This window comes from Actinocorallia libanotica (assembly GCF_039525175.1).
GTDB lineage: Bacteria > Actinomycetota > Actinomycetes > Streptosporangiales > Streptosporangiaceae > Actinocorallia > Actinocorallia libanotica.
Map to the genome: position 1 here is coordinate 1 of NZ_BAAAHH010000050.1, position 41,302 is coordinate 41,302.

General features: G+C 65.0%; 31 protein-coding genes. 6 read left to right on the plus strand and 25 right to left on the minus strand.

Going from position 1 to position 41,302, the window contains the following annotated elements; genetic code table 11:
- Together ABD140_RS35575 and ABD140_RS35580 are read right to left on the minus strand one after the other, a co-directional pair.
- Window positions 1-268 (minus strand): hypothetical protein (locus tag ABD140_RS35575; protein ID WP_344246606.1); only part of this gene is annotated, 268 nt, incomplete at its 3' end.
- Window positions 269-690: 422 nt separating this feature from the next.
- Complete coding sequence (locus ABD140_RS35580) at window positions 691-1,026, minus strand: hypothetical protein (protein WP_344246608.1); 336 nt, start codon at window positions 1,024-1,026, stop codon at window positions 691-693.
- A gap of 271 nt (window positions 1,027-1,297) precedes the next feature.
- On the opposite strand from ABD140_RS35580, the gene ABD140_RS35585 reads away from it, so the two are divergent.
- From ABD140_RS35585 to ABD140_RS35595, 3 genes are read left to right on the plus strand one after another with little or no spacing between them, the layout of a single operon-like run.
- Complete coding sequence (locus ABD140_RS35585; RefSeq protein WP_344246610.1) at window positions 1,298-2,134, plus strand: CPBP family intramembrane glutamic endopeptidase; 837 nt, start codon at window positions 1,298-1,300, stop codon at window positions 2,132-2,134.
- On the plus strand, window positions 2,131-3,291 hold the full coding sequence (locus tag ABD140_RS35590; protein WP_344246612.1) for a sensor histidine kinase: 1,161 nt from the start codon (window positions 2,131-2,133) through the stop codon (window positions 3,289-3,291). The genes ABD140_RS35585 and ABD140_RS35590 overlap by 4 nt, the downstream gene beginning before the upstream one ends.
- Complete coding sequence (locus ABD140_RS35595) at window positions 3,288-3,950, plus strand: response regulator (protein WP_344246614.1); 663 nt, start codon at window positions 3,288-3,290, stop codon at window positions 3,948-3,950. The genes ABD140_RS35590 and ABD140_RS35595 overlap by 4 nt, the downstream gene beginning before the upstream one ends.
- 55 nt (window positions 3,951-4,005) lie before the next feature.
- Here ABD140_RS35595 and ABD140_RS35600 read toward each other — a convergent pair whose 3' ends face one another.
- The 14 genes from ABD140_RS35600 to ABD140_RS35665 form a co-directional block, all read right to left on the minus strand.
- Window positions 4,006-4,845, minus strand: coding sequence for an SAM-dependent methyltransferase (locus tag ABD140_RS35600; RefSeq protein ID WP_344246616.1), 840 nt, complete (start codon window positions 4,843-4,845; stop codon window positions 4,006-4,008).
- A 139-nt stretch (window positions 4,846-4,984) separates the two neighbouring features.
- Entirely contained in the window at window positions 4,985-5,728 is a 744-nt protein-coding gene (locus ABD140_RS35605; RefSeq protein ID WP_344246618.1) for an SDR family oxidoreductase, read from the minus strand.
- A gap of 342 nt (window positions 5,729-6,070) precedes the next feature.
- Window positions 6,071-7,492: a tyrosine-type recombinase/integrase gene (locus ABD140_RS35610; protein WP_344246620.1), complete on the minus strand. Its 1,422-nt coding sequence runs from the start codon at window positions 7,490-7,492 to the stop codon at window positions 6,071-6,073.
- The gene (locus tag ABD140_RS35615; RefSeq protein ID WP_344246622.1) at window positions 7,492-7,620 is read right to left on the minus strand and encodes a hypothetical protein; all 129 of its coding nucleotides are present in this window, start codon (window positions 7,618-7,620) and stop codon (window positions 7,492-7,494) included. The genes ABD140_RS35610 and ABD140_RS35615 overlap by 1 nt, the downstream gene beginning before the upstream one ends.
- 203 nt (window positions 7,621-7,823) lie before the next feature.
- Entirely contained in the window at window positions 7,824-9,791 is a 1,968-nt protein-coding gene (locus ABD140_RS35620) for a DUF3987 domain-containing protein (protein ID WP_344246624.1), read from the minus strand.
- 343 nt (window positions 9,792-10,134) lie between these two features.
- Window positions 10,135-12,003 carry a helix-turn-helix domain-containing protein gene (locus tag ABD140_RS35625; protein WP_344246626.1) on the minus strand — a complete coding sequence of 623 codons (1,869 nt, stop codon included), beginning with the start codon at window positions 12,001-12,003 and terminating at the stop codon, window positions 10,135-10,137.
- The gene (locus ABD140_RS35630) at window positions 12,000-12,938 is read right to left on the minus strand and encodes a DUF2637 domain-containing protein (protein WP_344246628.1); all 939 of its coding nucleotides are present in this window, start codon (window positions 12,936-12,938) and stop codon (window positions 12,000-12,002) included. Before ABD140_RS35630 ends, ABD140_RS35625 begins: the two co-directional genes overlap by 4 nt.
- Window positions 12,935-13,336 (minus strand): hypothetical protein, encoded by a 402-nt coding sequence (locus ABD140_RS35635; RefSeq protein WP_344246630.1) that lies wholly within the window; start codon window positions 13,334-13,336, stop codon window positions 12,935-12,937. Before ABD140_RS35635 ends, ABD140_RS35630 begins: the two co-directional genes overlap by 4 nt.
- 8 nt (window positions 13,337-13,344) lie before the next feature.
- A complete protein-coding gene (locus ABD140_RS35640; protein WP_344246632.1) occupies window positions 13,345-13,644 on the minus strand; it encodes a hypothetical protein in 300 nt (99 codons plus the stop codon).
- Complete coding sequence (locus ABD140_RS35645) at window positions 13,635-13,958, minus strand: hypothetical protein (protein ID WP_344246634.1); 324 nt, start codon at window positions 13,956-13,958, stop codon at window positions 13,635-13,637. The genes ABD140_RS35640 and ABD140_RS35645 overlap by 10 nt, the downstream gene beginning before the upstream one ends.
- Complete coding sequence (locus ABD140_RS35650; protein WP_344246636.1) at window positions 13,958-14,266, minus strand: WhiB family transcriptional regulator; 309 nt, start codon at window positions 14,264-14,266, stop codon at window positions 13,958-13,960. Before ABD140_RS35650 ends, ABD140_RS35645 begins: the two co-directional genes overlap by 1 nt.
- Before the next feature lie 398 nt (window positions 14,267-14,664).
- Window positions 14,665-18,273 carry a tetratricopeptide repeat protein gene (locus ABD140_RS35655; RefSeq protein ID WP_344246638.1) on the minus strand — a complete coding sequence of 1,203 codons (3,609 nt, stop codon included), beginning with the start codon at window positions 18,271-18,273 and terminating at the stop codon, window positions 14,665-14,667.
- Between the two features lie 986 nt (window positions 18,274-19,259).
- Entirely contained in the window at window positions 19,260-19,925 is a 666-nt protein-coding gene (locus ABD140_RS35660; protein WP_344246640.1) for a GntR family transcriptional regulator, read from the minus strand.
- A gap of 161 nt (window positions 19,926-20,086) precedes the next feature.
- Window positions 20,087-21,631: an NsdA family TPR-like regulatory protein gene (locus ABD140_RS35665; RefSeq protein ID WP_486303355.1), complete on the minus strand. Its 1,545-nt coding sequence runs from the start codon at window positions 21,629-21,631 to the stop codon at window positions 20,087-20,089.
- Between ABD140_RS35665 and ABD140_RS35670 the strand changes: the two genes are divergently transcribed.
- The gene (locus ABD140_RS35670; protein ID WP_344246644.1) at window positions 21,533-21,940 is read left to right on the plus strand and encodes an ATP-binding protein; all 408 of its coding nucleotides are present in this window, start codon (window positions 21,533-21,535) and stop codon (window positions 21,938-21,940) included. The two genes, ABD140_RS35665 and ABD140_RS35670, sit on opposite strands and share 99 nt — an antisense overlap.
- Before the next feature lie 889 nt (window positions 21,941-22,829).
- Here the strand turns inward: ABD140_RS35670 and ABD140_RS35675 are convergent.
- The 4 genes from ABD140_RS35675 to fxlM form a co-directional block, all read right to left on the minus strand.
- The gene (locus ABD140_RS35675) at window positions 22,830-23,972 is read right to left on the minus strand and encodes a lanthionine synthetase LanC family protein (protein ID WP_344246646.1); all 1,143 of its coding nucleotides are present in this window, start codon (window positions 23,970-23,972) and stop codon (window positions 22,830-22,832) included.
- Entirely contained in the window at window positions 23,969-26,734 is a 2,766-nt protein-coding gene (locus ABD140_RS35680) for a lantibiotic dehydratase (protein ID WP_344246648.1), read from the minus strand. Before ABD140_RS35680 ends, ABD140_RS35675 begins: the two co-directional genes overlap by 4 nt.
- Before the next feature lie 6 nt (window positions 26,735-26,740).
- Window positions 26,741-26,905, minus strand: coding sequence for a hypothetical protein (locus ABD140_RS35685; RefSeq protein ID WP_344246650.1), 165 nt, complete (start codon window positions 26,903-26,905; stop codon window positions 26,741-26,743).
- 110 nt (window positions 26,906-27,015) lie between these two features.
- Window positions 27,016-28,206: a methyltransferase, FxLD system gene (fxlM, locus tag ABD140_RS35690; RefSeq protein WP_344246652.1), complete on the minus strand. Its 1,191-nt coding sequence runs from the start codon at window positions 28,204-28,206 to the stop codon at window positions 27,016-27,018.
- Window positions 28,207-29,295: 1,089 nt separating this feature from the next.
- On the opposite strand from fxlM, the gene ABD140_RS35695 reads away from it, so the two are divergent.
- Both ABD140_RS35695 and ABD140_RS35700 read left to right on the plus strand, forming a co-directional pair.
- On the plus strand, window positions 29,296-29,700 hold the full coding sequence (locus tag ABD140_RS35695) for a hypothetical protein (RefSeq protein ID WP_344246654.1): 405 nt from the start codon (window positions 29,296-29,298) through the stop codon (window positions 29,698-29,700).
- Between the two features lie 101 nt (window positions 29,701-29,801).
- Window positions 29,802-31,352 carry a protein kinase domain-containing protein gene (locus ABD140_RS35700; protein WP_344246656.1) on the plus strand — a complete coding sequence of 517 codons (1,551 nt, stop codon included), beginning with the start codon at window positions 29,802-29,804 and terminating at the stop codon, window positions 31,350-31,352.
- 1,163 nt (window positions 31,353-32,515) lie between these two features.
- On the opposite strand, the gene ABD140_RS35705 is transcribed toward ABD140_RS35700, so the two are convergent.
- Genes ABD140_RS35705 through ABD140_RS35725 form a run of 5 tightly spaced genes read right to left on the minus strand, consistent with a single transcriptional unit; the run spans window position 32,516 to window position 41,035 of the window.
- Window positions 32,516-33,523: a hypothetical protein gene (locus tag ABD140_RS35705; RefSeq protein ID WP_344246658.1), complete on the minus strand. Its 1,008-nt coding sequence runs from the start codon at window positions 33,521-33,523 to the stop codon at window positions 32,516-32,518.
- A 17-nt stretch (window positions 33,524-33,540) separates the two neighbouring features.
- A complete protein-coding gene (locus tag ABD140_RS35710) occupies window positions 33,541-34,680 on the minus strand; it encodes a hypothetical protein (protein WP_344246660.1) in 1,140 nt (379 codons plus the stop codon).
- A complete protein-coding gene (locus ABD140_RS35715; RefSeq protein ID WP_344246662.1) occupies window positions 34,637-39,097 on the minus strand; it encodes a coiled-coil domain-containing protein in 4,461 nt (1,486 codons plus the stop codon). The genes ABD140_RS35710 and ABD140_RS35715 overlap by 44 nt, the downstream gene beginning before the upstream one ends.
- A gap of 1 nt (window position 39,098) precedes the next feature.
- Window positions 39,099-39,923: a hypothetical protein gene (locus ABD140_RS35720; protein ID WP_344246664.1), complete on the minus strand. Its 825-nt coding sequence runs from the start codon at window positions 39,921-39,923 to the stop codon at window positions 39,099-39,101.
- Window positions 39,920-41,035 carry a hypothetical protein gene (locus ABD140_RS35725; RefSeq protein WP_344246666.1) on the minus strand — a complete coding sequence of 372 codons (1,116 nt, stop codon included), beginning with the start codon at window positions 41,033-41,035 and terminating at the stop codon, window positions 39,920-39,922. The genes ABD140_RS35720 and ABD140_RS35725 overlap by 4 nt, the downstream gene beginning before the upstream one ends.
- Window positions 41,036-41,302: the final 267 nt, after the last annotated feature.

Sequence of the window (41,302 nt, forward strand, 5' to 3'; positions counted from 1 at the left end):
CGGCCACCTCGTCAAAGCCATCGCCGTCCTGCAGAACCACCGAACCGCTCAAGCCGCCCGAGGATGAAAGAGGCTCATTGATCTCCGAGCCGTGGACGACCAGGACCGTCTCCCCGTTCCCAGTCATATCGACGTCCCCGCAGCCGCACGCGAGGTAGTTGTCGTCCTCCCGGCCTTTCTTATCGTCGACCTTCTTCTCGATCTCGACGGTCGAGCCGTTCCGGCTCTTCTTCAGCAGGACGGTCGTCGTGCCCGCGGTCTGGTGCATGGCCGGGTACAGCACGGTGTTCCCGTCGTTGCTGATGATCCGGTGAACGCTGTGGCCGATGAGGCTGTGGTCCAGCCATGCCGTCGTCGGGGTGCGCCCGTCGGATGCCAGGTCGATCTCCCCGTCTCGATGTCCTTGCGCAGGAGATAGGACACATTGCTGTCGGGCTGGCGGACCTCGGGCGGCATGAGGTTACCCTTCGCCAGAGCCTCGAAGAGGGCGTAGCTTCCGTCACCGCACATGTAGACGCCCCCGAAACCGGCCCAGCCCGTGTCGTCGGGGGTGTCCTCGGCGTCGACTGCGACGTTGGTCTCCTCGCCGTCGAGGCGAAGGCCGCGGCTGGGGGTGAACAGAACGGATTCCCGGCGGATCAACGGCGCGCGGGCCCGTACCGGCTCCCGCCGGTACGGGCCAGGGCCGTCTCACTCCGGATGGGCCAGCATGTCCTTCTGCAGCTCCGCGGCCGCCAGCAGGCTCAGTTTCGGCTCCGCCTGACGGAGCGCCTTGACCGCCGCGACCGCGGCGACATCGCCCGTGAACCCGGCGGCCGCCAGCCGGTCGCGGGCCCAGCGGGCGCGCAGCCGGCCATCGGTCCCGGCCGCGACGCTCTCCACGAGCGCCACCGCGCGCTCCAGGCCGGGCCGCTCCTGCGGCGAGGCGCCTTCCAGCGCCTCGCGCAACGCCGCTCCGACGACGTCCGCGTCCCGCAGCAGCAGGACGAAGTTGTGTTCGACGCTCAGATCTCCCAGACCGCTCATGCAGATCATCATGTGCGCCGGTCCCGCCGTCCGGCAAACGGCCCCGCGGCCCCCGGGGATCCCCCCGGGGCGTCCCGTCCTCCCCCGGGAGGATCTCTGATCCCGGCCTGACCAGGCCGTTCGCCGGCGCGCCCGGACCGGGGCCGACCGGCCGTCCCCCGAGCGAGCTACGCGCAAGTGTCCACCGCCTGGTGACGATCTTCGGCTCCAAGATCCGTAGCGTTCAGGACGTCAACGGTATTCAGCCATAGATCCGGCAAAGGAGTCCTCAGTGAGACTGGTCTGGCAATTTCTCGCCGTCGCGGCGGTCGCCCTCATAGGCAGCCAGGGCGTCATGGCGGTGCAGGGGAACGCGTGGCTCACGCTGCTCATCGGCGCCCTGACGGCGGTGCTGTCGGTGCTCGTCTACCGATGGGTGGTGCGGCGGACCGAGCACCGCACGGTCACCGAGCTGGCGACCGAGGGCGCCCGGGCCGCGACCTACCGCGGTCTGCTGATCGGCTTCGCGATGTTCGGGGCCGTCATCGTGAACCTCTTCTTCCTCGGCCACTACAAGATCGACGGCCCGGGTTCGATCACGGGCGCGCTGGGGCTGGTCGGCTTCATGCTCGCCGCCGCCGTGACGGAGGAGCTGCTCTTCCGCGGCGTCCTGTTCCGGATCGTCGAAGAGCGCATGGGCACCTGGATCGCGCTGTCCCTGACCGCCCTGCTGTTCGGCCTGGCGCACCTGCCCAACCCGAACGCCACCCTCTGGGGCGCCATCGCCATCGCCATCGAGGCGGGCGGCATGCTCGCCGCCGCGTACGTCGCCACCCGCAACCTGTGGCTGCCGATCGGCCTGCACTTCGCCTGGAACTTCGCCGCGTCCGGCATCTTCAGCACCACGGTCTCGGGCAACGACACCCAGCAGGGGCTGCTGGACTCCTCGATGTCGGGCCCGGCGATCCTCACCGGCGGCGATTTCGGCCCGGAGGGCAGCGTGTACTCGGTGCTGTTCGGCCTGCTGCTGACCGTGTTCTTCCTGTGGCTGGCCCGCCGCCGCGGCCACATTGTCCCCCGCCGCCGCCGCACCGCGCAGGCCGACGCCGCCACTACACTCGCCGAATGAGCAGCACCCGGCGGGCCGGCGAGATGTGGCGTCGGCTGCCCGTCACCGTCCGGGACCTCCCCGTCGGCCTCTTCCTCCTGGCCGGCTCGTTCACCCCGGCGCTGCACGGCAGCGGAACGCAGATCGGCGACCTGCCGACCCGCCCCTTCGACACGCTGGCCATCGCGGTGGTCGCACTCGAATGCCTTCCGCTGGCCGTGCGCCGCCGCTGGCCGGCCGTCTGCATCATCCTCGTGTCGCTCGGCTTCGCCGCCGACCAGCTCTACGGCTACCACCTGGTCGCGGGCACGGCGCTGCCCCTCGCGCTGCTGAGCGCCGGGGCCCATCTGGAACGGTACCGGCGCGCCGTCCTCGTCCTCCTGACCGCGGCCTACGTGGCGTTGACGGTCGGGCTCTCCCTGATCGGCCCCGGCGAGCCGCCGGAGCAGTACGTGACGTTCTATCTCGTGATGGTCTTCCTCTGGGGCGCCGGGGCGTGGCTGCGCTCCACCCGGATCGCCGAGGCCGAGCACCGCCGCCGCGTCGCCGAGGACACCCGCGCCGCCGAGCGCACCCGCATCGCCCGCGAACTCCACGACGTCGTGACCCACCACGTGACGGCGATGGTCGTCCAGGCCGAGGCGGCGCGCTACCTCACCGCCGCGCCCGACCGGCTCGACCAGGCACTCACCGCCGTCAGCGGTACCGGACGCCAGGCCATCACCGACCTGCGGCACCTGCTCGACCTGCTCAACCCCGACCACGGCACCGGCGGAGAGACGCGGGCGCCGCACGCCGGCACGCTCCGCACGCTCGTGGAGCAGACGCGCCAGGCCGGGCAGCCGGTGGAGTTCACCGAGGAGGGCACGCCCGCCGATACGGCCGGAAGCGCCGACCTCGTGGCCTACCGCGTCGTTCAGGAGGCCCTGACGAACGCGCTCAAGTACGCTCACGGCAGCCGTACGTCGGTGCAGGTGCACCACCGTTCCAAGGAGATCACCGTGGAAGTGAGCACGGACGGCACCGGTTCGCCGATCCCCTCCCCCGGCGGAAGCGGACGCGGCCTGGCCGGACTGCGCGAGCGGGTCTCCGTCCTGGGCGGCGACTTCAGCGCGGGCGGAGGCGACGGCGGCGGTTTCGTCGTGCGGGCCCGCATCCCCGCCAGGAGCACTCCGTGACCGAGCCGATCCGCGTCCTCGTCTGCGACGACCAGCTGCTCGTCCGCAGCGGGCTGGTCACGATCATCGGCTCCCAGCCCGACCTCGAGGTGGTGGGCGAGTGCGGAGACGGGCGCGCCGCGGTCGACCTCGCCGAGCGGCTGCGCCCGGACGTCGTGGTGATGGACGTGCGCATGCCGGTGCTCGACGGCATCGAGGCCACCCGCCTCCTGGCCGGCTCGGACGTCCCGCACCCCGTCAAGGTGCTCGTGGTGACCACGTTCAACCTCGACGAGTACGTCTACGAGGCGCTGCGCGCGGGCGCCAGCGGCTTCCTCCTCAAGGACGCGCCCCCCGCCCAGCTCCTCCACGGCATCCGCACCATCGCCGCGGGCGCGGCCCTCCTCGACCCCGAGGTGACACGCCAGCTCGTGGGCAAGTACGCCGCCCGGATCCGCCCCGCCCGCCCCGCCCCGCAGGACCTCCCCCTGACCCCCCGCGAACGGGAGGTCCTGCCCCTCCTCGCCGACGGCCTCTCCAACAGCGAGATCGCCGCCGCCCTCGTCATCAGCCAGGAGACCGTCAAGACCTTCGTCTCCCGCATCCTCACCAAACTCGGCCTCCGCGACCGCGTCCAGGCCGTCATCTACGCCTACCGCCACGGCCTCGTCCCCACCTGAGCACCCCGGCCCGGGGGTCCCGGCCCGGGTCCCGCCGCCGAGGCCGGAGCGGGTCTCAGGGCTTGCGGGCGACTCCGCCGACGATGAGGCGGTCGGTCGGAGACGGCTCGCCGTCGGCCCCGTTCAGGGGCGCTGCCGCTTCGGGGAAGACCTCGCGGTCGAAGGCGGGATCGGGCCGCCACCGGGACGCGTAGACGAGCCCCGGGTCGGCCATCTCCATGCCCAGGAAGTACCGCTGGATCTGTTCCATCGTCCGGTGGTAGCCGCTCCCGACGGTTTCGAGGAGCCTCCGTTCGATGGCCTCGGCCCCGGGCGCGCCCCGGTGGAAGTGCGAGACGACCAGATGGCTGCCGGAAGGCACCGCATCCATGTACGCGCGAACGATCCCCTCCGGGTCCTCATCGTCGGAGAACTGGTGCAGGATCGCGACGAACAGCACCCCGACGGGCTCGCTGAAGTCGATCAGCCGCCTGGTCCCCTCGTGTTCGAGCACGGCTTTCACATCGCGCAGGTCCCCGGGAACGACCCCGACCCGGTCACCGCCGAGAAGCGCGTTGGCGTGCACCACGACCATCGGATCGTGCTCGACATAGACCACCCGCGCCTCTCCGCCGAACCGCTCGGCCACCTGGTGGGTGTTGTCCCGCGTCGGAAGCCCCGACCCCAGGTCGATGAACTGCCGGATCCCCGCCTCGCCCGCCAGGTGGCGAACGATCCTCCGGTGCATCGCCCGGTTGATCCGCGGCACCCCCATGGACTCCGGCATGTCCGCCTGGAGCCGCGCGACGACCCGGCGGTCGATCTCGAAGTTGTCCTTCCCGCCGAGCCCGTAGTCGTACATCCGCGCCACACTCGGCCTGCTCGCGTCCACACCCGCGGGCACCCGTTCTCCCATGGTGGTCCCTCCGCCCTCGCCATCGGCGCATGCGCTCTCCTGAGGCTGACCACCCTTTCAGGAATTTTCCTACCTTATGGAGACTCGCCATAAGATTCCGTGCCCGATCGCGGCCCGGACCGCCCGCACGGCCTCCCCCTCAGCCGAGGCCTCCCGTGGCGCGGATGTTCTGGCCGGTGATCCAGCGGGCGTCCGGGGAGGCGAGGAAGGCCACGACGTCGGCGACGTCGGCCGGAGCGCCCAGCCGGCCCAGCGGGGTGATGGAGGCGATCGTCTCGAGCGCCTCCCGCGGGTTGGTGCCGCGCAGCAGTTCGGTGTCGGTCGCGCCGGGAGAGACGGTGTTCACCGTGATGCCCCGGGTGCCCAGTTCCTGTGCCGCCACCAGCGACAGCTGCTCCACGGCGCCCTTGGTGGCCGCGTAGGGGGCGTTGTTGGGGGACGGCCGCACCGTGTTGAGAGTGGAGATGTTGATGATGCGGCCGTTGTCGCGCATCGTGCGCGCGGCGTGGCGCATCAGGGAGAAGACCGCTTTGAGGTTGACCTGGACGGACCTGTCGAAGTCCTCGTCCGCGGTCTCGGCCAGCGGCACCACGGGAATGAGCGTCACCGCGTTGTTGACCAGGATGTCCAGCCCGCCGAGGTGCCCGTCCGCGAACGAGGCGAGCCGCCCGGCCGCGTCCGGCTCGGCCAGGTCCGCCCGCACCGCGTGCGCCGTCCCGCTCGCCTCCTCGACGGCGCGGACGACCTCCGCCGCCGCCTCGCCGCGGCTCGCGTAGGTGAACACGACCACCGCGCCGTCCGCCGCCAGCCGTTCCACGATGGCACGCCCGATCCCTCGGGAGCCTCCGGTCACCACCGCCGTCTTTCCCTTGAGCGCACCCATCCGCCCAAGCTATCCCCGCCGCTCGCTTTCCGGGATGCTTCGCGCCGGCGGAGTTCCGGTTTTCCGGCCGACTCCGCAAAAGACGAAGGCGGGGGCCTCGATGAGGCTCCCGCCGAAAGTCAGGTGAGTGGCTGGGGTACCAGGACTCGAACCTAGAATAACTGAACCAGAATCAGCCCGGCCCTTCAGCGGGGTGACCCTCATCGGGTTCTCGCTACCGCGCAAAACGGCCTCCGACCAGCCTGTAGGTGGATCGGAGGCCGACGAGAGATGTCCGGCCATCTCCGGCTCACACCGGGCGTCAGCGGGTGGCTGTTCCCAATGTGTTCCCAAAAATCCGAATCAGCTTCGGAGCACCTCCAGGATGCGACGGCGGGCCGTGATGGCGTCGCCGACAAGGCACTTCGCATAGGTCTTGTTCAGGACCTCCATGCTGTTTCCCGCCCACTCCGCGACCTGCTTGGCCGACACCCCGGCGTTGAGCTGGGTGGACAGGCAGGTATGGCGCAGGTCGTAGGGGCGCTTGGCGAGAGGCGAGGCCAGTTCCTTCGGGGTCAGCGCCTTCGCCCGTGCTCTGCCCCAGACCTTCCGGATCGTGCTGCCGGGGACGTGCTCGGCTCGGATGCCCCGGAACAGGCGACCGTCCTTGCCGACGCCGAAGAGGTCCAGGTGCTCGCGGAACAGCCTGCTCTGAACCGGTGGCACAGGGATCGGGCCTCGGGTCTCACCCTGCGCGCGATGCTTGGGCATCTCGCGCCGGTCACGTGTCTCTCCGTCGTCCGTCCACTCCCTGGCCACTTCGGGTGAAACAGAGCCGACATAGAGTTCGCCCCAGTCCTCATCTTCCGGCGGGTCCTCCAAGCTCTGGGTCTCGGGGTTCCAGATCCGCGGCTGGAGAACCAGGGTGTCGGTGGAGATCTCCACGGCCTCCTCCGGACGCAGGCCGCAGTAGAGCATCGCGCCGAAGAGTGCGACAAGGCGCGGCCCACTCGGCTCCTGCGCCTTCACAGCAGCGAGGAGGGCTCTCCCCTGAGCCGGGTTGACGACTGAACGCCGATCGACCTCGCTGGACGTTTTTACGGACACCCACTTCAAACCGGTCAGCGGGTTGGTGGCCAGCGCCTTCTTGATCACCGCGAACTCCAGAGCGTTGTGAAGAATGCCCCGGTACTTCTTCACCGTGACAGAGGCCGCCCGCTTCCCGTCTCGCGCCCTCGTCGTGATCTGGTCCAGCACGGTTTGGAGCAGGTCGACATCCGCAATGGACTCGACGTTCTTGGTGTTCGACGAGACCCATACCAGAGCTGCCTTGACGTTCTCCGGGGCCTGGTCGCGTTCCTTGGTGTTGTAGGCGTAACGGGTCAGGGAACGCCGGAGCAGGGCGTCTTCCGGCTTGCCCTTTTCGCTCGACAGCATCGCGAGGGTCGAGAGCATCATCACCCGGGCGATATCGGCGCGGTGCTTGGCAGACGCGTCTTTCCACTTGCGGTCCACGTACGCGACCGCGAAGTCGTACCAACTCATCGTCACGGTGGTCTTCGCCCAGGAGACAGGCCGGCCCGTAGTCACGTCGAAGGGTTCGGCCTTGTTCGCGGCCGTCTTCAACTCGGATCGGAAACTGTCGGCTTGGGCCTTCCGCTTGAAGGGCTCGTGGAAGAGGTCACGAGCGACCTTCCAGTTGACCCGGTAGGACGTGGGCTTGCCCTGGGCGTTCTTGCGGGTCTCGATCTCGTAGACACGGACGTCGTAGCTGATGTTCTGCATCAGCCCTCCAGCCCGTCGAGCCGCTGGAAGAAGGTGACCTTGCAGACGTCCTTGAGCGAGAGCCGGTCTGTGCGTTCGGCGTCCGCGAGAACCACTCGCCGGCCGGTGTTCCTGCGCGTAATGGGCAACAAAACTCCTGAGGATCTGTCGAAGACTGGTCGGTCCAGATGGCCGTGGGCTCCGGCGGCGGGCTTGGTCGTGGCGCGCCGGTGCTCACGGGTTGTGAACGGAGTCGGGCGAGGCGGTGGCTCGCGCGCTCTGGCTCTGGGAGTTCGGTGCGGGGCCTGACCCCGATGACGGGATGACGAAAGCCGACGGAATTCGGTGGAGGTCATGAAGCGTGTGCCTCCGGGTGAACTTCGTAGGTGATCGCGGCGGGGCGGCCTCGTCCGCTGCTTGCGGGTGCGGGAAGTTTGCGGATCCAGCCGTGGGCTTCGAGGAGGGCAAGGGCGGGTTCTATTCGGGCGACCTTCTTGAAGCGGTGCTGGTTGCCGCGTTGGACGTCGCGTGAGGTGAACCTGCTGGCGCTGGTGGTGTTGATCCATTTGAGGACGGCGCGGGCATCGCCGACGGTGGGGTCCGCGCCCATCGCGTCGTAGGCGGCTTGGGCGTGTTTGGCGAAGTAGTCGCCGATCTCACGAGCGTTAGCGAGGGTGCGTGCAGTGATCGGGTTCTGCCAAGTGTGGAGCAGGGTGCCGTGATCGGTGTGTTCGGCAAGGTGGAGGAGGGCAGAGATGCGCAGGATCGAGCCGACGATCTTCGCACCCCAGTCGGTCATATGGGCCAGGTCGCCGGTGTCGGGGTGGAGGCGGAGTTCGTTGGCCTCCAGCAGGTCATAGACACCCTCGGTGGCTTCGGCATCGAAGGGGATGAGAGGAGACTCGGTGAACTGGTGCAGGGTTCGGATGAGGGCGGACAGGTTGGCGGTGTAGAGGGCGGTGTGGTGTTCGGGGACAGGTTCGGCATCGCGGTAGCGACGGGTGCCGAACAAAGACGGCGGGAGGGAGAACAGGATCCGGCCGAGCAGCCCTTGTCCCTGGAATTCAGGGATTGTGCCGAGTCCTTCCAGGACGGAAGGCTGGGTGCAGATCCCGAGGGTGAGGGTGGCATGGGCGATGTCCTCGCCCTTACGGGTGACGCGGTTGACGCGGACGGCTTCGCCGGTGAAGCCGCTTTTGAGAATGCCGAAGTTGGGGCGCCGGCTTCCGGAGTACTGTCCGGCGGCGATGTCGAAGATCTCGCCTTCCGGGGAGAGAACTGCGTATCGGCCGCCTTGGGCGGCCATGATCGATGACAGGGCTTCGATGGTGACGTTGCCGGTGAACAGGCTCGGTTCGGCAGGCACGTGGATGGCCTGGGCTTCCAGAGCCTTTTGCACCGCGACGTCTTTGAGAGCGTCACGTTCGACCCCGGTGGCGCTGAGCGCTTCGCGTTCGGCCTTTTCTGCATCCACGTCGGCGATGCGCCGGTTCATCGCGGCTTCGGTGATGATCGGTTCGGCTTCGGCGCGAAGCTCGTCCTCGAATGCCTTGATGGGCGCGGTCATGGCCGCGTATACCTCGGACTTGCGGCTACCTGGAGGGAGCGCCATGAGGACGTAGAGGCAGAGCGCTTCTTTCCACGTGGGGGCTTGGAGCCGGACTTTGCCGCTGGCGGCAACCGCCAGGACGACGAGGGAGAGGCATCCGGCGAGATCGACCGGGGTCTGGGTCTGTTCGGCGAGACGGGCGGCATACTCCCCCATCCAGTCCGGCAGCACTTCGACAGGGAACGGTGGGAGCTCTGCGACGGCCGAGAGCGGGATCGGTTCGGGCCACCCCTGGACTTGGACGGCGGTCATCGCCGCGATTTCGGCAGTGACCAGGGATTGCAGGTTCGCGCCGGCATCCGGGTCGTGCCCGAGCTGGAACAGGCGGGTGCCGGTCTCCACCACGCGGCGGCGGAACGCCGCATCGCGAACGAGCTGGGCGTAGTAGCCCGCGTTCGCCGCTGACGGCACGCGCTGCATCAGATCGACGAGGTAGGGCGCTCCGCCTATCCGGGTCAGATCGCGTCCCAGCTCCGCGCCGACGGCGACCGCGTCGAACGGCAGCCCGTTATCGGCGAGACCGGTGATCGCCTCCCAGATCAGGGCGTGAGCGGGTCGGTAGAACGACTGCGCGGAGACCAGGGTCCGGACATCGGCCAAGGCCCGCGGTTCGATCATGACCGAACCGAGGACGACTTGTTCGGCGTGCAGGTCGTGGGGGTCCTGGCGGATCGGTTCGGGCTGGTCGTTGAAGATCTGGACGACGGTCATGCCAGGCTCCCCGCTGACGATGGGGCCTGGGCGAAAGCCACCTGCGTAATCCGGTGGCACTCCCGGTCGGTGACGGTGTGGTGGGTCATGATGGAGGTGCTCCTTTCTGGGCCCCTTCGGGGGCTGGTCGGTTCGGAGTGGCGGCCCTGACGCGCGGGCTTGGTCGTGCGTGGCGTCAGGGCCGCTCGATGGGCGTGTGGATCTATCAGGACGAAGGGCTTGCGGGCGGGAAGTCGTGACACGGGGGGCTTGGAGAACCTTGTCCCGTGTCCCACGTCCCATCGGGAAAGGCGCTCATACGCGCAGGTGAGGGTTGATGGCGCGCGCGGGACGGGACAATCGCTCATTCGGCTTGCGTGGGTGGGGCGGAAAACCAACGGCGGTCGCGGTTGGTGAGTAGTCCCGCATCGCGTAGGTCTGCCAGATGGCGGTAGAGCGTCGAGGCCGAGAGCCCGGTAGCCGCGAGCAGATCGGTTCGGGTCAGCCCCTCCCCCGCCTGGGCGAGGGCAGCCAAGATCGCGATCGCGGCCGGCTCCGGTGCCGGGGAGTCGTCAGCTGCGGGGGTGTCGATGACGTGACCGTCCACGACCTTGCCGAGCGGGATCCGCGGTTCGGGCACCAGAGCGTTGAGGACGGTGAAGAACGCCTCCATCGCCTCCGGTTCTAGCTGGGCGGCATCGGGTGCGTACCGGGCAGCAGCATGGGCGATCTGCGGATCGTCCAGCCAGTAGGTGCGGGCGAGCTTGGGTGTCTTGGCTCCGCGTGCCCGCAGGTAGAACGAGCCCTGGCGGGTGTCGTCGATCTCGTGAGCGCGCCAGGTCTTGGACATACCGTCTCCGAGCACCACATCCACGTGCTTGCTGCGCTCCAGCGCGTACACGAGTTTGTTGCCGCACTGCCCGCGCAAGATGGAGGAGACGACATCGGCGAGCGGGTACTGAGTCGCGATGATCAGAAACACCCCGAGCGCTCGACCTCGCGCGGCAATGTCCTCCAGGAGCAGAGTCGCCTGCTCACGAGTCCTGACGTCGCTGACCTTCGTCAGCGCGGCGAGCTCATCGATCGGAATCCCGAAATACGGACCTTCCGGCGTGGCGGTCCACTTGCGCTTTCCCTGTCGTTTGAGCTGGGCACCGCGCACGTCCATCACGGTCACCACGCCTTGCAGCAGGTTCACCGCCTGCTGAGGGGTCATCGCGGTGGCAATGAAGGTTTCGGTCCAGGGGCCGAGCTCCAACCCGTATTTCAGATCCGCGCCCGCCAAAGCCCATCCGGCCGCGACCAGGTTGTGAATGATCACGTTCAGGCCGCCGGACTTCCCCGAGTCCGACATGCCCGCGATCAGGGTGTGGTGGACCCGCAGCAGTGCGGGCGTGCCATCCTCATACGGTCCGAGATCGATGGGGTCGGTCTGGCTGGTCATGGACGGACCGGGAAAGGTGACGGGCTTGGTGTGAGGGTCGGCGACCATCACGCGGATCCGAACCTTCCGCGCGTGGGAACGGTCTTCCTCCACGCGGGCGGAGCGGGGACCGGCGTCGAGCGCGGACTCCAGGCGCCGCAGGTTCCCGGTCAGATCATCAGCGGTGGAGCCGTGCCGCAAGACAACGGTGAGGGTCATCGAGTAGGCATCGGCCTTGATGGTCTGGAGACGAGACCCAGGAATCTTGGCGGCCAGAGCGACGGCTTCCCAATCGCGCACCAGGCCGGCTGCGCGGTTGATCGCCCGGCGCCGCTGAGTGGCAGCCATACCGATCAGCTCGACCGCGACCTTGGCGCGGATGGCCCGCCACCGCCACCACGGGACCGCCAGCAGACCTGTCAGGACCAAATGGATCGCGAAGGCGTGCCGAGTGGATCCCATCACCGCTACTGCCGTCGTCCACCCTGCCGCCATGACTATGACGGCCGCGGCATAGCAACGGTGGGAGCGGCGGTTCAGACCTAGCCGGGAGGCTCGCGCACGGACCAGAACGACCAGAATGGCGATCGTCAGGACCACCAGCCAGACCCGGTCGGGGTGGCGGGAGACCTGGACGGCGACCGTCCACAGCACCAGCGCGATACCGAACGGAGTCAGCTCTACCCGGTACCGCCACGCCGCCCGTCCGGCCTCGACGTGAGCGGGCCGCCGACGCTTGCCCCGCCGGGCGGGGACGGCTTTGGCCCGTCCCGCGCCCGGCTTGAGATAGATCGTCGTGGTGCCGGTCATCGTGCCGCTTCCCACCCCTGAGCAGGCACGGCAACGTGTTGCCCCGCATCAGCGTCAGGGTGGGCAAGTTCTTGCTTCGCGTCGATGTCGGGGTGGGCAACCTCGCTGCGCACGACCTTGACCAGAGCCAGCGCAGTCGCTTTGGCGACCCGCATCGTGCGGGCCAGGTTCTCCGCCGAGATAGGTCTTCCCTTGCTCGCCCGGTGCTCAGCATCTATTCGGCGGGCCTGGGCAAGCTGCTCCACTGAGTAGGCAGGCTTCTTGGCGCTCTTGCCCTCACGCTTGCCCGCTGGCTTGCCCACGGTCGTACGGACCGTGATCCGGTCGGCGACCGTCGCCGCGCTCACAGACCCGGACCGGTCCGGGTCTGCATCCGCCTCGTCGCCGTGGTCTTCCTGCTCGGGAACGACAGCTAGAACAACCGTGTCGGACACGGATGATCCGGCTACTTCCTGACCGGTCTGAGCTTCCTCACGGACCTGGTCCGTCTCCGCAGTGGTCTGCCGGTCGGACAGGTCGCGGCTGGACCGGACCACCCACATCGTCAGCTCATAGGAGATCACCAAAGCGACAGCAGGCCATGCCGCGATAGCGGCGGCAAGCGGCCCGTGCTCCAGCCCTTGAAGCACGTTGGCAGCCAGCGTCGCGGCGATCCCGCACACAAGAGCCGTACGTGACAGCCACCCGGCCTTCAGGCCGTAGCGCGCCGCCCAGAGCATCGACATCGACGAGGCGTAGATCATCCCGTCGATCGTCAACGGGATCAGGTGGATGGCGGGGTCTTGCTCCGCCCCGTACCGGCGTACCACCTCAACGGCGTGCCAGTACGACACCCACCCCGCCACCAGCGCCACCCCGAGCACCGTGACGGTCATCGACACCCGGATGACCCGGTCCCCTGTCGACCGCTTGAACTCCTTGCCGTGTGTCTTCATCGGGTGGTCACCACCATCCGGCGGCCGTTCGCCGTGGCCAGCGCCTCCAAGACGAGGGCGATGTTCCTTGCGTCCAGGCCGCCGACCGCATCCCGCAGATCCACAGGCAGACCCTCGGCGATACTCGCCGCGACCCGCAGCATCGCGGCCTCACTGCTCGTGCAAACCAGGCGCCCGGCCTTCACCGCGGTCACAGCGGCTTTCCATCGCACCAACGCCATCGGGGTGTCTCCCGCATAGCGGGGGTCGGTCTCCACCTCGACGTATCGGGCAAAGTCGCCTCGGGTGAGCCACACCCGGTGGCCGATCAGCAGATCGACGGCGGCCGACGTGGTCAGCAGGCCATCAGCGGCACGGCGCAGCATCGCCGCGAGTTCAACAGAGCTGTAGGGGGACATGGCTTCTCTCATTTCAGGAGCAGGAAGAGAACGATGACGGCGGTGACGGCGACGGCAGCCCTGCCGCGTGAGCTGGTCGCCCACAGCAGCACGATCAGCACCGCCCGGATCGGGACCATCAGGTCGGCGAACCGGCGTGCTCGGTCGGACTCGGCGTACGGACGAAGCCGCACCCAGTCCGGCTGGACCTCGACCATCGGCGGAGCGCCATAACCGTGCGGAACCCAGCCGCCGGCATGACCGGCATCCAGCCCGCGAGGCTGCGCCTCGACCTCCTCGCGCGGCTTCCAGCGCGGGATCAGCGCCATACGGCACCACCCCAACCTGGCCCCGCCGCCGACAGGGCAGCGGCATCGGCGGCGTGGATCAGCACAACCACGCCAAGCGCGGTCCTACCGACCACCACCGACGACAGCCCGCAGACCGTCCGCGTCAGGGCACAGTGCTGGACAAAGGACACGCCCATGACAAGTCCCACGAGGGTGGCAAACGTGACGGCAACGATCCCCACGATCCGCAGCACCTGACCGACCAGCAGCAGCACGACCACGACCGCGGCCCGCTCAACGGGCAACACGACCAGCAGTCTCGCCAGCTCCAACCGCTCCAGCGCCGCACACATCAGGCCACCTCGACCAGCGACGCGAGCCGGACGGCCCTGCGAAGCCGCGCCAGCTCGTACGTGATGTAACCCGCCCACACGCCATGGGTCAGACGAACTCGCAGCGCGTACTCCAAGCACGCCGCCCACACCGGGCACTCCTCACAGACCTCCTTCGCGGCATCCACGCGAGCCTCACGCTCAGCACGCGACTCGGTCTCGAACAGATCCGGCCCCGTGTGCAGCTCCGGATCGAAACGACAACCCGCCACTTCACCCAGGCCGGCGGGCGGGTTGAACGGGTTCCCCTCGCTCATCGAGAGCGTCATGCGGTCCTCCAGCAGGTCAGTTCGAGGCAGCGATCCGGATACGCGGGCTTGGTCGTGCATGGCATCCGGATCACATGCAAGATCAGCTTGTGTGCTGTCCTGTGCTTATCGAACATGTACACCTTGGCTCTGTCAAGTACAGAGGGCTGCCGACTTCACGATGAATGCAGGACCCGAGAAACCATGAGCAAATCCGCGGATCATGAGTAATCGTCCGTGGTTGATGGACAATCTGGGTTTACACCCATGGCCGAGCCATGGAACCTAAGCGACCGAAAATCCCTGAGATCTCTATGCTCAGAGGCCAGCAGCCCCTCCCGTTCCCGCAAGCAGATCACCTGTGCGAGTACGGTGCTCCGGTGATTCCTCCCAGGCCGATGGCCAGACGTTCTAAAACACTAAGGGAGATCGACGCATGGAGCGTTTTCGAGAAGTGCACTGGGCGAAAAGCGCGCGATCGGTTCGAGGAGAGATATAACATCCGGGGTTTCGGCGAGTGCTTCACTCAGTAGCCAACGACGGCGGGCAGAGTCGGCTCGTTGGGCAATCTCGGCAAGGGTCTGTGCGCGTAGAGCAGAACCAGTGATGGACCGGGCGATTCTCTCCGCCTGTTCTGTTCCTCCTGCTTCCGACCACGCTGATGCGAGAGCCCTTGCACCCGTCTGCAGGAGAGAAGGTTCGAGAGTTCGGTAGGCGGATTCCGCCCGTTCGAACTCTCCGGCTTCAGCCAGGGATTCAACCAGCTTGTTGACACCCTGTATCTGATTGACTATGTCAACAGTAGAATTTGCTATCGCCTCAGCGATGTCGAACTGGCCCGCAGACACCAGCGCTTCGATGGCGGCCTGGCACGCGTATTGTCGATCCATGGAGTTATCAATCGAGCCGATCACCTCAACCACTCGGGAATACTCTTTCACCAGCACGAGAACTTTCACATGGCCTGCGATGGCAATGGCTCTAAGAAAGTGTTCAGGGAGGTTGTCGATGAGGCCCTCAGCCATGCTGATGATGCGCTGCACAAAACCGGTATCGCCCGCCTGGATGAGTACCGGCACTAGAGCGTGGAGAATATGAATTCGGGAAATAGGATCGGTGACGGATTGAGCAGTGGTGGTCTCGACCTCCTGGACGATCTCCAGCGCATGGGAGAACCGACCTCCTTCCATCAGGGACGGGAGGATGGTGATCAGCGCACTCTGCTTTACGACCGGGTCTGGGATGGAACGAGCAGTGCGCTCCGCGTGATCGAGTTCGTTCAGCCCGATCAACACAGAGACGAGAGCACTCAAGTCAGCCGTTTGTGTGCGGTTGTCGGCAAGGAGTCCAATCATCTCTTCAGCAGTGTGGATGACCGCTCGTACTCGTTCGGGTTCATCCGCTTTGAGCCACGCGGTCATCAATGAGATGACGGCCTGCACCCGGATGACAGGGTCGGTCGGTGAATAAGCAATCGTCTCGGCTCGCTCATATTCACCCTGCTGGACCAACCCGGGAATCAGGGAGACCAGGGCGTGCGTACGTGCGGTCGTGTCAGCGATACGGTTGACGGTTTCTTCTGCTCCACTGAAGTCGTGCGTTTGGATCAGCGCCAACGCGAGGGTACCAAGCGTACGAGAGCGTTCAGCAGGATCATGGTTGGAGCGGGCAGCCAATTCGATGCTCTCAATGACCCGCTGCGCTCGGCTTCGGCGGCCGGCCCTTACAAGTGCGGGCACCAAGGTACTGAGTGCACGATCCTGCACGGCAGTGTCAGTGACGGACCAGTGGATTTCTTCAGCCGCCTCAAGGTCCCCCATCGAGACCATCTTCGCCAGTAGCGCACTGAAGGGTTCAGAGCGGTCGGAGGCTTCAGTGATAGCATTGGCCGCAACTCTAGCCCTAGCGAGATCACCCGCTTCGGTCAAGGCCGATGATAGTTTACTAAATGCCTGGGATCGGAGATCTATTTCGGTGAAGGCGACATGCTCAACCTCACCGCAGATCCGATGAGCACTATCAAGGTCTCCTGCTGTGGTGAATGCGGGTATGAGAGCACACAGCGCGTAAATCCGCATATTCGGGTCTGGAAGTGATCTTGCTGCGGCTTCAGCCCGATCGAGTTCTCCCGCCTCGATCAACGCTGGGACCAAGGCTTGTGATGCCTGCAGTTCGGCGTAGGGTTTCGGCGCGGTGAACGTCACTCTCTCCGCTTCCTCGAAATCTCCAACCTGCACCATCGCTTCGACGAGGATTCGCCATAGGAAGGCGTCTCCCATCATGTCTCCAGTAGACTGGATGGCGCTCTTCGCGCGGGAAGCCTCCCGAATATAGACCAGCATGGATACCAGCGAGGTTCGTGTTTTCTCGCGAGTGAACGGATCGGGGGCGGAGTTCGCTACTATTTCGGCAGTACGGACCACGCCGAATGCTTCATCGAACTGTTGGGCTCTAACCAGCGCTCGTGTAAAGACATTCACTGCGCTCAACCAGGGAAATATATAGCGAATTCGGAAAATTATCTGCTTAGCGCGGTGGAATTCGCCGGATGTGCAGAAGGACGTTACGAGGGATTTTAGAGCCCAGGCCGTGTCTTCGGAGTCGTCTTGAAGGGCGTGCCCGATCGCCTCAGCCCGATCCAGTTCGCCTACAGATACCAGAGCCGTGATCAGAGACGCTTGGACGAACGCTCGGTCGGCTGGGCTGGTGATCGAATGAGCTACCGCTTCGGCTCTGTCTACCTCCCCGACTTGCGACAACGCGGCCACAACGGAGCTCAGCACATGCGCGGGGAGGGAATGATTTGTTCCAGAAATGGAAGTGTTATCGGTTCCAGCTGTTGCGGCCAACGCTTCGGCCCGAGCGGGATCTCCTACCAAAACGAAAGCCTCAGCCAGATTCCTCTGTGCTTGCATCCGTGCGGCCGGGTCAACGATGGATCCTGCCAAGGATTCGGCACGGTCCGGATACCCGAGGCGCGCCCAGGCAGCAGGAAGAGTTGTCGGGATCTTGCTGTTGCGCCAGGTGAGATACCGGCGGGTCAGGGCAAGGCGGAGACACACTGCCAGATCGGGAACTGGACTGTGGTTAATGGTGGTCTGGGTAGTAGTGATGTCGGTCAAGGCAGTTGCGTCGCCGCCGCTGACGTCAAGCATCCGGTCGAGTCGCGCCCTGTCGACCACCAACTCGATCATTCGAGAAAGGTCATTGTGCTTATGAAGAAAACGGAAGTAGCCGCGTAGCAGGTATTCCGGTGTTCCTATCGGCCACCCTTGGCTGCGGTAGGTGTCACACCAGGTGTGGAGACGTTCTCTGAAACCTGCCAGGACCTGCCCACCGAGGCTGGCAAGTGCGTTGGCCTGGAGTTCCTCGTGTGCCAGGACGAACACGTCCGGGGCGGTGCCGGGCTGCCAGCGGCTAGCGTGGCCGGTAAAGGTACGTCCAGACGGCCCTCGCAGGACTTTCTCGATCTTCCACGGCGGGGCGTCTATCAACTCAGCGAGGTCACGGATGCTCAGGCCTCCGCCGGCAGCCACCACGAGGCCGAGAACCTCATGCGCCACCCCGGTGTCCTCAAGCAGATTCTCGAGTTCATGGGTGACGACATCACGGATGACATGCGCGTGGTCAGACGCGGTGAGGGTCTGGATGATTCCAGGGTCACGCAGAGGATGGTGGGCAGGAACGTCAGTGGGGATCGGTGGGGCTGGTCTACCTGCCACGATCACTTTCAGCCCCTCGGGTAGCCGCACGGGGAGAAGCGCGGCAATGCTGTGGGCATGTCGGCCCTCGGTCACCCCCCGATCCTCATCCAGCCCGTCCACCAACAAAACCAGCCGCTCACCAGCCTCCCTACAGACTGCGGCCGCTTCATGAAGAAGCTGGATGAACCTAGACTGCCGCATCGCCTCCGGCAGAAATGACGGCTCTGGATCGCCGGTAATCTCTGCAAGTTGCTCCAGCACAACGTCGAGGAACGCGGCACGGTCAGACTGGTCAGCGAGTCGGGCGGTGATGAAGAATGACACCACCCGCACGCCCCGAGGCGGATGTAGGACAAACCACAACATCAACGCCGACTTGCCGGACCAGGCTGGAGCCCTCCACCACACATACCTCGGCGATGACTCAGCATCGTTTCTACAGAAGGAAGTGAGGTCCGCGAGCTCAGCCTCGCGATCAAGCAGAACCGGAGGGGCAATGCTCTCCACCATCCGCAGATAAAATGACCGCGCCGCCCTGGGCGGCCCCCCAGTGTCTGCTGACCCACATGCTGGGTGGACGTGGAGTTGGGCTCCATCCTTAAGGATAATGCCTTGATTGCCGGTGATTATGTCGCCCTCTTGGGCTTGATTGAGGTCGCGACCAACGTTAGTGCCGGTGACTTCCTGTCTGGTATCAGGGACACCTTCTCGAGGTTTACGGAACCACGACATTAGGGAGTGGGTTCCTGGGTCTGGTTAAGATCGCCGGTGACCTGGGTGCCAGTGACCTCTTGGGTGCCAGGAGAGGCCATGGTCTGGCCTACGGAACCTCCGACAATCGTGTCTTGAATGTTCTGTCGTCCGTGTTGAATTGGCCCTGGCGCGGTGGTGATAGGGAGCCACCATTGGATGAGGCCCCCGAGTAGAAGTAGAACGGCTCCGCTGACCCACCAACCGATGTTGCTGTGGTCGGTGAAGAAACCTGTGGCGAGGTTGACCATGGCGGCGATAAGAACAGTCCCTGCCGCACCGAGCAGTCGTTGAAGTCTTGGACCCATCACTGACCTCCCTGGCAAAACGAAACCCGTGACTCCCAGTATCCCCAACGGAGCGCGGGTCTCGCCACAAAACGGTATGGGGGCGCTGCTGCTCTGCGGCCCGGAGCCGCCGCATTCGATCTTGCACAAGTGTGAAACAAGGTACCTACCTCTCCTTAATGTCCCGGCCGGAGAGCAAGAGAGACATCCGTTCATGCCGCCTACTGAGCGCCGTAGGCTTTCACTGCGAGTGCCCAGTAGCAGGAACTCATGTCAGGTCTGTGAAAGCACTCGTCGTCCACGACCAGGCAGATTTTCCACCAAGCCCTCAGATTCGAGCGCCGCGAAAGCGCGGCTGACCGTGATACGAGCAACGCCGTACTCGGCCGCGAGCGTCGGCTCTCCTGGAAGGATGCTGCCGACCGCGATCTCCCCACTGACGATGGCTTGCCGAAGACGTTCCGCAACCGAAAGCGTCCTGTTGGATTCGCCTGCCAAGTCTCCAGCGAACCATCCTTGGCTCTGGACAGCCGAGATCAGTTTCTCACCCTCAAGAACGGCCAGAGCCTTCCGCACGGTCCCGGTAGAGACTCCGAACCTCTCCGCGAGGCCATCGACGGGTTCAAGCCGTTCCCCCGTCGGCGGCTTTCCCTGCGCGAGCTCACGGCGGATCGTGTCGGCGACCTGCTCGTACTTCTTGTCTGTACGAACAGGTGCACGGCCGGTCTCCGAAGTCACGAACCGACCGCGGCCCTGTTTCGCCTCGATCAGGCCATCGTCTTCGAGCTGAACCAGCGCCCGCCGGACAGTCGTCCGAGAGACCTGGTAGATCTCCGCAAGAACCGACTCTGACGGAACTGCGCTCCCTGGTGCGAGGTCACCGATCTCGATCTTCCTGCGGACCTCTGCAGCGATCTCGTGGAACCCGACTCTCGGCACGGTTCTCGCTACTCCTGTGGCTGGTCTAAAGGCGTCTTGTCAGAAGCACATCGTACGCAAGGTCCAGCCACGTGAGGCGGCTAGCATCCTTGGCCGGATCGAATGAGCCGAACGTATTCGTTCCGTCCACCGCCCCGGGGAAGAAGCATGAAACCGCCCCGTCAGTTGGACTCGACCTCTTCGCGGAACTCCCTAGCAAGTCGATCATCGGGGAGTTTGTCCAGGAACTCCTTCAGTTCGTCACCGACCCGCCCAGAGTCGATGGATCGGAGAAGGCTCAGGGCTTCCCGACCGGTTCCGATGGCCGTGTCCAGCTCTCCGAGTGCGAGCTGGGCCGTGCCGACGACTGTGAGGGCCAGGGCGTGGTCCCTGGGGTACTGATGGCCGTCCAGGTCGATCCACTCGCGAAGGTTCGACTCGACGTTCTGGGGCTGCTCAAGCTGGAGCATGGCGAGATTCGGCTCGATCGTCGTGGAAGGGCGTTGCATCCAGTAGATCCAGGTCGGATCGTCCTCTGGACGGCGCTGCTCCCAGTGCTTTTCTGCCCGCATCAGGGCCTTCGCCGCTTCGTCGGCCTCCCCGAGGTTCGCGTGGGCTCGGACTCTCCATGTTTCGAGCATCGCGTGGACGGTTTCGGAGACATGACCCAGCGAACCCTTCGCCGCGTCGAGTAGAGCGATGGCCTCGTGGCCATCACCAGCGTAGAAGCGCTGCATCGCCCAGTTCGAGAGGATGTAGATCCCTCCGTCGACGTCATCGGCATGCTTTGAAGCCCGAAGGCCCGCGTGCCAGTACCTCTCGGCCGCTGCGGGCCGACCTCCGTCGAAGGAGCCCCAGCCGGCCATCCGGCAGAGACCCCCCGCAACGGCGTACAGGCGCCGTTCGACATCGAGACTGTAAGTGCCCCTGCGGAGCATCGAGACGACCATCGAGAGATCGGTATCCGCGAGCCGCGCGCTCTGCGCTCCGCCTACGTAGTCGTCGACCACCCAGAGATCCGCCAGGCGGCGTTCAACCGTGGCCGCCAGTTCGGTGTCGATCCGGCCGCCCTCAACGGCCTGGCGCACCTTCTCGTCAGGCGGCAGCGTGGACGGGTCGGTCCACCCCTCCGCGATGTGCGCGAGTGACGCGTCGGTGAGGATCAGAAACCCTCGCCGGTCATCCAGTGCTCCCAAAGTTCCTGCCAATGCCTGTGCAGCGGTATCAGCCGTCCAAGGGTCCGCGGTCCGCTCCTCCATGAGGACGAACAGCAGCCAGGACGGCCAAGGGTTCTTATCTACTATTCGACGAGGTACCCCGAGTTCTTTGGCCAGAACGTACTGTGCGGCATCTTCTGGCCGAACACCGCGTTTCTCCCAGCGGTTGACCTTCTGCCTCCACGAGGCCATGTTCCGCCCGTCAGCGATCAACATCGCGACGTCCTGCTGAGACCATCCGCGCTGCTCACGGATGTATGTCAAGGGGTGCTCGGTCAGGCCATATCCCATTGAAAGTCTCCGCCCGTGCATTGCGAGGCTACACGAGGCTACTTCGAATGTGTTGAGTGCCGCAGCCTTCTCACGCTTGTCTGTAAACAGATCGAGACGGAACGCGTACGAGGATGAGCGATGGCCCCCATGATGACGACGCACCGCGAAGAACTGAGACAAACCTGGCCCATGTCGAGCAAGGTTGTGGTCGGCATCGCCCGCGATCTCGCGGCGCATCGCATGGGGACGTGGGGAGTGCCCCAGAAGGTCATCGACGACGTTCTCGTAGTCGTCAGCGAGGCCATGACGAACGTCTTCAAACATGTGAAGAAGGGGCCGGTGAAGCTGCACCTGGCCCACCAGGGCGACGCTGTCCTCGCCGAGATCTGGGACTGCTCGCCGATCGCACCCACCCTGCGGCCTATCGACCCCGACACCGAGGGCGGGATGGGCCTGCACATCATCGCCGGCCTCACCGAGAACCGGTGCGGTCACCGCTGGGACTCCGGCGGCAAAACGGTCTACGGCTTCATACCGATCCCCTGAACTGCCCGGCCGACGTCGTTCCTGCGGAGGGGGAGTCGCGGATTCGTCGGCCGGGCCAACTCCTCCGGGTGGGTGGTTCTACCGGATGTGTGCAACCACCAATGGTCACCGCCCACCCGGAGGCTGCTTCGCCACCGCGCGCATGCTCAAGCGAACAGGACGGCGGAGCCACCTCACGGCCCCTATAAGGGCGCCTGAACGACCTTCCGGCCGCAGTATGCCGTCGACCCCTGCTGCGGTTGGGAGGTCCACAGATCCTCGGGAACAGGGCCGCTGCAGATCCCGAGGTCTGCCGCGGTCTCGGCATTCCCTCTACCGCTGCCACTCCCTGGTCGGACGGTGTCGCGGTCACAGAGGAACCTGCCGGGGCCGCGCTCCTTCACCACGCCCAAAGAACGAGCACCTTCAGGATGCTGAGCATTGGGAGAGACCGGATGCTTCGAGGTGGACCGCGCTTCAATGAATGGATGTGGTCGGCACCGACGAGCCGCCTAGTGGAGATCAACCCTCGGTCGCCCGCGCGAGTTCGGCGACTGGTGCTCGACTGCATTCAGACTGTGGATCCGGGACAGGCTGAGACAGTCCCATTGATGGCCTCGGTGGAAGCCGCAGTAATACGAGTGCTGAGGATGCAACCCGATCGGGCATGGGCGACGTGCTGGACGAGGACCACAGACGAGTTCGCGTCCGTGACGGTGGTGGTCAGCGCGGTCGGCGCATGCGTGAGGCCCATCGACGACTCTTCCAGGTTGCTGACCGCCGACTTTGTACGGTGCGTAGGTTCCCCGGGCCGGTTGTTGCTCGCACTGACCCAGAACGTCGGCGTGCCTTCGCCGGGCGCTCTCTATCAAGGAATCGCATTGGAAGGAAGTGCGGTGCCCTCGACGTTCTAAGCGGGTGAAAGAAGAAGGCATGCCTGCCAGCCCTCGTTCCGATGAAGACGGGGCTCAGCCTGTTCTGTGAGCGCCAAGGCGACTCCGACAGCCCCGAAAAGAACGCCTGGTGCCTTGGGGATCAAGGTGGTCGTCATGGCGGAGTACGCCCTGTCATGGGCAATGGAGCTCCTCGGGACTGAGACGAGGATTCCGGCATGGCCGTGACAGATATCGGGGCCTTCCACGTCCCAAGCCGGCTTGGCGTCGAGGGCCTTGAGCGCGTCGTCGGCGGCCCTCGTCCATGCAGGACGGTTCAACACGTTGGCTGCTGTCCGGAGGGCGTTGGTGATACCGGGGGTGCCGTAGCACCAGGCGTCGCGGCGCCCTGGGAGAGGAACGCGCTCACCGGTGTCCATCTCCTCGCCCGTGACCTCTGGCGGCCAGTCACTGTTGGGGGTTTGCCATTCCACCAGCCATTCAGCGGCCCGTTCGATCGCATCGGCCTGAAGGGGGACCTCGCGATCTGCTCGGAGCGCGGCTGCGAGAAGAGCCAAAGGGCCAGCTATGCCGTGAGCGAGCCCGGTGTCGGCAGCACCTGATCTCGGTGCGTCCTGGGAACGGAGGTGGTGCTCGGGCAGGATCCACCAGCCTGGCCTTGGCTCGCTGCGGGGGTCGAGAATCATCGCGGTGAGGGCCTTGAGGGCGGCGCGCAGGCCCGATTCAGCGTCGGGGTAACCCGTGACGTTGGCGGACAGGAGGACTCGGCCTGTGGCGGCGAGTCCATTGATCGCGTCGTAGACCTGCGGAAGGTTCGCGGCCTTCTGTGCGGTGGCGGATGCTTGAGCGGAAAGCCAGCGGACGGCCCGGCTGACAATGTCGGACTGTCTGGTGGAAGCCGGTAGGTAGAGGTTTCCAAGGATCAGCGAGGCAGCGACTCCGCCGGCAGGCTGGTGGATGCTGGAGCCGGTGCGGGGTGAGGTTCGAAGAGCGCTTTCCCAATGAAGGGCTGCAGCACGGGCGAAGGTCGGATCAAGGTGGGAGAGGCGGGCGTGCAGGAGAGCCGTTCCGGCGAGTCCGGATAGTCCGGCTCCGCCGATGGCGGCGGCGTCCGTGGTGAGGAATCGTTCGGCGATGGTGAGCGCGAGGTCGATGCTCATCGGGTTCGCGCCAGAAGATCGATGGCGAGCGCCCGGATCAATGGCTCGTCGGTGTTGGAGGCGATTCGGTTGACGTGCATGTGGACGAGAGAGGACGCGCACGCGGTCGTGGACTCTGGGGTGAGGGCTTCGCGATAGGCAACGAGCGTCTTGTGGCGGTCGGTCCATGCGTCGCCGTCTTCGCGTTCCATTCGGGTTCTGGCGCGGAGCCGCTCGTAGTGGGGCCGTGTCTGCCGAGTGGTTCTGGCGCCTCGCAAGGCGGTGCGGTCGCCGTTGGCGAGCGTGGTGACGATGTCGGCTGCGGATTGGGCGGCCAGGACGAGGCGATCGTCAGAAGTCCGATTGAGCGCGCTGAGGACGAGGTGACTGTCCGCGGCGAACACGAGCTCGGCTTTCTCGATCGCGTTCGTGCCTCCGTAACGCTCGATCTCCTGGTCGTAGGGCTCGATCGTCAGGCCGCCGGCCATACGGCGTGTGAGGAGATCGCTGCACCAGACAGATATCGAGGGCAGGAGGTGGCCGGTCAGGATGCGTGGGTCTCCGTGGAAGCGGAGCCGGAGATGGGGACCGTGCGTCGGGTTCGAGTAGCGCAGCCAGAACCATAGATCGAGGTCGTGACCATGGTCAGTGATTACCTGGCGCAGTTCGGCCAGGATTCTGTCCTGGTGGTGGCGGGGTGCTGGGATCGCCAGGGACAGCCAGAGGCTTCCGGGAAGAAACAGGCCATCTCCCACTGGGCGCGGTCTCGGAGCAGGTGAAGAGGGGTTCGTGGGAGAGGTTCTTCGGAAGAGCGGGACCGCGATCTCCAGGACGTGGGATCCGTCGGGGCCGGGCAGGATCGCGTTCGTGGTGTCGGGTCCGCCGAATGGCTCGAACAGCCCGCACAGCCCTCGACGGACGTAGCGGCGCAGCAGCTCGCGATCCGTCGGGTGGTCGAGGTCGAGCGGGAGATGCCGGTCGGCCTGGTCGGTGATGACGATGCTTGGAGGGCTGGGTAGGGCGGTGGTGCGCCATCGGTCGAGGGCTTTGCCCCACTTCTCGCGGTCGCTGGCAACGTCGCGAAGTTCAGAGGGGATCGCCCAGCGGGCGGGGTGAAGGATGACCGAGCCCCGAACGACGCGAGGAGTCCAGGGTGCGTCGGTGAGAGTTCCCCAGGACCAGGTCTGCCAGGGGCGGGTTCCGGATCGGCCGAGCAAGGTGAGAAGGCGCGCAACCGGAGGAACGAGGTCAAGGGACAGGCGCGAATGCAGAACTGGCGTGATCGTCTGGTTCAGCAGGTCAGACCAAACGAACAGGCGATGCCCGTCAGAGAACACCGACAAGTCCTGCAACGGCAAGTCCGACGGGGCGCCGGGAACCCCGACAGGTATCCGGTGACAGTTCCAGCCGGTCGGCGGCGCGAGCGTCAACGCGGAACTCGCCCGTGGACGCACCACGACCTCCACCTCGTCACGCGCCCTGTTCTCCGCAGCTGACGCTTGAAGGAGGCCGTTGACGCGGCCGAGCGTCGCCCCCGCGTGCTGAGACCCGCCTCCAGGTACGACCGCGAGGCTGAGCCGACCGTCGAAGTCGATTACCCGTGTGACGATCTCAGCGGTTCGCGGAACCTCCCCGCCCTGATCGAGTTCGGCCACAACGGCATCAGGGAGGGACACCGGGCTCCCGCTGATGGCTGCGGTAGCGAGAAGACGTGCCAGCGTCGCATCTCTCGTCGAGGAGGTGGAACTCCTGCCGAGATGAATCTCGGTGACGGGGTCGACCAGATCCGCGAGTGGCACCCGACGTGATCGGCCAAACCTCTCCAAGAACGTGGCATGAAACGCGGTGAGAGGGTCGTCGGTCGGTGTGACCCGCCACAGGACGGTTCCAGCGTCAGCGGCGTCTTCGGCGAGCTGCCGCGGCAAGGTGATCATCACATCCGCGCGGGTATCGCAGACGAACGGCCGATCCCGAAACACGATGTCGTCCGCGACGTCTCGGGCAGCGACAAGAAACCCCCTACGCGCATGCGCACCGGGCAAGTGCCCATCGGCGGCTGCGAGCAGATCACGCACGGCGGAGAGCGAACGCCGAGCCTGGTGGTTTCCGGACAGGAGCGCCAGGACGTGACCGAGCGGATCGGCGGTGACATCGACGGGTAGCAGGTCGGTGATCAGGGCTCCGAGCCGGGCCAGATCGGTGACCGCAGAACTGATCGCGTGCCCAGGTGCGGAGGGGAAGGCATCGGACACAGCCGTCGTCACCTCGGCCAGGGAAGCTCCTTCCGCGCACGTCCGCAAGACGAGATCAACAGCATCGGTAGCCCGGATCGACCTCCGTTCGACGGCGCCGCCCTCGGTGGCTTGCCCTTCCCATTCCCACCGGTCATCGCTTCGGCTGAGCAGGTTGCTGGTGGTGAAGGTCAAGACCGCGAGAACGGCAGGATCTTCCAGGAGCTGTTCGGCGATCGCAGCCAGCCATGGCCCGCTCGGGTGGGTACGGGCGACGTGATGACCCCCCATCCGCAGGGTCGCGGCTCCGCCGGCGAAATCGGCGAGCGCGACCCCGGCGAAGACTCCGTGAGGGGTGGGGCGATGGCGAGCGCGTAGCTCATAACCGCGAAGGGTCGCGGTGGCTCGTTCGCCCGAAGGTGAGGAAGCAGCGGGCCGGGAGGCGAGGAAGATCCCCTCCTCGACGAGGGGACAGACACCCGCTTGCCCGGGTTCCGCTGGAAGCAGCGGAACCCGGGCAAGGGGCCTGCCTGCGGAGAACAGGCCGGACATGGAAAGTCAGTCCTCCCCGTCGTTCTCTCCGCCCTGGGTGCATCCGTTGCTGGTGCACTCCGGCGTGGCCATGGCCCCGGAGACATCGGCGATGGGCGTGACCTGAGCGTCGAGGTCGAACAGGTCGGTCGTGGTGGAATCGGTGGGCGCTGTGAGCGTCGTCTGCTTCATGTGGTTGACGGTATGCCGAGGCTGCTTGTCCGCCCCAGGCCCTGACATGCAACTCTCAGTCCCTAAAAGGATCGCGCCACAGAGAGAACCACATCCGGCAAAGCAAGCTGTCAGGATTCCAGGATGATGGACACCTGTTCGTGGCGCTTGTCGATGGTCCAGCGAGCGTTCGGCGGAGCTTCCCCGTGCGGGTGGACTTCGATCCGAGCGCGGCTGCCGCGTTCGACGTCCCATTCCCGGACGCGCTCGGCGACCTCGTCGGCCAGAGCGACCTCGTCTGTTCCCACAGCGCACACGCCGAGTTCTCGCTCATCGCCCTCACCGCGGGCGGTGAGGTAGGCGAACGTTCCGCCTTGCACGGCACCCATGCTGCCCCAGGCATACAGGGCGCGGGGCAGTCCTCTTTCGAAAGCGGCGTCCATGAGGATGACGCGGCAGAACCCGGCCAAGGTCATCAGCCAATAGTCGAGCGTCGCTTCCGGACCTGGCGGCCTCACCCCGGTCCAGACGATGTGCGCAGGCCGGCCGAGGGCTTCGGCGAGCGCCGCCTCCTGAACCTCACGGTCGTCGTCGAACCGCAGCAGCACGGAGTTCTCCCCGAGCATGATGTTGCGCTCAGCGACGCCACCAGCGCCCTGGATCGGTACGAATCCGCACTCGGCGGAGTCCTCACTCACCCACCGGTCGCCTTCTCGTCTCAGCGCGACCGAGCGGGTGAGACCTCGCATCCGCAGCGGCACCACCAAGAGGCCGTCCGGCGCGAGCTGGTCGGCCCACGAGGCGGGAACGTCCCATGCCCCCGCGGTGACGATGATCCGGTCGTAAGGTCCGCCCGCAGCGTCGCCGAACTCGCCGTCGCCGAGGAGTACACGGACCGTACCGTGGCCGGTGGCATCGAGATGGGCCTGCGCCTCCTGCACTGCTTCGGGAAGGATGTCGACGGTCGTGACGGCCCCGCCCGGTCCGACGAGTGTGTCCAGCAGGGCGGCGTTGTAGCCCGTCCCTGCACCTATCTCCAGGACTCGGTGCCCCGCCCGAACATCGAGCTGCCGAAGCATCGCTCCCACGATCCCCGGCGCCGATGCCGAGCTGAGCGCCACCCCTTCCGAATCTCGATGGGTGACCACCGCCTCGTTCCGATAGGCCGCCCGAAGCTCCGCCTCGGGAACGAACTCATGGCGAGGCACCGCCCGCATCGCCTCAGCCACCGCCCCGTCCTCGATCACGCCCGCATCGACAAGGCGCCTGACCATGCGAAGCCGGAGCTCACCGGGACTGCTCGTGCTCGTTGAAATGCTCACCCCGGCGACCGTAGCCGACCCGCCCACAGCGAACGCGGAACTCGCTCACACCGGTTCAGCGATTCCTGGCGGCCCTGGGCCCGCTGAGCCCTTGTCGGTAACCTTTCGCGATTGTGGGGGTACCACCCCAGGGACCGTGCTCCCTGCACGATCTTTTGTCGGTTATCGTCACCCCGTCATCTACCCCAAGAGGCTTGCCTAAATGCTTGCCCAGGCTGTTGTCTAAGCCGGGAAGGCGCTCGTCCTTCCTTGGGCATACGAGCCTCTGAGCTGGGTGGGCAAGGTCTTGCCGTCACAAAGCAAGACTGTTGCCGCTACAGTCCGGAACCAGTGGCTCGCCCCCATCTCCGGAGTGAGCATTCGTCCCTTCCTGGGGCGGACAGTCCCAACTGAACATGCGCCGCGGCGGTGGAAGCAGGTTGGTCTGGTGCCGCGGTGACACGGCCTCATACCTGGTGTTGGCTCGCACAAGCCGAGACTCGATCTGGGCCTCCCTCACCATCGCGTCCTTGGCGAGCGGACGGACAGGGCGGGTCTTCTCGATCATGATCAGAAGTTCCAGGCCCGAAGCCCTCCTGTCCGACCGGATGTGACACAAGAGGAACCTGAACCCCTCTCGAACGCGTACAAAGAGGCGCAGGGGCAAGCTGACAGCGAGCCCCTATCCACTTGCGAGCCCCCCAGGAGTCGCTTGCCCGCAGCCGCCCTGTAGCCGTGGCCGGCTCCGCCTACTCAGGCTGGACCGAAAGCCCTTTGGATCAGAGCGCCCGATCGCATGACCCACTCCGCCAACAAGGCGATCAGGTGCCTGTTTCTATAGCTTGCTCACGGCCCCGCAAGGGTGGGCAAGCGTCCGTCGGTCCCCAGGAACAGGTACCTGTTCCTATAACTTGCTCGCGAGCTTTCATCTCTCTGATTTTCGATCCGCCGGTGTCGCTGAGCACCGCCTCCCTCCGCAAACCCCACGCCTACCGTCGGGCCTTCGCCCTCACGGTGGACGGCATCTGAATGCGGCCTTTGCCGGTGAACCGTCGGAAGGCCGGCCACGTCCAAAGGGCGTAGGGGTCCGGGTCAGCTCTCGGAGGCGATATGAACCCACTTGCCGGCGCAGCGGCGGTCATAACCATCTGCTCGTTCCTGCTGGCGCTCTGGCAGTTCTTGGACGCCCGACGTACCCGGCAGAGCGAGCGAGAGCGGATCGCGGGGCAGAGCGAGCGGCTTCAGACTGCAGTCGCCGCGGCCATCGGCGGGGCGGAAACCGCGGACCTCATCGTCCAGCGGGCGCGCGCGGGGGCGACCGTCACCGAATTGCGGACCATCGCCAAGACCATGCGGGTGCATATGGAACTGCTGGCTCGTCAGCTCGAACGGGAACATTCGCTGCTGGAGGACTGGGAGCCGGGCAGGATGACGAGGAGTTCGAGGCCTCGGATTTGGAGGACCGGAAACGACGGCGACACGGGGTCCGCAACCACGACCCCGGACAGCGCATGACCATCGCAGCTCCGGCCGCCGATGCTCCGGAGGAACGACCGGAGAACAACCCGCCCATGCGGCTCAGTTACTGTGAACCGATCAGGGTAAGGCGGGGTGGCATGGGACTCGTCTACCTTTGCGAACGCGCAGAGCTCGGTGACGAGGTCGCGGTCAAGATCCTCAACCGCGAGCTGACCGTGATCCCTGGTCTTCCCGAAGCGTTCCTGCGCGAGTGCTTTTTCTGGCTGCAACTCGGCCGGCACCCCAACATCGCGACGGCCCTCTCCGCGCACCAGGCTCCGCACGAGCCGCCTTACCTCGTGCTGGAGTACGTCCCGCGTTCTCTACGCGACGTACTCAACGACCGTCCGCTCAGCCTAGTGCAGACTGTTCGCCTCCTGATCGGCGTCGCAGATGGGCTCGCCCACGCCCGTGAGCATCTCCCCGGATTCGTCCACGCCGACCTCAAGCCCGAGAACATTCTCATCAGTGCCGACGGGACGGCGAAAATTACCGACCTGGGCCTCGCCAGGACCCTCCGCGCGGCCACCAACGCGAACCCGACATACAGTCACGTGGGCGGCGGAGGCACGCCGCTGTACATGGCGCCCGAGCAGATCCTGAGCGGCGTCCCCGCCGAGGCGAGCGACGTCTACGCCATCGGATGCGTGGCCCACGAACTGGTCGCGGGCGTGCCCGCCTACGGAGTGCCGCACAGCGTCGAGGACTACCTACTGCGCCATCTGCACGGCGAGGCAGTTCCTCTGGACAGGTTGCGTAAAGACACGCCCGGGGACCTCGCACGGCTCGTGACGGAGATGCTCGCCAAGACCGCGGATGCCCGTCCCGGTCTCGACCGTGTGCGGAGCGTTCTGCGAACCATCGCCGAACGGATCGACCGCCCCGTCGCCGTCCCCGAAGGAAAAAAGGTCGTTGTGGGCGATCGTCTCATGGCGGCGCAGGGCCTGGTCAACCTGGGCTACCACGACGACGCGCTCCGGATGGCGCGCCGGCTGGCAGGGGAGAACCGGGGGGCCCACGAGATCCATGCGCGCATCATCATTGCCCGCGCCCTGAGTGAGCAGGAGGAGTACGAGGCCGCCTCGAATGAGCTCGACACCGTCGCCGAACTCCTCGACGACGACTCCCCCGAAGCCGTGCGGGGGGGCTACTGGACAGAACGCCTACGCATCGCAGGCAAGAGCGGCGAACCGGCTACAGCGCTGGAATGTGCCAAGCAGGCCATCCAGTCTGCCCCTCGAGCGTCAATCGTCTACGCGAACGTTGCGGTGCTGTTTGAGCAGTTGGGCGACCTAGAGAGTGCCATCGAGGCCAACGAAGCGGCACTGTCCATCGCCGGGAATCTCGCCTATTTCACCAACCTGGCGAACCTACTGCGCAAAGCCGGCCGGTCGGCAGAGGTTCTGGAGGTCTGCGATCGCTTGGTGAACTACCACTCCACTCTTGGAGCGTCCTATGCCTTCCGTGGCATCAACCGCGTCCTGGCACCCGAGGGTGGCGCCATCGACGCCCGGCAAATGGGGCTCATTGTGTCGGACCTCCAGGAGGCTCTTCGCCTCAGTCCGCCCAACCTGGAGCAGACGCAGGTGCTCAGCGCGATTGTCGAAAGCCTGGTAGGCCCGAACTGGCCCAGCTACGGCCCGTCGTAGCCCCAGGTTGTGTCTGGTGAATCTTGGGTGAGACCGCGGACCCAGATCTTGATGGAACTGTTTGAGTGCTGGGCCGAGGCGTTGACGTGGCAGCAGCCAGCCGCAACCCCATGCATCCAGGCACGGCCAGACGACGTCACCGAACTATCCGATGGTGCTGCTGGCCTTGAAAGACATTGGGAGCGCACTCCAGATCCGGACTTCAGCAGTGTTGTGATCTCGGTGCTCAAGCGATCAAGCGAATACGGCACAGTTGGATACGACACACTGCCAGCAGGGGCGGGCAATAGCATCCGGTGCGGACATGGCGCTGGTGGCATAGGGTCTCGAACTGGACCTGCGGCGAGCATGCTCGGACGGTTCAAGAACGCTCAGCCACGTCCCTTCTCGAAGCGACCTCCAGAAACAGGCGCCTATTTCTACAACTTGCTCCGCCTGGGCAAGGAGTAGGCAAGCCTCCTTCCAGCACCACCCACCGCACCAAACTCCACCAGCGACCCCGACAACCCCCAGTGTCCTGGGCACTCACATCCGATGCGAAAAACTCGTACTGAATGCGAACCGATCCGGCCCGCACGCCCTACCCCCGCAGATATCTAATCCTGAGCTATCCCCCGTCGGCGTCAGCGCCCGTGTCCCGGAAGCCGACCTCCTACCCCGATGACACAGTGAACGTTTTCCACCAGCAGATCCGGGCTTGGCGATCACGTCATTATCGTGGTGGCATGTCGTTCTTCGGGCATGAAGAAACCTCCGGCAGACGGGTCAATTACCAAAATCCACTCGATCCGCCAGAGTTTTCTCATGCTGTTGTATCGCGCTTCGCTATCATTCTCGAATCAGACCCTAAAATACGCTACCGGTGTCGTGCGCCAGCACCACAGAAGCATCGGAAGAAAAGGACAGGCCCGGGCAGTCACCATTGCCGATCTACGACCCGACTTGTCATGACCACCGGAACTACCATGACTGTACCCGGCTGGGCCTGCGGAAGGAATTTATGACGGTAATCAGATTCACCGAAATTGAGTCATCACCTTGGGTCGGATGGTTGACCAGGGCTTGCATCAGATGCAAAAAATCGCATCAGGTGGGAAATCTTGGGGCGATACTGCTAGGCATGGGTGCATAGGGTCAAGTTCCACGAACACAATTACGGAATGCTAGGCCTCGGGGGACCGATTGGTGTCCTGCCAGAAGACCAATTCGCTAGGAACATATTCGGCCCCCATGTGGTGGCATGGAGTCCGCGCCTGGAGCGATTCAACAGCCTTGGCAGGAAGTTTCCGAGTGGCTCGCGGGTTGATGATCAGCGCGTTGAATGGGAATCGTCCCACGGAGCCGTAGTCGAGGACGTGACGGCGGTCGTCCCGAAGGGGACGCCCAGCAGCAGCATTGATGAACTGGTGCTGGTGACGGATTAGGACGACGGCGTCGACTGCCGGGTGAGGATGAGGACGGTTGTCCTCGGTCCGATGGAACGAACGTTCGGTAAAGAGGCCAGATGAGGACGATAGCAGCGCCGAGATCGGCTCGTTGACGTAGTCATCCCACACGACAAACAGGACGCCATGGAAGTCTGGGTCAGTCTCGTGGAATTTCTCGAACTTCTGTTGGGAGCTGATCAAGTAATCCTTGAGCGGATTGTCGCGGGGAAGCGCCTTCCGTTTCCCCAGCCTGTCAGTCAACTCTCGGGGCAGCCTGGCGAGGAGTTGAAGATCTGCGGATGCTCTGCTGTGTTGGAGAGAGTCGAGGACAGGGCACTTGACTTCGACACCGAGCCTGAAGGACTCACATTTGACGAGGATTTCGGGATTCTTCTTGCCACCAGGGGCCTTCGGCTCGTGGATGAAAGTGACTTCCTCTTTCCATTCCCATTGGACCAGGTGGTCGATGACGAGCAGTTCTGAGAGCCACTGAAGGAGCTGTTGGTAGTCGGCCATGTCTCGGTCTCGACCACTCATCCGTGCCATGCGATCGAGCATTTCGGCCGCGATTCCGGGCATTACTGCATTACATCGGAGAAGCGAGTCCATGATCCTCCGGGCGAACTCTGTCTCTCGGCCCGTCTCAAGGTAGTGCTGGAAGTTCCAGCGATACCAGTGCCACCTCTGGAACATCGGACCAGCGTAGAGGATCTCATAAAGAGCGTCCCTATCATCAGAATTCATTACTTGGCCGGATCCTTTCAGCGGATGTCCTGGTGCCACGTGGTGTCGTGGGTTAGGTGGCGGTGGTTGGCCCATTCCTGGGCGATCCGACGTCCGTCGGTGAGGAGTTCGGTCACGTTCGAGCGTTGGCTGGGTGGTAGCCAAGCGCTGAGGGAGGCTGCCGCATTGGGGGCGGCGGGAGGCTCGGTGCCGCGGCGGGGACGACCGACTCGGAGGAGTAGTTCGTACAGTGCCGTCGCTGGGAGAACGGGGGGAAGGCCCGCGGTGGTGGCGGTTTGGGAAGCCTTGATGGGGATGGTGAGGCCACTCGGGTCAAGATCTCCGAAGTAGCGGATTCCGGTGATCCGATGCCTGGCGGCGATCGATCGGATCGATGCACGGAAGGAAGCGCCAACTCCCCAAGCGACATAGCCGAGCCGATGATCCGCAGGGAGCGTGTCAACGATGGACCACCAAGTGGTGGAATTCTCGATGACGAGGAGCAGGTCGCCGTGGCCGACCCGATGGAAGTGACTCTTCTCGTCGTCGGTGGGGAAGGTCTCGGTCAGAAGGGGAACCGCTGGGCGGAAGGTACGGAGCACCCTGTCGAGACGGGCGGTGTCGGAGAAGAGAACGCCGCTTCTGAGGGTGTCGAGTGTCTTTTCGGGAACAGGGAAGTCGTCGTCCGAACCATAGGTGCCGAAGACCTCCAGAGTGCGTTCACGGAGCGGCAACAGGGTGAGATCGGGGGTGCTCTTCAGCCAGGTGTTGATGGCCGCGTAGGCGGCCTTTTGGCGCGGGCCGGCCGATCTCCAGGATGCTGCCATGTCGCTGAGTTCGGGATGCCAGGACGGCATAGGAACGACCGTGGCCCGCCGCGGAGCCTTGGGAAGCAGCCAGACTCCGACAGGGAGCGGGATCATGTCGGGGGCCCGTTCCCGCAGCGGTCTGACGATGAGGTGCTGTTCGAGCCGTTGGAGGAGATGGGCCAGCACCTCCGGTTCGTAAGCGTTGTCGGGATTGCGATTCTGGATGTTCTGGAAGATGTCATAGACATCCTGAATTGGGACACGGGTCTTGGAGCCCTTGCCGAGACCTCGCTCGTCGGCCCACCGGCGGAGTCCCGCAGCTAGCTCACGTTCCCTTCGAGGGAGGGGCTTGTCCCGTGTCTCTGCCATGGTTGTAGATTCTCGCAGTGCTGATCTGCCCGGTGCCGTCGGAAGGTGGCAGAGCGTCGAGGTGCCCCTTGACACGCGCGTCGACAGACAGGTATTTGCGGGCGGACCTGAGGTCGGCGTCGTTGCGTAGCCTGATGATCAGGGGGAACTGGCGGAGGGCCTTATCGTCGAAGAGCCCAGTCGTGTAAATGAGCTGGACTCCCAGGGCTCGCGCGACGGACCGCTGGAGATCCAGAAGATAGTCGGCGTTCGCTCGTCCGATTGGATTGTCGAGGAACAAGAGCCCGGCGCGGTGTTCCAGACGTCGGCCACGGTCGTTGGCGCGGAGTGCCGCCATCGTGCAGTAGAGCAGGATCGCGGCGGTGAGTTGCTGCCCACCAGAGAAGACCTTCTTCACTCGGGAGACCCGTTCGCGTTCGGCATGCAGGGTCGTGTCGGGCTTAAGGACGAAGACCTTGATCCCCTTAGGCGTGGATGCGTGAACGGCCCTGAGAACCAGGGCAAGACCGGTGCGCTGGACCTTGCGGCTGTCGGAGGACCTCCCGGCAGCAGCCTCGTCGACAACCTCGCCGAGACGTTGTATGAGGATCTCGTTGCCCAGGAGTTCGAACTGGAATCGGAGGAACTCCTCGTTGTGCCAGTCGCCGAGGCCGCTCGGGAGCCGGGACACCCGCTGGGCGGAGCGGAGAATGCCGATCGCCTTGTCGGTTTCTCCCTTGAGGTTAGTAACGATGTTCCGGCGATGCCGTTCGGTCTGCTCAAGATCGTCGTTTAGAGAGCGGAGCCGGGGACGGAGCCGTTCCTCCCAAGGTTCGGCCCTCTCCGCTAGCCCCTCGGCGTCCGTCGCGTTGATCTCACGCTGGACGGCGGCGCCCAGCTCGGCGAACTGGTCGCTTCTGGTGAAGGTGTGAAGGGAACGCCCGGCCTTCTTCACGTGGTCGGCATCTTCTGAGGCCGCCGATCTAGCGGACCTTCGGGTGACAGTCAGGAAGGTGTGCTTGTTGGCGGCGGACGAGTAGTCGCCCTCATAGGGCGCCTCGGCGGGTTCCGCCAGATCCTCCTCGAGCGCCTTGGCCAGGACTCCGAAGTCCTTAGCCGCCTCCTCTGCACGCGAGAGCTCCCTTTGCTGGAGTTCAAGCTCCTTCTTACGTTCGATGACCAGACGCGCGGCGGCAGCGTACTCGTCGAGTGTCTGCCGGATTGCCAGATCACAGTCAGCGATGTCCGCTGGAATTGGATCGAGAAATTCCTCGATAGGCCCAGCGTCCTTGTCCTCCCACGCTTTTCGGAGCTGTTGGACCTCTTTTCGGCACACGACTCGGTGGATGAGCGCGTCCTGGTGCTCCTTGCCGGTCGCGGCTTTGGCTCGTTCGGCCAGTTCGAGTGCCGAGGTCCGGCCGACCGCACTCGCACCTTCGGGGGTCTCTAGGAGCTCCTCAGCACGTTCCCGGATCTCCGAACTGAGAGCTTCGCAGGCCATGGTTGTGACCGCGGCGGTCCTCTCCGCGATCGCCAGCTCCTCAATGAGTTCCTCACCTGTTCCGATGCGCTGGTATTGCTCCGCTGCCGCAGCGTAGAGCTCGCGCAGCACCGGGACGGACTCCGAAGGTCGCGCGTCAGAGTTGCTGGCCTCTCCCGCGCCAGGCAACGCGGCTCGTTCCACATCTAGATCTTGCTTCGCTCGGCGCTGTCGGTCGGCTTCACGAACCGCGTCGGTGGCCAACCGGTTCTCGTTCAGGGCGTCGATTCCGTGGCGCTCGGCGGTCTCACTCTCAACCTCGGCGGCTTCGAGCAGCCCCCTCCGGTCATTTCTCCAGCCTGGAATCTTGTCGGCTTCTTCGGCCAGAGTGCTGAGGGCCCGGACCCGATCGTTCAGTCTCGTCTTCTCCTCTCCGAGAGTCTGCTGCTTGGCACGGGCTTGGGAAAGCAGGCGGTCGTTCTGCTCCTTGGCCCGTTCGACGCCGGCCACGGCAGCCGTCGCTGCGGTGAGTTCCTCTGCGGCTCGATTGCGATGCTCTTCGAGCTCGGTGACACGGCTCTCGGGGTAGTCCCGCAGCCAGTCGCGGACTCTGCCCACTAGGTCGGAGTCCCGCTCTCGGGCATCCGTGAGCGCGGCGATGGCTGTGGCCCTGTCCCGGTGCCGAAATTCGATCTGCTCGTGTTCTAGTTCTGCGGCAGCCTCGTCGTAGAGCGAGGGTTTGAAGGGAAGTGTGAAGGAGGGAACGCCGGAGCCGGATCGCTCCAGTTCCTCGGTCGTGGCGACGGTTACGACCGAGGCTGATTGGTATCGCTCGTCGGACAGGATTCGGCGGGCGTCATCGATATGATCCTTCGAGTTCAAAAGGATTCCGGCCACCAGATGTGGATGGATGCGAATGAGTTCGCGCCGCCGGTCCCGGTTCTGGATCTCGCTGAGGTATCTCCATCCCGGCCAGGCTTGAATATCCTCCTTGACGAGCGCCGCGCAGGCCTCCTCCACCTCGATCGGCGGCGGGAGCAGATCACCTTCGGTGAGGGCCAGGCGGTCGCGTTCGTCCCGTGCCTCTTCGACCATGAGAGCCACGCTCTTGCGGGTGTGGTCCGCGATCGCCTCGGCGAGGGACTTCGCGAGGGTCGGAGCGTCCTGATCGAGGAGTACGTCCTCGGTCTGGAGGAGTTCGGCAAGACGGTCCTCGGCCTGGAGGAGAATACGTCGTCGATGCGCGTCCTCGACAGCGGCCTTCGCCGCGTCGTACCGCTGCTCGGCATCCTTTGCCGCGTGGTCCGCAGCACGCTGATCGGCTTCGAGAAGAGGCCTGGCATCGATGAGCTCGTTGAACTGCTTTTGGATGCTGACCACCTCTTTGGAGAGGTCTGCAAGCTTGTTCCGATTAGCGGAAAGCGTTGCCAAAAGCGTCTCGGGCCTTTCGATGAGACCGTCGCTAACCGCCTGTTCAATCCGCTTTTCCACGTTGGAGATCAGGTTGGCGAACGTGGACGCGTTCGCCCTTGCCTCGGAGGAATTTCCGATCGCCGTCTGCTGTTTCTCGCGGGCTACTGCCTCTCTGTTCTGGTGCTCTTTGGCACTCTCGGCGAGGATTGCGGCGGCGTCAGCGGCCTTCTGGGCTAGGTCGAGGAGCGCACACGCGAGAGATACGGCCGCGAGTGTTCGGGCTTCAAGGAGAGGACGCGCCCGATCATCACTTTCCTGAACAAGTGCGCGGAGCCGCTCGGCCTCGGCGGCGTTCTTGAGGTGGGAGAGCACCTTGCTGGTACTCTCCCACGCCCTGACCTCAACCTCGGCCCGGCGCGCCTTCTCCTCCAACTCACTCGTGCGCTCCTCGACCGCTTGGAGAGCCAGCACCGCCTTCTGTAGGCGCAGCGCGTCCTCACGGTTCTGGAGGGCGGAGGCTCTGAGCGTGACCTCCTGGACGGACTTCTCGGCTTCCTTCACCTGCTCCCCGAGGCCGGTCAGCGATGAGATTTCACGGTTTCTGCGGGCGGTGATCCTCCCTGCGAAGACACTGAGTGAGGCTTGAGCCCGAACCGAAGCGGCGCGTGAGATTGCGGCGCGCTCCGCGTTACGTCGCAGCGGGTCAAGGAGTGCCAGCGTTCCCTCCACAAAGTCCCGCTCCAGGAGGACGACGCCACGCTTGGCCAGCTTCTCGACATGTTCGGCTACGAGGTCAGCGAGCGGAGCCAGGTCCTGCTCAAGGAGGACAGCCTCCAGAAGGAAATCGACGAACCGCTCGTCGGTCTCCATGGTGAACGCCCGGACGGCCTCCCCCTCTCCCGCGTTCATGTGCCTCTGGTAGCGGAACAACTCCGTGTCGATGCCGAGCTTTCCTAGGCGTTCAGTCCAGTCGCGGTGGGTCCTAGGCCAGAAGAGTTCGAGGTGGGAATCCTCAACGTACGCCGCGTTCAGCTGGACACGGTACACCTGGAAGGCAAGGTAGCGGCCCTCTTCGACCACCGGGAGGTTGTCGAGGCCGAGCTTCTCGCTGGGGAAGAAGCAGTACCACTGTTCGAGGAAGTTGTCGGCGGCTGCTGAGACTGCCTGTCCCTTCCAGGCCATGGTCTTCCCAGTGATAAGCAAACGTCCGGTGACCGAGTGCGTCCACTCCAGGACCACATGGGCCACGTCCCTCGGGCCGACGAAGTCGCCCAAGGAGCTTCCGTCCGCGCCCCCGACGATGTTGCGTTGGCCTGGAAGCAGAACCGAGAACACGAGCTTCAGCAAGACGGACTTACCGCCGCCGTTCTCAAGGAAGACGACGCTGGCCGGCGATGGTCGAAGTACCTCCGACACACTCGCGAACAGGTCCTCCTGATAGCCCGTGACCGGACGGCCCGCCTTGCTGAAGTCCAGCAGGACGTTCTCATACCGTGCCCCGGATGGACCGACGGAACGAAGGTAGATGCGGGAGAGCTCGTACATCTCACTCTTCTCCAGGGAGCGTCGCAGAATCAGGTCGGCGGACGAGCCCGCCCGTCGACATGGGCGGACCGTTCATGATTCCGGTCAGTTCCTCGAACAGCCGGAGAGCCGCGAGCTCACGGACCTGGAGTTGGTACCGGCTGGTCGTCCGAAAGACCCGATCGGCCTCCTCGGCTTCGTCGTTGTATGCCGTGAGCATGCCTTCTTCGACGAGATATCTCACGACCCTGAGGATGAGCGCCTCGTTGGTGTGAGGCGAGACGCGGTCGTCCCGTGTCTCCGTGGCCTCCGGTCGACGGGCGTACAGTCGCCAGACCCGCTCTAGTTCCGGCTCGTTCTGCGGCGGATCACCATTCCCGCCGACCGCGGCCGCCCGTGCGTCCAGTTCCTTGCAAACGTCCTGGATGACGCGGTCGATCTCTCTGACCGAGACCCGCCCAACGTGTTTGTCGTCGGCAAGATCGGCAGGCTTCGGAAAGCCCAGCGCCGCCGCCGCGAGGTGGACGATGCCGTGGAGGACTCGTTCGGTCTCCCGGTGCTGGGCCTGGCGGAACAGCCGAGCGTAGGGTTCGAGCTTCGTTTCGAAAAACGAGCCCGGAAGCGGCGCCAGGACGGTGCCGGCGCTGCTGGTGATACCGATGACGCGGAGCTTCAATCCCGACGCGTAGCGGTGGACGATCCGCTCGAACTCCGGATCCTCGTCGTAGCGCCGGATGAGCGTCGTGTAGTCCACGTCGCGGTGCGGGCGGAGCCTGGGACGGAAGCCGTAGGCGACGAGCCGGCCCGCGGCCTCGATGTCGTCCTCGTCATCGAACTCAGGGTTCACCGCTCGCCTATCCTTTCGTTGTTCCGTTCGATGAGCGCCGAGGTGACCAGTAGGTCGTCGCCTCCGAAATCGGGAATGTCGAGAGGCATGCCCGTTGGGATGGCCAATCGCAGCGAGTGGTCCCCTCTGCGAACGCTTGAGAGCGCTTCTGGTGCGAAGGCGTGTAGGGCCAGTAGCGCCACCAGGTCCGGGAGATTCTCAAGATCGGATTCCACAGCTTCTGTCATTATCTCCGACAGCCTGCGGGCTTTTCCGGGGAGATCGAGCAGCCGCTCCGCAGCAAGCCATTCTTCGTCGGAGAACCCGCCGTGTTCGATCGGCGCCATGAGTTCGGGTTCCGGTACGGGCTCGGCATGCCGAAGTCGCTCGGGCGGGGGATTGAGCAGCAGGGGCACGAGCGTCGCCAAATGAACAGGGGCGGCGGCTTCGGGACCGTTGGAGGCGGTAAAGAACTGCGCGACGGGTTCGGCAGCCTCGGTGATGGCAAGTCCCATCAGTGGCTTGAGCAGGCCTCCGTAGAGGTCGATGCCGAGGCCCTCGGGCCGTCCGGAGAACTCCTGACGGTCCTGTTCTTCGCGGAAGATCGCGCGAGCGCCGATCAGCCATCGCTGCAACACGGTGTGGCGGCGAATACAATCCTCGACGATGTCGACGAGTTCGGCAGCCGCGCGCTTGGGTCCTGGATCGGCCGCCTCATCCCGCATCCGGGTGATCTGCGAGGCTATCCCGCGCTCCATGACGACACGCTCCTCGATGTGCTCCAGCGCCTCGTTCAAGAGCCCGGGCATCGCTTCCATCCAGTCCACTGACCACACGTCGCGCCGGGTGGCGTCAATCCGTGCCCGGATCTCCTCGCCGAGTTGGACCGTTCGGATTCGTGCCTGCTCCGCGACGAGCTTCGCGTCCTCAAGCCTTCCTCGCCTGATCAGATTCTGAAGCCGCACCTCGGCGGCGATCTGCGCTGACTCAACGTCCGTGTCGAGCGCGCCGACCAGCACGTTGAGCGCTTCGTTGGACGCCCTGAGTACGAGTCCGCCGCGCTCATCCCGCTGCTCCTCCAGCAGCCGGAAACGGAAGAGCCGCCTCACGTGGCGGCCCGCCTGATCGGTCACGCCGTAGGACGATGTGAATCCCCGCTCGATATTCTGGGCGTTGAGCAGGCCGTTCAGTACCCAGCGGGCTACGGCCGTCCACTCGTCCGCCGAGCGATCAGGCGTGATCTCCCGGACGTGCTCCGAGAGTCGCCCGATGACGTGTTCGTGCCCCGCGCCCGTCTCGAAGTCCTGGGCGATCGCAACGATGTTGATGTGCCCTGCCGATTCCGGACAGCTTATTTGCGGTTAGTTCACGCCGCGAGCTGCCGTTCGAGGTACTCGTTG

Bases quoted from the DNA above. Each gene is read 5' to 3' on its own strand.
- ABD140_RS35580 (WP_344246608.1), bottom strand. From the start codon at position 1,026: ATGAGCGGTCTGGGAGATCTGAGCGTCGAACACAACTTCGTCCTGCTG.
- ABD140_RS35590 (WP_344246612.1), top strand. From the start codon at position 2,131: ATGAGCAGCACCCGGCGGGCCGGCGAGATGTGGCGTCGGCTGCCCGTC.
- ABD140_RS35600 (WP_344246616.1), bottom strand. From the start codon at position 4,845: ATGGGAGAACGGGTGCCCGCGGGTGTGGACGCGAGCAGGCCGAGTGTG.
- ABD140_RS35605 (WP_344246618.1), bottom strand. From the start codon at position 5,728: ATGGGTGCGCTCAAGGGAAAGACGGCGGTGGTGACCGGAGGCTCCCGA.
- ABD140_RS35610 (WP_344246620.1), bottom strand. From the start codon at position 7,492: ATGCAGAACATCAGCTACGACGTCCGTGTCTACGAGATCGAGACCCGC.
- ABD140_RS35620 (WP_344246624.1), bottom strand. From the start codon at position 9,791: ATGACCGTCGTCCAGATCTTCAACGACCAGCCCGAACCGATCCGCCAG.
- ABD140_RS35625 (WP_344246626.1), bottom strand. From the start codon at position 12,003: ATGACCGGCACCACGACGATCTATCTCAAGCCGGGCGCGGGACGGGCC.
- ABD140_RS35630 (WP_344246628.1), bottom strand. From the start codon at position 12,938: ATGAAGACACACGGCAAGGAGTTCAAGCGGTCGACAGGGGACCGGGTC.
- ABD140_RS35635 (WP_344246630.1), bottom strand. From the start codon at position 13,336: ATGTCCCCCTACAGCTCTGTTGAACTCGCGGCGATGCTGCGCCGTGCC.
- ABD140_RS35640 (WP_344246632.1), bottom strand. From the start codon at position 13,644: ATGGCGCTGATCCCGCGCTGGAAGCCGCGCGAGGAGGTCGAGGCGCAG.
- ABD140_RS35645 (WP_344246634.1), bottom strand. From the start codon at position 13,958: ATGTGTGCGGCGCTGGAGCGGTTGGAGCTGGCGAGACTGCTGGTCGTG.
- ABD140_RS35650 (WP_344246636.1), bottom strand. From the start codon at position 14,266: ATGACGCTCTCGATGAGCGAGGGGAACCCGTTCAACCCGCCCGCCGGC.
- ABD140_RS35670 (WP_344246644.1), top strand. From the start codon at position 21,533: ATGGCCCCCATGATGACGACGCACCGCGAAGAACTGAGACAAACCTGG.
- ABD140_RS35665 (WP_486303355.1), bottom strand. From the start codon at position 21,631: ATGCGCCGCGAGATCGCGGGCGATGCCGACCACAACCTTGCTCGACAT.
- ABD140_RS35675 (WP_344246646.1), bottom strand. From the start codon at position 23,972: ATGAGCATCGACCTCGCGCTCACCATCGCCGAACGATTCCTCACCACG.
- ABD140_RS35680 (WP_344246648.1), bottom strand. From the start codon at position 26,734: ATGTCCGGCCTGTTCTCCGCAGGCAGGCCCCTTGCCCGGGTTCCGCTG.
- ABD140_RS35685 (WP_344246650.1), bottom strand. From the start codon at position 26,905: ATGAAGCAGACGACGCTCACAGCGCCCACCGATTCCACCACGACCGAC.
- ABD140_RS35695 (WP_344246654.1), top strand. From the start codon at position 29,296: ATGAACCCACTTGCCGGCGCAGCGGCGGTCATAACCATCTGCTCGTTC.
- ABD140_RS35700 (WP_344246656.1), top strand. From the start codon at position 29,802: ATGGGACTCGTCTACCTTTGCGAACGCGCAGAGCTCGGTGACGAGGTC.
- ABD140_RS35705 (WP_344246658.1), bottom strand. From the start codon at position 33,523: ATGAATTCTGATGATAGGGACGCTCTTTATGAGATCCTCTACGCTGGT.
- ABD140_RS35710 (WP_344246660.1), bottom strand. From the start codon at position 34,680: ATGGCAGAGACACGGGACAAGCCCCTCCCTCGAAGGGAACGTGAGCTA.
- ABD140_RS35715 (WP_344246662.1), bottom strand. From the start codon at position 39,097: ATGTACGAGCTCTCCCGCATCTACCTTCGTTCCGTCGGTCCATCCGGG.